The following is a 57671-nucleotide window of genomic DNA, read 5'->3' on the forward strand; positions in this document are numbered from 1 at the left end:
CCAGCAGGTCCGCTGCAGCCGATTCCGACACGAATCGGCTCATTGGGAACATATCGGGCACCGCTGGCGCGGTGCCCTTGCCCTCTTCGACTTTCAGCCGCAGCTCTCGCTATCAACAATCTACTTCGCAAGAGCGAACAACGGAAGCAGGTCGCCAAGGTGAAGCGTCATATCCGGCGGAAGGTCCTGGACTACCAGCACAAACTCACAACATGGCTTGTCCGCGAGTACGACGCCGTATTCGTGGAAGACTTGGACGTGAAGGAGATGCTGGAGCAGTCGCACAACGCTCGCAACAAGCAGGACGCGGCGTGGCGACAATTCATCACGCTCCTCGAATACAAGGCCGAATTGTATGGCACGCACGTTGTGCAGGTCGAACCCGAGGGGACGACCAAGGAGTGTGCGTCGTGTGGTGTGGAAACGGCGAAGCCTATCTGGGTTCGGGAACACTCGTGTCCGTCGTGTGGGTTTGAGACGGACAGGGACGCGAACGCGGCGGTGAACGTGTTGCAACGCGGTTTTGTTGAACTAGGGCTGGGATGGCCCGAGTCAACGCCTGTCACTCCATGAGAATTCTGCTAAGTCCCTGGAGCGTGAAGTACGCCAGGGAGTGAAAGGTCGATCAGTCTCCTACGCCTGAGAGCGGGGGCCTGTGACGGACCAACCATGCGAAGGAACAGGAGAACTGGGATCGCAGCCCGGCTGACCCACGGTCAGCCGTGGCTGCAAGCCCGCAGAGATGACGTTCCGCTTCACGCGTGCCACTCCAGAGGTGACCAATGAGCGATCATTACCTGGGCATCGATGTCCACAAAACAGAGTCTCAGGTCGCAGTTATTGACGAGATGGGTGAAGTGACTGAAGAGGTTCGCGTCGAGAACGCGAACCTCGACGAAATTGCACAGAAGTACGCTGGGAGTGACGCTGCACTTGAAGCGACCAGCAACTACTTCACGATCTACGATACGCTCGACGAGTATCTCGATGTGACGCTCGCCAATCCGGTGAAAGCGGATTGGCTCGCTGGCCAAAAGCAGAAGAACGACCGTGTAGATGCGAAGCAGCTTGCACGGTTTCTCCGGTTGAACGAAGTCCCAGAGAGTTACGTGCCGTCAAGAAAGCTCAGAAGGTGTCGTGCGCTCGCACGTAGCCGGAAGAAGCTAGTCAACAAACGCACTGATTTCAAAAACGAAGTCAGCGCGTTGCTTGATCAGACCGGAAACGTGTATGACGGGAAACTTTGGACGGAGGGAGGGCGTGAGTTCTTGGCAGAACTCACGCTCGAAGAGCCGTATGAGATGGTTTTAGACCAGTGGTTGGAGGCAGTTGATGAGTTCACGGTGAAAATCAAGCGACTTCAGCGGAAGATCGAGACGGTGGCGACAGAGTTAGAGGAGACAACGCTGTTGATGTCTGCTCCGGGTGTTGCTGCGTATTCGGGCGTAATGATCCTCTCCGAACTAGGTGAAGTGGACCGATTTGATCGGTCGAGTGAAGCAGTGAGTTATGCTGGACTCGATCCGGTCGTCCGCGAGTCGGGGGACTCGCGGACTGAGCATGGGATCAGCAAGGAAGGAAACGGGTATTTGCGCTGGATTCTCGTCCAGTGTGCGAACACAGCAGTTCACAACGCGAAGGATCCGTACTTGAGTGAGTTCTACTGGCGGTTGCGTGAGACACGAAACAAGCCGCATAAAGTAGCGATCGTAGCAACAGCTCGCAAGCTGTTGGTGTCGCTGTTCCATATGCTCAGCCGTGAGGAACCATACGATCCGCCGGGGGTGAGTGCCTGAGAGACGCTGTCGCGTCTCTCTTCGACCGGGCTAGAGCATCATGAGCCACAGGTGACGCCATACAAGATATCTCCGCACACTGGAAAGTCATATCATCACTGGGCTGTAGTCTGGTGATTTCTTGCCGTCCCGAAGTTGACACTGAGAGCGACCCCAAATCATTATATCGCCAACGGTGGTTAGTTCAGGTAGCAGAATTCTCAGAGATGGAGACTGTGACCGCTACGGACGCTGATGAGTTTCGAGAGGTGTCTGCAAGTCACGTCGTGGAAACAGGAAGCCTGTCCTCGTAAGAACAGGATTCCCCGCGCACGGTGGCGCGGGGTAACATTCAATGGGGAGTTCGTTCTATTAATCTCACAGTGGTTGTTTTACACGCTACGTTCCCGCTCGATCCAGAAACTCGTGACGAAGCACTCGACCTCATCAGAGACCTCGTCGAACAGTCTCAGCAGGAAGACGGGATGATCGACTACCGCGCCGCGACGGACATCGCGGACCCGAACGTCGTACGGTTCTTCGAACAGTACGAAGACGCCGCTGCATTCGAGGCCCACTCGCAGACAGACCACTTCCAGGAGTTCGAAGCTCGGCTCCCCGACTTGCTCGCAGGTGAGCCCGAAGTTCTCCGGTTCGAGATCGACTCGGCGACCGAACTCGAGCTCTGACGGGAGGTACTCAGTAGATTCCGTCCAACGCCAGTCAGTGAACTAACGGCGTTGGTTTGGCATCAGGGTCTACCTCACCCCCCAACCACGGGAAATGGCGCCAGTAAGCCACCGTATATCGTCACAGCGACGAGGTGGTGTTTTTTGGTCGACAGCCACCGGCAGTCACTCGGACGCGACCTGCCGCCGTTCCGGGTTCTCGTACTCGAACTCCTTCGATTGGATCATTGCCAGGGTTTCTTCGATGGACGGCCGGTCGCCCCAGAACGTTCCGTAATAGGCGAAGCGAACAGCCCCAGTCGGATCGAGAATAATCGTCGCAGGTCGATTGATATACTCGGCGTGGACGGCGTAAGCCATCGGATCGACGCCGTATTTCGCGCCGACAGCCCCTGCACGATCGAGAAGGTGTGGCCACCAGATCTCCTCGGCGTACGACTCAATAAACGACTCCTCAGCGAACCAGTACTCCGGTTCGAACTCCCGACCGACCATCACGCGACCGCGATACTGGCCGTGACATTCGATCGTCGCCACGTTGATATCCGCCTCCTGCAGCTCCTCGCGAAGCTCGATCAGTTCGTCGAACTCGCGGTGACAGACCGGACACCAGTCGGCGAACACCCAAATCAGGACTGTCCAATCGTCTCCAATCGAGTCCTCCAAATCCCATGTCCGTCCGTCAGTATCTGGCAGTACGAATGACGGCGCACCCTCACCGACTGCCAGCTGTTCGAACGTGTTCTCGTCGAGATTTCGATACGCGGCCTCCAGATCGGGTTCGGCGACGGCGCCCTTTTCGATGCGGTCGATCGAAAGTTCGGCTTGATGACGGACGTCTTTCGAGTCGTCGTTCGCGTGCCGGTCACGTAGCAAGTCCAGCGACTGGGTGGCACCGATTTGCCCCAACGCGACGATCGCCTGCGATCGTGCCAGTGGGTCAGGATCTTCGCGGACCACCCGTTCGAGCGACTCCACCTCGCTCTGGGCTCGCAGAATTCCCAGCGCCGTTGCACAGACGTAGCGTACCTGTACGTCGTCGTCCTCAAGTCCGCCGGCGGTTTCAGACGTTTTGGCGTCACCGAGCCGAACGAGGTCGCGGACGGCGAGCAGTCGGACCCGCCAATCGTCGTCGTCGAGGTCCGCAATGCCGTGTTCTTCGAGCGTCCGATCGACCGTGAAGCTTGTCTCATCAACAGGGTGGAATGTGTGCGTCCGGACACGGTCGAGTACCGCCTCCACGGACATTCCATCGGAGGAGCTCACTTCTGTATCGTTCATACACCCACGAGACGGCCGGACCAGAAAAGGATACGCGACGGCGAGACCGAGACGGCGGCGGAAGCCGGGTAACCGTGCCGTGAAATCAGACGCCGAGCGTCTCACCCGTTCAAGGAACGTGGACCGATCGGTGCGCGTTCAAAATGCGACCGGAACCGGGCTACGACGGTCGGGCCGCGGTCTCGTCAGGACTTGAGAGCCGATCCCGGTCGTGGGGTTGGTCGTAATCGAGCCCCGGCCCGATCGGCGTAATCTCCCCTTGGTAGTAACCGTCGTCTTTGATGTGCTCCATTCGCACCGTCTCCGCGAACCCCGGCGTCTGGTAGAGATCCCGCAGGTACGGCCAGAGGTTGTCGTACTGATGGATGTACTGTCGGTTGCACTTGAACGCCGTATGATAGCACTCATCGAACCGAATCAGCGTCGGAAACATTCGCACGTCGGCGAGCGTCAGCCGGTCGCCGGCGAGGTAGCGTTGGTCGGCGAGGACCTCATCCCAATGGTCCAGCGCATCGAACACGTCGGTGACGGCCTCGTCGTAGGCAGCCTGTGACTCCGCGAAACCGGCCCGATAGACGCCGTTGTTGATCGAATCGTAGATCGAATCGATGATCCGGTCGATCTTCTCGCGGTAGCCCTCGGGATACAGCTCGCGCCCATCGTCACCGTAGTCGGCGAACTCGGTGGCGAACATCCGTATGATCTCAATGGATTCGTTGTTGACGATGGTCTCGTGCTCTCGGTCCCAGAGAACCGGCACGGTCACCCGACTGGTGTACTCGGGGTCGGCCGCGACGTACACGTCCCGGAGATATTCACAGCCGTTGACTGTGTCGGGAGTACAGCCGTCTTTCTCGGGGGTGAACTCCCAGCCCTCGTCCTCGCGCCACGGATCGACGATGTCCATCGAGACGACGTCGGTCAGCCCGGCGAGGCGGCGCGTGAGCGCGGCACCGTGTGCCCACGGACAGTTCCGCGCGATGTAGAGGTGGTACCGCCCGGCCGCCGGCTGGAGTTTGGTATCCGGGGCGTCCTGAATCCAATCACGGAACGAGGTTTCAGCCCGATCAAACGCGCCACTCTCGTCAGTATACGGTCCGATATCGGTCTTCCAGTCCCCGTCGACGAGCATATTCCGACCCATAGGACGATAGAGGGGCTTCTCGCATACAATCCTGCCGCCCAGTCGTGCTCAGCCAGCACAACCGATGGGTGGTTCCGTTCCCACCGCAGTCAGATGAACTCGGAGTTCTGCGGGCCGTTCGTGATGTGGACCTCGAACGGCTGTGTACTGACATCGCCCTGGTCGACGAGGTGCCAGTAGGTCTCGGCCATCTCGTCGGGGTCGAGGAAAGTCTCGTCCTCCCGGTCGGGGAATCGGTCACGAACGCCCGGCGTGTCGATCTGCCCGTCGATGACGACGTGCGCGACGTGAACTCCTTCGGGGCCAAACTCTTGGGCGATATCCATCGCCATCCCGCGGGCGGCGAACTTCGCGGCCGTGAATCCGATCGCCCCACCAAGACTCCGGACGGCGGAGGTTGCACCCGTGAAAATGACTGTCCCGCCGCCCGTCTCAAGCATGTCGCCAACGGCTTCTTGCGAGCAGACGAACGCACCCCGCCCGTTGACCGCCCACGCCTCTTCGAATTCCTCGACGTTCACGTCCATAAGCCCCTTCCAGGAGGCGGCACTCGCGTGGTTCACCAGGATATCGACCGGCCCGAATGCCTCGCGAACCGCCTCGAACCCATCTCGGATCTGCTCAACCTCTGTGAGATCAGTCTGGACAGCCAGCCCCTCTCCAGCGTCCGGAAGATCCTCAGCAAGTTCGTCGATGTAGCCCGCCGACCGAGCGAAGAGAGCGACCTGACATCCCTCGGCTGCGAATTTTCGTGCGAGTGATTCACCGAGTCCTGGACCGACCCCTGCGATGACTGCTGTACGAGTCATAGAACGGTCTACGAACCGGACCGGCAAAGCCGTGGTGACGGACCGCTCACTGGTCAGTCGACAGCTGGGCACCGAATTCACCACTCTCACCCAGTTCGATGAGCGCGCGATTGAGGAGTTCTCGAACGACGAACTCCTCGTAGTGTTGCGTCTCGCAGTATTCACACGGCTTCATCTCCCGGGCCACAGCCTCGATCTCGTCGCTATGTTCCTCAGCAAGGGTCTCTATCAGGCCGGCCAGTTCCTCGGTCGTCGTCTCCTGTGCCGAAGCAAGTAGCTCTCCACTGCTTTCCGGAAGATCGTAGGAAAAGACTCGCGTGTTCGACTTGTAGTACTTCCGCGTCCCCCCGCCAGCCTCTTCCAGACGGGCGATTTCCACCATCCCCGCATCCTTCAGGACGTTCACGTGGTGACGCACTGTCGTCTCGGCCTTCTCTTCGCCGCGACGATGCAGTTCGTCGTGAATCTCCTCGATCGTCATCTCCTCAGTCGCGAGCATGTCGAGGATCTTCGCCCGGACATCGTTTTCCAGTGCCTTCGCTTTCTCCGGGTCGGTGGTTACGACTTCCCGGATCGGCACGTCAGATTCGAGGAGCGCCATTCTTGTGACGAGGTAAGCGGACGACGACGGTAAGAGTAACGCCACGCTCCCGGCAGTGGTGGTATAATATCGAGACCGCTATAACTACCGTCGTAATGGTTATCTCCGTTGCACGATAACCAACAAGCACGATGGGAACGACACACGAACAATTCAACGTCGGGGGGATGTCCTGCTCGTTCTGTGCCGAGAGCATCAAGAAGGCCTACAGCCGAACCGATGGTGTCGAGGACGTCGACGTGAGTCTCGCCCACGAGGAAGTTCTCGTCGAATACGACGACGACCTGCTGAGTGAGGTCGAGGTGAAGGACACGCTCCAGGACCTCGGGTACACCATCCGCGACCCAGACAAAGCGAAGCGGTACGAGCAACAGCAGGCCGAACTCGCCGACGGCAAGCGCCGCCTCCTCATCGCCGGTGGCGCATCCATCGTTGTCGCTGCCCTGATGGGATGGATGTTTGTCGTGATGGGGCGCTTCGAGTCAGCATCTCTCGCGATGGATATATTGAACTTAGGACTGGCGCTCGGGACGATGTTCGGCCCTGGACGGTATATCAAACAGAAGACGTTCCAGAGCCTGCGCCGAGGGATCTTCAACCAGCACGTCCTCCTGGAAGCGGGCGCGTTCGCCGGGCTCGTCGGCGGACTGCTTGGCCTGTTCGTGTTCCCGAGCTTCCCGACCGTCCACTTCTTCGCCGTCTCCGTGTTCATCACCACCTACCACATCCTCTCGGAGTACACCAGCCTCATCGTCCGCACTCGGGCCTCCCAAGCCGTCCAGAGCCTCCTCGATCTCCAACCCGACACAGCACGCCGCGTCAGTGATGACGGTGATGTCGAGGAGGTTCCTGTCGACGATCTCGACGTCGATGATCGCGTCCGGGTAAAGCCCGGTGAGAACATCCCCGTCGACGGCGAGATCATCGAGGGTAAATCCACAGTTGACGAGTCGGTCGCCACTGGTGAGTTCATCCCCGAAGAGAAGGCCGAAGGCGACGAGGTGATTGGCGGCAGCGTCAACGAGACCGGGACGCTGCTCATCGAGGTAACTGCAACCGGTGAGGACGCGTTCCTGAACCAGGTGGCACGCGAAATTGAGGAGGCGCGGGCGATGAAACCCGGCATCATCCAGCTCGCCGACCGCGTGCTCAAGTACTTCGTCCCAGGCGTCTTGACGATTGCCGCGCTCTCGTTCCTCTTCTGGGTGGTCGCACCGCTCGCGTGGGGGGCAGCCCCCAACGTCCAGCGCGGGGCATTCGCAGCCTTGGCCGTCCTCGTCCTCGGCTATCCGTGTGCGCTCGGGATGGCGACGCCGCTCGCCCTCATCCGGGGCGGCGGAAAGGCCGCCGACCGTGGCATCCTGATGCGTTCCGGCGACGCCTTCCAGATCTTCCCCGACGTCGACCACATCGTGCTGGACAAGACCGGCACCATCACCGTCGGCGAACCCGCCATCAGTGAGGTCGTCGCGTTCGGTGCCGACGAGGTGGATGTACTCAGGACTGCGGCCAGTGCAGAGGCGTTCTCCGAGCATCCGCTCGCCGATGCGATCCTCGAGTTCGCCGACGAGCAAGATGTCGAGTACGCTGACCCCAATGATTTCGACTCTGTGACCGGCAAGGGCGTCCGGGCAACCGTGGCCAGCGACGACGTGCTGCTCGGGAAACCGGGATGGCTCAGCGACGAGGGAATCGACCTATCGAAGAGGGCCGACGACATTAAGCGACTCCAGGGCCGCGGCCTCACCGTCTCTGGGGTCGTCCGAGGCGGTGACCTAATCGGCCTGATCGGCATCGGCGACGAAATCAAAGCCGACGCCGCCGAGACCATCCGGCGGATGCGCGACGCCAGCATCACGCCCGTGATGATTACTGGAGACAACGAGCGCACCGCAAACGCGGTTGCCGACGAGGTCGGCATCGACCGCGTCATGGCAGACATCCTGCCCGATGAGAAACGCGAGGAGATCGGTCGCCTGCAGCAAGCCGATCACCGCGTAGCGATGGTCGGCGACGGCATCAACGACGCGCCGGCACTCACGCAGGCGGACATCGGCATCGCCATCGGCGCCGGCACCGATATCGCCATCGAGTCAGCGGATATCGTCCTGATGGGCGACCGGCTCGGTGGCGTGATGGATGCCTACGAGATCGGGAACGAGAGCTATCGGAAGACTCGCCAGAATCTCGTGACGGCCTTCGCGTTCAACGGCGTCGGCGTCGCCGCCGCGACCACGGGGCTCGTTCACCCGGTGTTTGCGATGCTTGCGATGGTGTTGTCCGTCTCGGCCGTCCTCGCCAACAGCTTCGCTGGTCAGCTCCTCTCGGGCGATGGTGTCAACACCGAGTTCGCCCTCGACGAACGCACGGATGGTGACGTGAGCGACGGCCGAGCGGCGGCCGATTAGGCCACGACATCGTACCCGGCCTGTTCGATTGCCGCGTTCACCTCATCATCGGAGACCTCATCCTTGAGGATTACGTCGATCGTATCAGCGTCGTGGTCGGCCTCGACCCGATTCACACCATCGAGGTTTCGCAGGGCGCTCTCCACGTTCTGTTCGCACCCGTTGCACGACATCCCGGTGACTGAGATCGTCTTTCGCTCCATACGGGGTTATAAACACTTGCGGGGGATGACCATTACGATAACTATTGTATCGATTTCAATCCTATTAGAGGTGGGGCGTTATCGTCCGAAGAGTTGTTTGTGTCGGCCCCAAAGGGGTGGAGGCTCTTCGAGATGGGGACCACTGACGACGAAGAGAGTAACGAATTCCCTCCAGAGAAGCGTCTCGAAGCATCGAACACGCGTCTGATCAAGGCCGATATCGCGACAATCCCCGATATGGAAACCCTCCAGGAGTGTGTTGCCTACGAGAACTCCCACCAGAACCGAACGCAGATCCTGCGCCGGCTCAAGTGGAAGGCCGAAGAGCTGCGTGAGGGCGAAGAGTAAGCCCTATACTTAACCAACACACTCTGCGTGATTTCACCTATTGTTGGTTAACAGACTGTACCTCGGTTTTTCCGGCCCCTGAACGGGCGCGGGGCGGCCAACAACGGCCTCGTGACTCCAATCATGTCCCTCTATCTGAGCTCCAGCGCCAGCACGGCGAGTGAAATCGCTACCGCCAGACAAGCAGAACAGATAGCGTTCCTTCATCGTGTTCCATTTGCTGTCGACGCCTTGGCCCCAGGCTTCCTTCCCGGCTTTCGGGAGGACTGCGGGTATCAGGAGACCCAATATCAGAATCTCACCCTCCCCGTCGGTATGCTCGACAATGACTTCCGGAACCCCGATCTGGATCGATTCGTCGATCGGTTCTTCGAGTACGAACCGCAGGTCGCCGTTATCGGCGACATCTATGAACCCGCGGACGTCGATGACCACGTGGCCGCAGCTCGCGAGATCCAAGCGAGCTACCCTGAGGCCGAGCTCATCATCGTCCCGAAGTCCCAGCCGGTGATCGACATAATTCCCCAGAACCTCATTCTGGGGTATTCGCGCGGGTACGCCGACCGGTTGGCCCACGAGTTCTCTGACCCGGCGGACTGGCGCGGTCGCCGCGTCCACATCCTCGGCGGAAGCCCACCCAAGCAGCTCGACGCCATTCGACAGCTGACCAGGCCGACACTCACCGACGAGCCACCGGCCGACATCGTCGGCGTCGACTGGAACGGGCTGCATCGCGGCGCACAATTCGGGGAGTTCTGGACGGCCGACGGCTGGGACGACAGCGGTCGCGACGCCGACCACGTCACCGTCCGAAAGACGGTGCGCCACAGCCTCGCTCGCGTCCGTGAGTTTTGGAGGGCGAACGGTGTCTGGCCCGAAACGACACCGCAAGACGAGGGGCTCAACGTCGGGTACGAGGGACCGAGTCCTGCCGATCTCGAGCACGCCGCCTGTACCGAGTGCGGGACGAACGTCTGGCGAACTCGCCACGGCCCGTACGTCGCCGAATACGATACCGGCGCAATCTGTGGATACTGCAGCTACGAGTGCTACTTCAGCCACCGTCACCGGAACAACCTGGAGGAAATCGCTGGCGAGCAGAGCGTCTACCTGCCGCCGGCGTGACTTCACGACCTGTTTTTCGTGCCCCCAGAGAGGGCGAGGGCTCCTTCGAAAGCTCTCAGAGGTGACTTCCAGTGAGTCAACAACAGCGTCCCGACAACGTCTCGATCGACGAGATCCCGGTCGATATCGACAACACGCAATCAGCGGAGGTCGATCCCGCCGATATCCCCGACGAAATCGAATCCATCACCCGTGGGCTCGCCGGCGAGCAGCCGCCGACGAATCCCATAGTGGTTCTCAAAGCGGCGCGCTGGTGGTATCTACAAGGCAAGGGTGGCACGGATCCCGCCTTCCAGTGGGCCATCGAGTGGGCGCGTCATCTTGCGACCGACACGCCCAGTGACGTCGAGCGATTCGACGAGTTCCTCGAGTACCTCGTTACGGTCGGCTTCGCGGACGAACGCCACGAGCTCCGCTAACCGACAGAGTGGTTTTTTGAACGTCCCTGAGGGGTGCGGCGCGGTCTGAGCAGACGCAGTCGCCGTGAACTTGATTCGGTGAACACAATGGCTACGACCAGTGATTCGTCGGTCTCCTTCGACCAGACCGACACGCGATCCGACGAGATGAACAGCACTATCGAACAGTGGATCGACGACCTCGTCGCCGGCGTCGACGACGCGCAGGCCAGCGCGGAGTTCCAGGAGTGGCTGGACGTCCAGAGTCGCTTCCACGACTACTCCTACCGGAACACGCTCCTCATCAAGCGGCAGTGTCCCGAGGCGACCCGGGTGGCGGGCTACCGGACGTGGCAGGAGGAGTTCGACCGCCACGTCCAGGAGGGGGATTCGGCCATCTGGATCTGGGCGCCGATCATCACGAAGCAGTGTCCAGAGTGCGAGAACTCGCCAAGCTACCACGAGGACAGCGACTGTGACTACGACGAGACACCGCCTGAAGAGTGGTCCGAGGGCCTCGTTGGGTTCAAGCCTGCGCCGGTGTTCGACGTCTCTCAGACCGAAGGCGAACCGCTTCCTGATCTCGATACGGAAGCCACCGGGGACGCCGGCGACCTCGTCGGTCGGCTGACTGGAGCTGCCGACGAACTTGGCGTGACGGTTCGGATCGTTCCGGAAGCGGAGTGGACGCACGGTGAGGCCAAAGGCATCTGCGAGCAGCTGAGTCTCGTCGATATGCAACCGCGTGTCGAGGTGCGTGATCGGGAGAACGATGCCGACCTTGCGCGGACGCTGATCCACGAGTACGCGACGGCCCATACCTGGACATCGTCGACGACTATCGAGATTCGGCGGACATGACCATCTCCAGGGACAGCGTTCCGTGGATCTGTTCGCGAAAGCCTTCGACCAGCTTCCAGAGCGGATGGCCGTCACCGATGGAGACGTTTTCGGTGCCGTCTGTGAGGAGTACGGTCTGTCCAGCGATGCGTTCGGGCATCACTTCACCTCACTCCCTGTGTGTGAGTTGCTGTTCGACCTCGCCGGCGTCGTCGACGAGTCAGACAACGATCAGCGGCCGACCGTTACCGATCCGGCGTGTGGCAGCGGTCGGTTGCTCCTAACGGCTGGCCATACACAGCCTGAGGCGCTGTTCATCGGACAGGACAAAGACCCGCTGTGTGCGAAGATGGCCGCGTTGAACTGCTATTTCCTCAATCTCGATGCGTACATCATTCAAGGCGATTCTCTAACTGTCGAGTGTCAGCGAGTGTGGCAGACGTCCCGGTCGCCGATGTGCGGCGCTATTCGTGAACACGACGAAGAGGGGGTGATGGCGCTTCGCGATTCGTTGACCGAGACTTTCGAGAGCGAGTCTGGAGATAGTCCTCCTGCCGGCGTGGGCGAGGCGTCTGCGGATGGCGAGGAGGCCGCTCGGTCTGACCTATCGACCCTGACTGGTAGTGAGCAGGCATCGCTTGGAGCCTTCGACAGCGACCACTGAGTACAGGGCAGGTTTGTGCGCCCCAAGAGGGTGCGGGGCGTATCCAAGTGGACTCCCCACATAGAAACATGACTGACAACAACAGTCCAGATACCGTTGAGCGTGTCGAACGAACCGATGTCGGGACCAGTCTCGAAGCCCGGCTCAAGCGAGGCACCAGTACTCGGGACGAAGACCGCATCACGATCAAAGCGAAGGGCGAAACGGCAGCCGACACACTCGAAGCGTTCGAGATACTGCTTGCAAGGTACGAGTCAGAGTATAGCGATCGACTGCGCGCACTCCAGCCGTCGGAGGACAACGACGTCGACGAGATGTAATCTCCGAACAGACCTGCTGAAATTCACATCTGCTATTTGAACGTGGTACAGGCTGTTTAGCCTCGGAACTGATATCATTCCTTCAAGCCCAGACAACTGAATCAAACATGAAATTGTCCGTGGATACTGAGTATTTTCAGGTAGAGAAGACGCATGACGCATTTATACCCCCCGAGGGAGAAGTCTATGAAAGAGATACCGAGGAAATGGGAAGCATACATCACCAATCATTTCTAGAAGCCATCGAAGCTGCTGGGCATTCGATCTATGTCACCGACGAAAATGGCGTTATAGAATACGCTAACCCAGAATTCGAGAAGATCACCGGCTACTCCAAACATGAAGCCGTCGGGCAAACCCCACGTATTCTGAAGTCAGGAGAACACAACCAACAATTCTACCAGGAGCTGTGGGAAACCATCATATCTGGCGAAGTTTGGCGGGGTGAAATCACCAATACTACGAAATCTGGTAACCAGTTTGTCGTCGACCAGAGCATCGCACCGGTTACCGATGATACAGGTGCAATCACGAACTTCGTTTCCGTCAACATCGACATCACCGACCAGAAGGAACGGGAGCGGGAACTCAAACGGGAACGGGATCGGCTTGATGAGTTCGCAAATATCGTCAGTCACGACCTTCGAAACCCCCTGACGGTCATCAAAGGACGGGTAAAACTTGCTCGAGAAGAAACCGACAGCGAACACCTAGACGCAATCGAGACTGCAGCTGCCCGGATGGAGCGTCTCATCAATGATGTTCTCTGGCTGTCTCGTGAGGGGAGAGACATCGGGTCTTTGGACGCTGTGCAGCTTTCGGATGTCGTTGATTCCGCGTGGACGCTTGTGGCCGATGGGGCAGACAAGCCTGAGCTGCGCTACAAGGATGGCCCGCAATCGCTGCCGACGTTTGAAGCCGATTCCGATCGACTCCGCCAACTTCTCGAAAACCTGTTCCGGAACACTATCGAACACGGTGGTGACGACGTAACAGTTACTGTTGGTGTTCTAGACGACGGCTTTTATATCGAGGATAACGGGCCTGGCATCCCTGAAAGTCGACGTGATGACGTGTTTACTCCTGGGTACTCGACCAGCGAAGCGGGAACGGGCTTTGGGTTGAGTATCGTCAAGCAGGTTGTTGAAGGGCACGGCTGGGTGGTTCGGGTGACCGACGGCTCGAACGGCGGCGCCCGATTTGAGATCACAGGTATACACCCCATCAACGAAGAGATGCGTATGTCGAAGGATTCGTGATCTTCTACATTGAGTGACCACTCTTTCTTCTCTGAACTCTGTCTTGTTGACGGTGTGTCGTGTAACCATTAGACCCTGCAATCTCTCTCACAGTTAGGCTCCAATATGGTTGCCTCAGTCTGTCGCTAGTTGGTTTTGTGCTGCCTCTTGCGGTGGAGGCATTCCAGAAATGCACGCCGAGACAGACGAGATAGTTGAACCGACCTTCATCGACGACGTGCCGTTCGAACCCGACCTCAAACAAACCATCGCGGCCGAACATGGGCTGCCGTTCTACGTCGACATCAATCGACCGGACGAGGTGCCAGCAGATGAAGCCGAACGTACTATCGACCTCGCCGAACGGGTACTCTCTGCTGGCGGGTGTCGCACTGGCTTCGGGCACCACGAGGAACTCCGTCGGTCGATGGCCGAGTGGGCACCTGACCGTGACGAAGACCGACCGGACGATCCCGGCTACTGGCGGCGGATGGTGTACACTATGTCCCCTCGGGAACGGAACTTTGGCCGGTTGCAGGGCAACCCCGACAAGCAGTTGCAGAAGGCCAGAACCGTACTAGCGTGGGCCAGCGACTGCATCGACGAGGGCGTGTTACGAGAGATCGAACACGCCCAGCTGACCGATATCGAGCAAGCTTGGCGCGACGCCGCCGAAGCGGAGAAAGAACGGCGGGCTATCGAGGCATTCGAACAGGATCCACCGGCGGAGTTCGAGGGCTGGACACGGTTTGCCGCCGACCACGATGCTGTCGACGTCGCCTACCACGCGAAGAACCATGGGACACCGGTCATTGCGACGGTGTTCCGGACCAGCGACGGGAGCATGGACGCGCAAGAGTTCACGTTGGAGACGTGGCTCGACGCCGGCGGCGATCCACAGGCAGCCCGGCCGAACCGGTACTGCGTCACCAGCACTGGCGATGGACACTACGCTCGCCTGCGGTCGCATCTGCAGACGTTCGATGTCGACTCGCTCGCCGAGGCGTCTCTGGAGGAGTGCTGATGTCGCGACATCGATCACGTGCATCACAACAGCGACAATCGGAGTTCGCTGAATCGTTCGCCTGCGAGTTCGACGCCGCTGCGATCCATAATACGGTGTGGGAGACTGTCGACGAAGACTCGGACTTGGCACGACTCTGCGATGCGGCCGCGGCCGCTGATGAGGCGCTCGATATTCGTGGTGACGGTGCGCTCGTAGCGAAACTCGATGAAGCGTGGGGACGCCTTGACTGGGTCGCCCGACAACGTGCCCTTGAGGTCGTCGCCGAAGCCTGTGCCGTAGTCATTACCGAGGGTGGGCAATGGGTCACAGACGGTCACTGGGACGCTGAAGAAATCACCGACGCGCAAACGGAAGCGCGTGACTGGATAGCCACGCATACCGACGTCGCTGAACGGGTCGGCGTTCTCACCGACATCGCGACGCATACAGCCGACGACTGACTGTCGTTCCACACTCCTCCATCGATGTGTTCTGTAAACTTACTGAGGTGCCGATGGTTTATCAATGAGGACGAACAGACGCAGGTGTGTGACCGATCGGACCCCTGAATTTGACCCTGCAGATCTCCGAGGCGCGGCAAGTTCTGATCCCAAGACCAGTCGGGACGACGGCGACTGTCGGCGCGGTGACTATCCAACGAAGTCTACAGAGGATTCAAACCAGTGTAACTCCTGCTCTCGGACGATTTCTGCCGAGGAACCACAATGCCCTTTCTGTGCGACTGCAGGTGTTACCGACTCTCCAGTAGAGGGACAGTCAGACGATGAGTGGACGTTCGGCCGTGTCGTCGTCGCCGTCGTTGACGCCAACTCTACGTACCACGCGAAGGCGCTCGGGGCAGCGGCACTCTCCATTGCTGACGATCTCGTTGCCGGGTCAGACACGTCCCACAGTGCGGTCAAGCCCATCGCGGACTTCGAAAGCGAGCCAGCCTCACACCTTACTGAGGGGTGGCCATCGTTGCCGGCGGCAGCACCTCTCACGGCCGAGACCGGGGGTGAGGTGCTTTCGGCCGCTCGCACACAGACCGACTGGGCAGCTGATGACGCCACCCCAGTCATCTATCGCGAGGACGGGACGCCGATCCGGGACGAGAGTGAGTTCGACTCTCTCTTAGCTGACTCCGCTGGGATGTCGTACTGGGTTGTGCCAGGACTCGCCCAGCGCTACGACGCATCGCCGGACGTCGACGCACTCATTGAGCACTTCGAAGGCGCGACTATCGAACACGAGTTCGCCTGTCGAGCGTGTCAGACGAGTACTGCGCATACCTACGTTGGTGAGGATGGGGTCGCGACACACCCGTATACTGGGCGCGCGATATGGGTGTGTCAGGACTGTGGCCACCCTCGTCACGAACCGGCGGCGGCCGACGCTCGGCCAGACTTGCGTGACCGACCAGCACTTGCTGAGCACTCTTCGGTTTCGTCGGCTGACGCGACCCACCGTGAGATGGTTGCAATTCAGACGCAGGAATTCGACGCTCAGATCGCGGCATATCGCGAGCGCCATGACCGATATCCGTGGCAATAGACTCAAATAGACTGACACTGACACATGACCACGAGGATATCGTACATAGATGAATATTCCATCCGAACTTCGCAGTTTGTTTACCGCCGATATTGAGGAGACCGACGAGTCGTTCGTCGTCGAGGTTCCTGAAAGTGAGATCGACGCCGGTGCTGTGGATTCTGGCAAGACGTACCGAATCGCACTCATCCCAACAGATCCAGCGACACAGCAGTCCGATAGTGTATCGCGGTCGGCTGAGACTGCGGCTCCACAGCCACCCGTCGAGGAAGGAGAGACACGCCGTCTCGAAATCGAGACGCTTGGCGATCAGGGTGATGGGATCGCGAAAGTCGAGCGCGGGTATGTCGTCATCGTCCCCGACACTGAAATCGGCGAACGCGTCGCTGTCGAAATCGAGTCGGTCACCCAGAACGCGGCTTTTGGCTCTGTCACTGAACGACTTGATCTTTACGAGTAATCGACACGACGCTATCTCCGAGTCTTGATCCGCTAGTTCAACGTGTACGAACCTCTGCGGAACGGCTGTCCCACACGACAAAAGCCACCGGGGTACCACACCCGGCGGAACTGGTAATGGGGTGGGAAGTGGGGGATGACGGACACGCTGGGAGTGATGGCTTCAGCGGTGTCCGCAGCGGACGTTATCAGTGTGTTATATATGACTATTATGGTATGCGTCTCGAACTTTGGTTGACCATGCCGCGACAAGGGGCCGTTCAAGAACGGCTGGGTCAATTGTCGGTCGGCCACCGCTACCGACGAGTCCTGATAGCCACTCTCACTATCCAACCACGGCCACTCAACAGCGTCCCGGCGACGGTGTCGAGTCGCTCACTCGCCTCCGCTGTCGTTTTGTGTGCCCCCGAGTGGGTGCGGGGTGACACAGTCCCCCGCTGATACTGCATGGGACATCGCGCACTCGTTGCCTACGAACGGCCGGACAGCACGTACAATATCCACTACACGCACTGGGGTGGGCTCAACCTCCGACTCAAACAGGAGATTACACCACAGACGCCCTTCGGTGGCGACACACCCTCGGACCAACAGCAAGCGACGTACGAACAACTCCAGACGGCGACCAGTGTCGACACCGACGCGTTCGAGAAAGAAGATGACGCTCGGGTCTGGATCGAGCCAGAGGTTGTCGGGGTGACGTTCGATGACGTGTTAGAGACGCACTTGAACTACTGTTCGCACGAAGCGTTGTACGTCGTCGACGCCGACCTGCGAGTTACGGCGTATCGCACGCACTGGTTCGGGTTGCAGTACGATTGTGAGTCGATTACCGATGGTGCGAGGACCGGCAACGGTGCGGTGAGGACCGTCCGGTGGCACAACGGTGAGCCAGTCGGTGATGGGTATGTGCAGGGGGAGTTTCAAGCGCTCAGGGATGTCGTCGGCGATATGGTTGACCGTGGAGTGTTTACGCGGCAGTCAGCGGTCGGGTACATGGAACAACAACTTCGAGAGTGGACTGGGTCGAATCAGGAGTTGCACGTTCGGACGGCTTGATTCGGTGTGGTTTGACGGCGTGGACAATTCAGTTGACGAGCACAACTTCTGGTCTGCTGGCTTTCCCTTACGATGGGGATGTCTGAGGTTTGAGTGACATTATAGTGGGAAGCCGCTTTTTCCCTCAGTGCAGCCGGAGCACAGCGGTCGAAATGTCGGTATTGGTGGAATCAGGCTAACCAACATACAGATGAACTTTCCCCGTCTGTTGGTTAGCACTCGCTGTGGATAGACACTGGCGACGGCGTCGGCCCCAGGGTCACCTCGGTGGGCGGTATGCTATCGCTCGTCGCCAGCGCGATGGAGAAACTCTCGCCTCTCCGGACGGTGTGGTGGAAAATCTGGTCCCGTCGGCATAGAGTCGCGGTGATCCTGTTTGGACTTGGCAACGCCGACGTTGGCAGCATGCGATGGGATTGCCGACGTCGATTGAATGGGGGTGGAAGCACAGCCGGCGGTGGTGGAGGTGTTCGGCACGGTCGTCGGGTCCGTCTGACCAACGTTGGGAAGCCCTCTTTTTAGATGCCCAGTTGCTCCAGTATCTCTTGCTCGACAAACTCAACCAGGACCGGGAATTCCTTTAGGACATCTTTGAGGCGATCCAAGAAATCGTCTGTAGAGGGATTCCAAATCACGTCATCCATTATCGTCTCCGCCTGATACCTCGTGTCAAACTGAAACTCTGTGGATAACGAATCTAATTCACCCACAGCATACGCAACTGCATTTTTCGAATCGTATAGGTGGCCCTGAATGATTTCTAGACCTAATCGCTGGAACCAGTGAGACAGTATCATCAAGACTGTGTGTACCAACTGTCCTGCGTTTCCGGGGAGGTATCGCTGAACTCGATACAGGACTCGGTTCGAAAGATATCGAGTCCCACGCCATGCAAAGCGGTAGTTGAACGGAACGTAGAATAACGATAGCTCAATGAGTAATCCGAGTATAGCGAAACCAAACTTCTGGTGCTTCTGTGAGTCGATCTTTGAAGGTTTGAGTCCTTGCTTTGTGTTGGCTCTATGTAGAGGAACAGCTGTGTTCCCGATAGTTCCGAGTGAGAGGAGTATCCCCCCAATCTTGCTGGCGTAAGACAGCATCGCAATCGGACGGCTCGCTATTCTCAGGTTTAGTGATTTATCCAACGTCTCGAAGATGCTCTTTATCGCTTGGTAGTTGTTCTCCAGTACAGCCTGCGTATCTGACAAGGCCGTCAGATTGTGAGGGAACAGGTCGGAATGCTCCAGATAGATCGGGGCGATCTCGTTTGCCAGATCCACGAAGGTCTGCATCGTTCCCTGAATCCCCTCATCGGCAAGCGTAGAAGCGAGTCGAAGTATCCTGTTCAGAATCTCGTCACCTACCCACTCTGGAGGGGAATTTGTCTTGGCGGACCTCGCAAACGGTGTACTAATCCCCACACCCATCGCACTCATGAAATCACGACGATACATAATACAACTCCGGAACCCATGATGTTAAAATAATTATCATCCCATCAAACCTTTCATACATGAGGGCCCTAGCATTGTTGGCCGGTTGGATATGCGCGAGAAGCGTGTGTCCTAGATGTTTTGCAATAGAACTCGGGAACGAGTGCATGAGGCTGAAGGACTACGACGACAAAAAGGACGAGTTTGAGCCTCGGACTTCCACCGAATTAGACGGTGTAAAGAGGGTTCGAACCCAACAGTTACGGACAAATCGACTCTGGTGAATCGCTGGACAGCGTCGGCTTTGCGCTAGCGCTTAGTTGAGATGTCGAAGACGAATTTCTTGCGGCGCCTGCCGAGTATATAGATTACCTCTCCTTTTCGGTGGGGCGTAGAAAGCACTAGCTTCTCACGCAGTCCTCAAAACACTCGATAGAATTGATTCAGTCAAATAGAACCAGAGTTTCTTCACCGAACACAGGGACCTCCGTACAGTCGTCGACTCCCTTTGCCTGATTCAGTCCTCAGACTCTCCCTCCTCGTAGCCAGCTTTGTACTCATCTCGTACTGTTCTCGAAGCTCGTCTTGAGATCTTAGCGAGATTCTTGTTGAATCGACGGATAGAGAGGTAGATGTACAGCAGGAGGAGATACGGCCAGATGAACAACTCCACGACTGCGTAGAGAACGAGTTTGAGAAACCGGTACTCTATCGGGCCGATATGGACACTACCTATCTGGATGCCGCCCGATTCGTCTTGCTGGTCGCTGTCTGAATCAGTCATTGTAATCTTCGGCCGACGCCGTCGCTGCTAGAACTAGCAGCGCCAGTAGGACCTATTCAGAGAGACAGCCATGAAGAATATAGAATTACTGACACAACCTCCAGAACATAGCCTAATCAGGCACCAAAACATGCCATACAGAATGATAGCCTTTGACTGACAAGTAAAATAATGCCCCATTAGGTTGTTCTTGAGTGCGACGCCGATTTGTAGCTTGGAGCTTCATTTACACTCAGGATGAGCCAGAGTGAGGTACTTAGGATTCTCAGAGATTTTGACGGCGAGGCAACGGTTAGTGAAATTCGGAGAGAAGTGCAAAAAAGATTTCCAGACCGTTCTTTAGACACGTATGTTCACAAGAGGCTCTATTCACTCAGGAACCAAGGCTTAGCTTCTGCCTCAGAGGTAAAAGGAGAAACTGTTTGGAGATTAACTGAGAGAGGTGAAGAATACAAAAATCTCAGCTCGAATATTGCGGGCATAAGTTCGGCCTCTGCAGAAAAAATAAAAAGCCGTGGTTTATCTGTGGGTAATATTGTTGCTACTGTACTTGTAGCTAATGAACTTGACTTGACTGAAATAGCTTCAAATCTACAGGCTGCAGAATATCACTCTGAGGTGGATTCTCATCTGACATACTCCCCAAAAGAGTCTATTTGTGTTTCTTTACGGGTCCCATCAACAGGTCGGGTCACAGTCACTGGGGCAAAGAACTCGGAGCAAATATGTACTGGATTGATGCAGCTCTGCTCTGAGCTTGATAAAATCGGTATGAGTGCAGAATTTGATAGAGAGAAAATCATAATTCAAAATGTCATTGCAACTAGAGGAATAGGTCAAGAAATAGACTTAGATGCTTTGACCGCATCACTTGGCGACGAAAGAGCAGAGTATAATCCAGACAATTTTCCCGGCATTATTTATCGGCCTAATATTCCAGGCACAGCCTTGATATTCAGAACTGGAAAGATTGTATTTAATGGAGTCAAGAACTACGAACAGCTAGCTGAATTGAGTGATAATGTCGAATTGGAAATTTCGAAGAGAAATATTGACTACTGACGGGAAAATTTCACAGGGTTTTGTATACCGAATTCTTGAAATCTGCAAAGCAACATTCTGCATCGGCGGTCTGCTTACTACCAGTTATTACAACTTTACCGGTAGCAAAGACCAAAATAACACAGTTTCCATTGTCTGGTCTATAGATTAGACCTGGGAACTGCTCAGGCTCGTATTCAGTCTTCTCGAGACCTAAGCTGATAACAAGAGCATTTAGATTGAGATTTTGTCCAAGCTCGGCCGTACAGACGTAGTTTTGAATCGAGAACCACTTATTTTCTGGCCTTTCGATAACGTCCATATCAGAGAACAAATTCAGAAATCGCTCTCGGAACGAATAGGACTCTTCCTCGGAGTCTGCACCGGTGATGATGAATTTCCCCGTTCTGTATACCGTTATCAGCGGCGCGTCTTCCTCGAATCGGAGGTACATCCCCGGATACTTCTCGGGGTCGTAGCGAGCGACCGGCTCACCAATATCGTCAGCGAGGCGTTCTAAGTCAAGCTCGGCATCTAGAGCACCGGACGCGACGACATTTACAATCTCTACCATCCTGCCCTCCGAATCACACTTAGATCTCGTTTCAAATCTCTTCAAGCCTCGTCTATACACTTGCTGGTTTCCGCTCTCTGTGAGGTATTGTTGAAAGTGACTATCGGAAGAGCACTTATACCCCGAGTGAAATCTAGTGAGTAATGGCTGACAAAGGAACCGACCCCGAAGACGAAGCCCGAGAGGTCATTGATACCCAGCTAAAAGAAGCAGGCTGGAAAGACCTCGAGGAACACGGAGGCGATACGGGCTTCGAGCGGGAATATTCCACCTCTTCTGGTCCTGTCGACTACGCCCTTCTCGTCTCAGGGAAGCCCGTTGCCGTCGTGGAAGCGAAGGAAGCCCAGAAAGACGCTTATGCTGCCCTCACTCAAGCCAAACGATACGCACAGGACATCGGTACAGGGGAGAACTACGCCGGGCGGTACGGCGTGCCCTTCGTGTTTACTGCGAACTCTGATGAGGTTTGGTTTCAGGACCTTCGGCAAGAGGCCCCGCTTGAACGGAAGCTACGTAACTTCCACCGACCTGAAGGATTCGAACAGTTCCTCAATACCGATTACAAGGCCGCAAAGGAGTGGCTAGAAGACACGCCGATTCGAGACTCCGACTCGGACCTCTGGGACAATCAGTTCGAAGCCATTCAGAACATCGAGGAGGCAATTCACCAGAATAAGCGCCGGATGCTCGTTCAGATGGCAACGGGAACCGGGAAAACTCGGATGGCCTGCGCTCAGACCTACCGCCTCCTGAAATCCGGCTACGTCAATAGCGTTCTCTTCCTCGTCGACCGGAACAGCCTCGGGAATCAAGCCGAGAGCGCGTTCAAAAACTACGATGTCGGCCCGGCGATGAAGCTGAGCGATATCTACATTATCGAGCAGGTCGAGGACGGCGTCTATCCCGAGAACGCGGACATCGTCATCGCCACCCTTCAGGGGATGTACAGTCTGCTCGAAAATCACGACGAACTCGTTATCCCGCAAGACGCGTTCGACTTCATCATCTCCGACGAGTCCCACCGCTCTATCTACGGGGACTGGAGGGTCGTTTTGAACCACTTCGACGCCCTCCAGCTCGGTCTAACGGCGACCCCGGCGACCCACACACTGAGCTACTTCAACGAGAACTGGGTCTACCAGTACGGCTACTGGCAGGCCGTCGATGACGGCCACGTCGTCCCCTACGAGACGTACCGGATTCAGACGGGCATTACCATGGACGGCCTCTACTACGAGGATGAGGAGTACAATCCCGAGGACCTCGAAAACAAAATCACCGTCCCCTCTACGAACCGCCTCATAGCAGAAGAGTTCCGGAAGCAGTCAGGCGAGGACGAAAAGACGCTAGTTTTCGCTAAGAACGACCGTCACGCTACCGAGTTAGAGAAGATATTCAGGGAGGTCTACTCGGACAAGGACGACCGCTACGTCAAGAAAATCACCTACACGACCGACGACCCCGACGGCTGGATTAAGCGATTCAGGAACCAGAAGTACCCGAAAATCGCGGTGACGGTCGATATGGTCAGTACTGGTGTCGACGTCAAACCTATCGAGAACATCATCTTTATCCGGCCGACTCGTTCCGCCGTCCTCTACAACCAGATGATTGGCCGGGGGACTCGAACCTGCGACGAGATTGGCAAGGAGAAGTTCACCATCTACGACTGTATCGGCATCGTTGACTACTTCAGCGAAACGCCGCCGTTCAACACGTATCGCCCGGATGGAACCGTCGACGAAGAGAAATCGGGGAAGAAGAAGCGAGATGACGACGATGACGACGAAATTGTCGTCGCCGACGACGTTCAGGACCACCTCGAATTCTCGGGGTATATGTTCGAGACGGAGGACGGCCAAGAGCTACGGCCGGACGACTACGTCACCCACTTCGAGCGGTACGTGAGACAGAACCGATCCGAGATTGAAGCAATAAAAATAATAATGGAGTCCCCGGAAGCCCTCAAGCGTAAACACCTCCGGGAACTCAATCGGAAGCTTCAGGACGAACCGGAGAAGTTCTCCGAAGAGAAACTGCAAAAGGCCTACGGGCAGGAGATGACCGACATCATCGGCTTCATCACACACGCCCTTGGTGACGACGAGTTCCCCACGACGGAAGACCGCGTTGAGAAAGCCTTCGACGCCTGGATACAGGATAAGGACTTCACCGAGGAGGAGCGCGAGTGGCTGAATATGATTCAGCGTCACTTCGTGCAGGAGAAGGTCATCAAGAAAGAGGACTTCAACCGTATTCCGTTCTCCCGGCGCGGAGGTTGGAGGTCTGCTGCGAAAGCGTTCGGTGGCGAAGAGGAACTGAAAGACGTAATTCACGAACTCAACGAGGAAGTCATCTTAGCATGAGTCAGAATAACGGCAAACTTGACGTAGAACAGAAAATTTGGGACATCTGCGGCATCTTACGCGACGACGGGATGCACATCGGCACCTATGTCGAACAGGTGACGGTGCTGCTGTTCCTCAAAATGATGGACGAGCGGGAGCAGTTTGGTAGCCAGTCCATCGAAATCCCCGAAGAGTGTCAATGGAGTACTCTGAAAGACAAAGAGGGTGAGGAACTTCTCGAGCATTACAATCGGGTCGTCCTCCCCACACTCGGAGACCAAGAGGGTATTGTAGGTGAGATTTTCGCTCGTGTCAATAGTCAGTTCCGTACTCCGGTCAACCTTCGCGAGGCGATTCGTGAAATTGACAATATAGAATGGTCGGCAGTTGATGTTGATGTAAAGGGGACTGCGTATGAAGCACTTCTCCAGAGATACGCAGAGGAAGCAAAGGGTGCAGGTCAGTATTTCACACCACGTCCTGCGATTAAGGCGATAGTCAAAGCGGTTGACCCGGACCATAAAGATAAGATTCATGACCCCGCTGCAGGGACTGGTGGGTTTCTGATTCAGGCTTTTGAGCATATTCTAGAAAAGACAAATGAGGGCTTGGACCTGAATCGGGAAGAGCGCAGAGCCTTAACCACCGAGAGGCTTTCGGGAATGGAATTGGTGCCCGAAACCCGCCGGCTTGGGTTAATGAACCTCGCTCTTCATGACCTACAACCAGAACATTTCGATATTGGTGACTCTTTAGAACCGGGGACGCATACCAATGAGAGGTATGATATTGTACTCACTAATCCCCCATATGGTGGTAATCAAAAAAAGACTCGTGCTAGAGATGACTTTATAGTTGACACAAAAAGTCCCGAACTCAATTTCATTCAGCACGCTATGAGCATTTTGTCTGATGGCGGTGAATGTGGGATGGTTGTCCCAGACGGAGTACTGTTCAAGGGTGGGCAGTCCGAGCGTATCCGGGAAAATCTTCTACGTGATTTCAACTTACATACGATATTGGTTCTCCCAATCGGGGCATTCCATCCATATACCAATGTCACTACAAACGTGATATTCTTTGAAAAGGGAGAACCAACAGACGAAGTCGGATATTATGACCTCAGAACCAACACCGAAAAAATAAAGAAAAGTAACCCATTGACCGAGAGTCATTTTGAAGATTTCATCAATAACTACGATACGAGACATGAAAGCGAACGATTCTTTACCGTCTCCATTGAGGAGATAGAAGAAAACGGATACTCTCTCAATTACAAGCAATACAAAGAATTCGACAATACAGAAGACGAATTACCGGAGCCAGAGGAATTGATGACTGAATTCCTATCTCTCCAAGAATCTCTCACAGAGAACATTGAAGCCATCCAAGAAGAGCTGGAGTTGGAGGAGAAGTAATATGCGAATGCACAATAGTCAACTCCCCAATCATTGGCAATGGAAGAAGTTGGGTGATGTAGTGACAGTAAACCCACGATACCAGTATGATGATTCTCTGGATGAACATCCTCATGTTCCAATGTCGGCGGTGAGCGAAGATACAAAGAGAATTACTGAATTTACCTCTAAGGAAAATATCTATTCTGGATTATCGAAATTCAAAGAAGATGATGTGCTCTTTGCAAGAATTACTCCCTGCACAGAAAACGGGAAAGTAGCGTTGGTAGCAAACATTCCCGAGAACTACGAAATGTCATTTGGGTCGTCGGAGTTTGCAGTGTTGAGTGCAGGAGACGAGATATTGCCTCGTTTCCTATATTATCTATGTCAGGCACCGGGACTTCGCACTCGTGCAATCAACCAAATGAAGGGTGCTTCAGGTAGGAAGAGGGTCCCATATTCTTTCCTCAGAGAAGAAATAGAGATACCAATACCGCCTATAGAAGAGCAAAAACAAATAGTTGAAATATTAGATAGTATATTCCATGAAATTGAGAATATAGAAGAAGTAACACACCGAGAAGAGGAGATAGAATCTATCTTCTTTGAATCTGCGTTATCTGATGCGATAAATCAAATTGGAGAGCGGGAAACTAGCGAGTGGATTAGGATTTCGGATGTATGCGATGAAACCAAGAACGGGGGGACACCAAAGCGTTCTGAAGAGCGCTATTGGGAAGGTGAAATCCCTTGGTTAAAATCAGGAGAAGTGGACAATAACAAACTGTACGATGCTGAAGAGTACATTACAAAGAAAGGTCTTGATCAGAGTAGCGCCAAGCTGTTCCGACCAGATACTGTTTTAGTTGCGATGTATGGTGATGGGAACACGAGAGGTCGCGCTTCACTGCTAAAGGAAGAGATGAGTGCAAATCAGGCTGTCTGTGGTCTCTCACCTAATCAAGAACAGTGTATCCCTGAGTATCTATGGTATTGTGTTATGTCCTTGAGGGCGAAACTACGGGCAAAAAGTCGAGGAGGGAATCAGGCAAACCTGAATCAGGGAATGATTGTCGAGGAAAAAATCCCACTTCCACCACTGGAAACTCAAAGGCACGTCGTAAGCAAACTTAGCCGTATTCAAGATAGGTTTGATAACATCTCCTCGTCACTCGACGGGCAAAGACAGGTTCTCTCGATTCTCCCTGAGTCAATCTTACATAGCGTTCTGAAGGGAGAGACCACTCCAGTAGAAGGAGAATTTAGAAGCGGAATCAATGACTCAGGCCAATTAGCGATACAAGAATTCAACTGATTACCGATAATTGTCTTTGTCCATCACCATCTAGCCTCCCGTAGTCCCAAACGGGCCTATGTGGCCTTTCAGCTTGTACTCTATTCACCTTTTGATTACGACTGTCCTCTCTCAGAGGGTAGCAGACGCGATTCTCCAACGTCTGGTCACTTCTCCTTGCAAATGTATGGATAGAAAGCTGGCCTCGGCACTCCTAGTTGATCCGACATACATAGGATTAACCGACGAATCGCTGTCTGAGGCCTTTTCTCCTACGGTGATAACATGACCGAGGACGATCCACAGTGGAAAGAGACGCTCGGCCTTGCAGACGATTCGACGAGAGTACAGATCATCTGCAAGGAACAGCACAGGGACGAATGGACAAAAGAGGCTGACGAGAAGGGGTATAGCAGCCGTAGTAGCTACCTGTACGAACTCATTGAAGAAGCCAGAGCATATCGCAAAGAGGGATTCCTTGGTTGGGAACACGCACAGGAACAGATTGAGGAACTGGAAACGGAGGTAGAGCAGTTAGAAAATGAGCTGGATAAGGAAAAGGAAGCAAACAAATCACCGCTCAGCAATCCGACCACGGTAAAGCGGCACCTCTCAGAAAACTATACACCATTGAGCGATATCGTAGAAGAATTTCTGCAGGAAGAGGATTTGGAGCAGGTACTTCGGCCAGCAATTGAGGACACTTTGTATGCTCTCACTGGACAAGACGAGGTCGAATACCAACGGGGTCACGGTTGGCGACTCACTGAGGGAGGTGATGGATAGATAGTTGACGACTGGTACGAGAAGGTCTTCGAGAACAAGCACGACGAAATCAACGAGTTCCTGCGGCAGAAGGAGGCGATGGGCCGTAGTCCGCGAACACTCAATGCCTACAGTCGTACGCTGAAGAAGTTCTATCACGAGCAATTTCCGGACCTGACGCCTGCAAAAACGGAAGTTAGACACATCGAAGAATATCTGCATGAACTGAACGAACGGGATCTAAGTCAGAATACGAAACGTCGGTATCTCGAATCACTCTCCTCGTTTTTTAGCTACGCGATGAAGCGACCACGGTTTGAGAAGATCAACAGCAATCCCGCTGGCGTCGTATTGGAGGAAATCCCGAAGCGGGTTCACGATAGACCTGATTGTGCGACGTGGGAGAATGCGAAGAAGATCGTCCACGAGATTGCCGATCCTCGTGATAAGTCGGTCGCGGTGCTTCTGGCTAAAACTGGGTGTCGGTTGACTGCAGCGCTTGAGATTCAGCAAGACGACTTGATGCTGGAGGAAGGATTCATTCGCCTGCGCAAGCGAAAGGGCGGGAAGCAGACAGTCGTACCAGTCGATGATGAGGTAATCAAGAGTCTCCGCAGGCTTCAGAAGATTATCCCTGATGATGAGTTAGATTACCTCTTCGTCAGCATGCGGGGTCATCGTCTATCCCGTGAACGGATCCGAGTCGCTGTCCGGAAGGCTGCAATCACAAGTGGCATTATGGAAAGAGGTGAGACTCAGTTTCACCGGAAGTTTACACCGCATACATTTCGAACTGTTTTCACGACACTGATGCGGAAGCGGGGTATGGATGATAGAATCCTCAAATATATCCGGGGCGATTCCAGCGATCAGACGATGGATGTCTACACGAGGGTTGATCGAGGGGAGGCTCGGGAACAATATCTAGACTGCGTAGCGAAATTGGGGCTCTGAAAGCCTTCCCCCCTGTTACAAGGCGTGTTCTTGGTTTGGATGCGATCCCGAGTTCGGATGTCGGTTTAACAACAACTGCTCATCCCTACTTTTATAATTACTATCTCGGTATTTGGCAGAAATGACTGATCAACAGAAAGGTAACGTTCAGCACGTCTGCATATATCAGTGCCGACCTCAAGCTGATGACCCTTGGTACGATCTTTATGAGGAAATCGATGCTGATGAGTTAGATGATTACGAGAACACCAAGGATATTGTTCGGGGGTTTATGGGAACTTTAGAGCCAAAGCAGTATGGAGATCCGTCCATTAAGAGTGCTCGCAAACATGATTTTGATACAGAGGCCACTCAATCAACTCTCAATACCCTCTCAACCTTCCATTTGGATGATGATACTAGCGTGGACAGCGTGGAAAAAGAAGACGAATCAGAAGAAGATAGCGGCGAAGAGGAAACAGAAGGCGATAGTGAGGCTGAAGAAACTTTTTTAGATGTATCGGATCCATTGGTTGATGGGTATGTTGAAGCACCTAATAGCGTAGATTGTTTTCTGTTGTTTGTTGAATATAGGTGGGAAAGTGATCGGTATGAATCAGAAAACAGGTTGATGGTTGTACAACTTCCTCTGCGAGAGGACGTCTTTATTCCTGGAGAAGAGGACGAAGGAGATGAAGACGCAGAAGAACTGTTCTCTCAGCTCCAAGATGCTTTCGATGATAATTTGAAAAAATCAGTATTGTACCCTTATCAGGAGATACCCGAGTTGGAAGACGATAGCTCAGAAGAGGCTACAGATGGGACAGATGAAACTTCTGAAGACGATAATTCAGATGAAGATCGTCTGGGTGTTGCTTATCTGTATCAGGGTAATGGACAAGCACAATACTGGTATAAGTACCTTGATTTACAAGAAGAGGAACATAAGGACGAAATTCTGGCAAATCAACGGGTTGAGATTATAAAACAGTTGCAAGATGACGATACTGATGTGGAGGATGTTGATGATCCATTTAAAGAAATTGACTCGTTGGAAGATGTTGATCTTGATGATCTACCTGATGGTATCGATCAGTATTGGGAGAGTGGTGTAGTTGTAGAGATAGGGAATGTCAAGATCCAGGGTATTACTGTAGGCGATGTTCTCGGACAGGATGCAATTGAGTTCTATGAAAGTGAGGAGACCGACGAGGTATTCACGGTCGTAAGAGGACAGGAACCATCGTTCCGACCTGTGGGACAAGGAACTTATCACCAGACGGGCGATGAAGAAGATAATGATGAGACTATTGACATCCCTATTTTCCCGGAACTATCTGAATACAAAGACCTGAGCCAACTGATTAATGATTGAGGAATTATCAATACTAGAATATATTCAGGAAGCCTATTTAGAGGATGCAACATGGGCTCCGGAGACGGTGACAGTCAATAACCAGCCGGTTAGTGAGCTGTCTAGATCAGAATTTGAGTCGTTAGTAGAGCAGATTGATTCTCGTCCGAGATGGTTCAGAAGTTTCCAACTCGCTATCCCGGCATCTTCACCATATGAGACCGAGACTCAGGTCCTTACCCTCCAAAACGGAGTGGGTTTTGAGCAAGGTGGAGTCACTGAAATGCTATCTGAGAGCGATGAGGATAGCGCAGATTGGGCGGGAAGAATTTCGAATCATTTCTCAGATGGTGAGCATCGAGAAGGAGTTGAGCTGATCTTTGAGGCCCTCGGTATATCAGACATAGACGAGCTAGAAATATCAATCACAGTTAATAAATCACATATCGTAGAAGATTTTTGCGACGAAAATTCGGTGGGTGTTAGCGATGCGGATGTACAACTGTGGACTAGTAAAGAGACGCTGGGGCAATGGATTGAGAGATCCAGCGTAGAACATATAATTGACAGACAGTTCAATGATTCGAGCACACCCTATCACTACTTTCTGGAAAATGAGGGAGTTGAAGAGAGCCGGTTTCTGGGTTTTGTGTCGGCTCATTCCTTGGAAAACGGTAGAACGGATTTTCTCCCCGTGAGTTGCCAGGAGAATTATAGGCGAGAACAAGAGATACTATCTTCTGTTTTTGAGGATACTAAGTTCAGCTCCCCGCCTGTTTCACCACTTGTATTTGATAATCCAGTAATCCGTGGGATGTATCAAAGTGTCTTTGTTTTTGCGGCTACTGCTTGTCTAGCCAGTGATTACAGCCTCAGCAGAGATTCATTTGAAGCAGAGACAAAGACCGACCGGCATCATACGAGAAGTGAGTTTGATTTTAATGAACCAAGTGATGTTTCGTTTGACGACCAACCACTGAATGACTTGTATAGTCTGTTGGAGCAGGTGCTTCACGGTGACGGACCGTCCTCCCTGAACCATTGGCACCAAGCTGTCGCCACCCATTGTTCATCTTTTACCGAGATTCCGTTAAAACGTCGTGAGATTGTTCACTACTGTGGATTCCTCCAAGAGGAAGCAGCTAAACAAGAATTAGAGCAACTACAAAACACGGTTGAAGAAGCATTCGAGTTAACGAGAACTGTCGCAAACTCACTTTCAGAAGCCTCTCAGTCTCTTACATCGGATCTTCAGAAGGTCATCATCACACTTCTGGCCGCTATAGTAACGAATTTCGTTCTGATTCTACGCTATTCGGATCTTCATGTTCTTGCCCCATTCAGCGTAGCAGCCATCGCAGCAATTCTCATCTTTTACTTCCCGATCATTCAAAACGAGATAGATGAAACCCAGTCGGTAATGGAGAACCGTACTGGGGATTTCATAATTTACCTTTCAGAGATCCGTAGTCACGTAGGTACACGAGTTTTTGACCTTGAAAAGATAGAGGGCCAATATAAAGTTCATCTCAGAACCGCGTTCAATTCGCTTCAAAATGCGAGACAGACCACCAGTAGAATCTATCTGCTGTTGGTACTGATTTGGGCGATAATCATCTTTTACGGGTTGCTCATAATAGCAGATAACACATTCATTGGTCTACAAAATTCGCTCAGCGATCTTGGCTTGCAAACATCCACTAACCAGGGCCAAGGAACTATAAAAATAACAATACTAGTCTCAACAGTGCCGGCAATCTGGCTCCTCTACAAATTAATCAGCTATCACTATTCTTCTGAGGGCAAATTCCTATCATGTTCTCTGACTCCAGTTGAATCACCAAACGATCCAGAAATCAACTTCCCTCAGATAGAAGATGAGTCAACCAGCATGGACGAAGTCGATATTGACTTCTTTGAAAATGCTACCCCTCGTCATTATTTTGATTTCTGTCCGCTCCTTCTGACAATACTTTTCATTAGTATTATCGCAATCGCTGGTGCCGCAATATGTATCAATTGACGATTGGACTACAGGGTGCGAAGAAGGTTTGCACGAAGTTAACGATTTCCGGGGCAGAACAGTCGTAGTGCTTGTGGCTAAAGCTTTTGTCGACTGGTTAAGAATTGCGTAATAATGAGCGACGGAGAGGGACTCGAAGGCTACGATCCAGACGAAGTTCTTCTGGACCGGATCGATAATCGCAGCAAGGAGTTCACCAATCGTCTCCATGAAATGTTCGCTGGTGACCGCCTCGATCACAGGGCACCAATGGTCCGCATTCTTCTTGTGGACCGTTTTGAGGAACAGGTTCGGGAGTTCGTAAAAAACTATGACCTGTTGAAAGAGCGGAACATCAACCGACGGTATGCTGAAGAATTTCTGGAGTCTGAGTATGATGTCCCGCGGGAAGACTTGGATACAGACGATCGCTGGGAATTGCTTCTCGTTATCTACGAACATGGGCTAGAAGACGAGCTTGAAAAGATTATGTTCCGCTCGGAGCTGTTCGCGGTCAAGAACGAGGAATCATACTATCTTGATGAGAAGCTTGAGATCGACGATATCGATACCAAAGTTAGCGAGTTCATGGAACAGGTGAACATCGAGGAACAACGGTTGGACCCGCTGCGGATTCTCGTTGATTCTGACGATGAGGCCGTATTCTTGCAAATCTATCGCGAGTACGGCCGGAAATACCGCCGAATCTTCGAGTTCCGTGATAACGGCAAGGATACACCGCCAGCAGAACCATCTATCTCTGGAGAACAATATTACCCTCTTAAGAATATTGGCATTAGCATCGAACCGCAAGAGAGTGAAACAAAAATAACCTTTACCAAGAAACCGGGTGCCAAGGGGTGGCGGCAGGAGATTAGTGAACTGTTTGATTTCCTGTTCGGTATTGACGAACCGTTGGAACGATTTACTGAAGAACGATCTGAAGTAATCGAGACGATTCAACAGGGTGCGAAGGAAGCGGCGGAGAACGAAGAGAATACCTCCGAGGCTTTAAAAGAAGTAATTTCTGAGACGAAGGAAGATCGAAAGGAGGATCTAAAAGATGGAGAACTACCGGAAGACAAGGAAGAAGAGTTGATAACAAAATACGAATCGATAGAACTTGTGGGCTATGCGATTAGCGACGACCAGTCGACAAGCACTGACGAGTTTGTTATTATTGCGAACAACTTAGACAATCTGTTTGAGACAATCGACGGCATTGAAACCAGCTTCCAAGACTACTTAGAGAAAGCCGATGAGGAGAATATCGAACTTGTTCTGCAAATCGGCGGTGAACGGATTCGTCTGGAATCCGGCGACTGGTCGCCATTGAGCGGACGAATATCAGAAGAGAACAAGGAGGCACTGGAACGGTTCTTCCAACCCAGCAATGAGGAGTGATACTGTTCAAGCACTGCAGACATTCCTCGCAGAGGAGCGTCCAGTTGAGGAGGAAATGGTTCCTGCAGAGTTAGATGGTTCGTACTGCGAGAAACTAGTGCAGCCACCCAGCACCTGTGTAATCGATGGCTGTGTCAACGAAGCCCGGGTGTTGGAAGAGGATGGACAGTTCTTGGTCCGGTGCTACGCGAACTCCGAGCATGTCGAATATGTCGATAAAAATGATCGGCAGCGGTATCGGCCTGACTTTGAGGCCGTATTGAATGATGTCGCCGCCAATCTTAGTCTTACCCCGGTGGACTATACTGGTGATGCCTTACCCCGATATGCTTTGGTTCGGACAGAGGAAAACATCGACATTGCGGTATTGTATGGACCGAATGACTACAAGAAGACGATCAAGGACGTGTTGCAGCGGACAATCGAGAATGGCGAACCTTGTCTCCTACTGACTCCGCGAGGCGAAATAAGCGATATCGTCGAACTGCAATCGGTCTACGGCACAGGCTATCTCGCCTATGCTATGCCTTTCCAACAGGTTGCCAGCACCACGCAAATTCAAGAGACACTTCAAACGATTGTGGAACTGCATGCGCTCAACCAACAGGTAATAACGGACCGGTTTGGCGAAGATCCGAACGATTTCACCGTTAAGGCCGATCGCAACCCTAGCTACATCTTGTCGGAACTAAGTCAGCTTAAGATACTCCGTTCAAATGGAGAGATTCGCAATGGAGATGGAAGCCGATTGGAAAAGATCAGTGAGGCCGCGTTCTCACATCTATTCAGTGTACAACCAGGGTTCGGTGGTGAGGACAGTGTCGGTGAGATAGAACCGGATAATCTCTTCTACATTCAGGAGGATGGAAGCCACGGTATGATAGAGTATGAGCCGGTTCTAGGAGTTGTGGATACAAAGTCGGGGAAGGTGGCGAATTTCGGGCAGGAGAAGGTAGATGGTAAGCATGAAGAATATGTGAAGCGGGCGCGAAGTTACTCGTTCCAGAGTGCGGCGATCGCACATATTTTCGTCGTGGCAAATGTCCGTGGGAAGCAAGAGATCAAATTCTATGACCGAATGCAGCGCCATTATGACGAAGATATGTATATGGTGGTGTTGACAGTAGATGCGTTTTTGGCGATCATGGCCGCGTATCTCTCGGCAACTCTTTCGAACGAACTCTCACTCGATGGTGGATCGTTTACAAGAGGTGTATATCCGCTTTTCCACCGAGATACGTTCAATTCAGCTGAATATCAGTACCTGCGGGAGTATACACGGAGTGTCGGACGGTCGGAAGAGGAGCAGTCTGAGTATGAACAGGACTACGATGAGCGGTCTAGTTTGCTTGTGGTTACTCGAGATGTAGTCATCGCTCATTTAGAGCAGAGGATCGAAGGAACAGGAGAAATCGAGAGACTACTGGAGACTTACCTAGAATAGGTGATATTAGATCATGAATCTGCAAGGAGAGACGGGACATACTCGAGGTCGGTGCAGATGGACGTGTTGAGTCGGTCAGTGAGGCCTTGTTGCTAGGCAATGCCAACGAAGAACTGTTCGGTGATGACAATGTCAGCATCCAAGAAATTTGTGAGGAGATTCTCTCGCTCACGAAGCTGGACGATGAGGATTCAATCTGTGCTCTTGAACTACCTGACCCAAATAAAGTCTAACAGTTGAGACTCCTTCAGAAGTCGTTAAGTCGGTCTTCTTGATGTTCTATACCATCTAAGAGACGGTCTTCAGCTTCTTCAGCGAACAGTCGAACGGAGGATGGGAGTGAGAGGTCTTCTTGCCAGTCGCGGAGCATCTCTATCTCATCTTCCTTCTTGCTGACTCCGGACAGACTCCGAGTTGCGAGGGCGTCTGTGTAGAGTGCGCTGTGGATCACGTGTTGCACGGATTCTGCTTCATGGATGTTGTCGACGCCTTCGGTCGCTACTTTTCGATAAATTTTCTTCGTATCCTCAGTTACCGGGAGGAACTTGCAGTACCAGATAACTTGGAGTAACTGGTCCTCAGAACAGTCTGGGATCCTTGGTAGTAGGTGCTCTGTGATATCCGCTATGGGGAAGCACCCGGTTAGATCTGAGAACGCCATTGGGGTGTAGTAGTCAGTGTCGAGAATCCGTTCACATATTTTACTGACTGCAGATTCGTAGCTCTCTGCTGTTTTCATCCGGTCTGTTTCTATGTCCAAGTGAGTCGGTAAAAGTGAGACACCAGTGTATTCGTTTTCCAGCCGTTGGAGAGCGAAGTCGACGAACTGCTCTGGGTCCCGTTCTGCAACCTCCTCGATTACGAGTTGAACGCTATGTGATTCTGAGGCCAGGTTTTCTCTTTTCTCAGCGTAGTCCAACACCTGCTCAAGGATTGCTCCATCCACAGCCTTCGAGTCGTCCTTGTACAACGGAAGTGGCTGCAAGGCGGAATCCACGGACTGTGGATCAAGTGACTCTGCATCTTGTAGAAGCCTAAGAAGGATTGATTCTGTCCACTCCTGATGGTCTTCCCAGTGTCCATTCACAACTTGGCTTATACCTGAGACAAATTCTGGAGGGTATGGCGATTGATGTCCCAGCAGATCCTCGACTTTCTGCTGGACGTAGTCTAGATCTTCCGAAGATAGCGCTCGGAGACCGGCTGGAGCCAAGTCGAATCGTTCTTCTTTGATATATTGGTTGACGAGGTCTTTCCCTTTCTCAGGGTCAGCAGAGCAGATTCCCATCAGGACGTGCGGTAAGCAGGGTTTGAGATCGGGTTCATCTGCTTCGAGAAGTTGTACGCCGAAGTCGGGGCGTTCATCTGCCAGTATCATGAAGAATTGGTTGAAAGAGGAGTCAGTAACCTCCGAGACGATATCCTTGAAATCGCCTGGTTCGAACCCCCCTTCGTCCATTTCTCCTGCGAAACTCCGGATTTCAGCTTCCCACTCCTCTATCTTCTTCGGTCCTCCGCGCCGCATGTGCTGAAGAAGTTGGTACCGCTCGTTGTCTTCTAGTTCTTCCTGAAATTCCTGGATCTCTTCTTTGAGCCCGAGTTCATCTGCGTTTTCACGATCAGCTAACCGGCTCAGAGCATCGATACACTGCAAGTCCTCATCTTCAGAGACGTATTCAGTGGCGAATCCGAGTATCTTAGCCAGTTCTTCTTGATGGAATACTTCCTGATGTTTGCTGTAGTACCTGGCTTGGGAGTTTTCAAACCCTCTTAATTTTTCTGCAGCGGTTTTCCGTACCTCGGGGTGTGGATCTTTCCGGATTATCTCGATGAGTAGGTCGATTGCTTGTTTTCGGAGTTCCAGCCATGACTCCGTTACAGGCACTTTCCCCTGCCAAGATCGCATCTGAGAGCGGTTGATCGGGTCGACAGAGAAGTCGTGTATCTCGGTGCTTGAGACCTCCCCGATGACGTCGAGCAGGTCGAGTCTGAGTTCGTCGTCGAGTTCTCCAGAGAGGAAGTGTTCCCCGATTACGTATAGGATCTTTTGTTGGGCACCCGGTGATTTATTGAATCCTGGGCGTAGTGCTTCCCGTAGTTTTTGATCAACGCTACCGGTCTGAAGCTGTGACTGAGACGGATAATTGACTGCGATCCAGAGCAACCACCAAGTAGCGTCTTCCGGCTCTCCCTGTAGTGCGTTGGAAAGCAGATCGATTGACTCGATTAGAAGGTCTCCTGCTGGAGAAGCGGTATACATTGACCTCCGGAATAGCTGTTCTTCTTCCGGGTCTTCGGGTAGTTCTTCTTTTTGTACGGCTTTGACGAGTTCTATGGCGTAATGTGGATGAGTTGACCCTAGAATCTTGAACCTACGAAGCAGTTTCACTCTCTCCGCAAACCCGTATTCGCTTATTTTCTCTTTCTCCGTATTTAGACCGTCTCGAATTGTTTTCCGGGCTTCTCGACAGTTGTATCGTCGGTGAATTATAGCTAACTGGTTTATTTGATTCTTCCCGGTGAACTCGCTGAAGTTGTCGTAGATTTCATCTTGGTAGTCGCGTGGAGAGTCAGAGAAGAAGCTGTTGTAGACAATATATTCTTGGAGCGCGTCAGGTTGGACAGTTAGACGATCCGAATGTTCGGCCACGAGCCCGATATTTTCTGTCAATATTTCCCTTAGCTCGATATCAGTAGCTCTGTCCACTGATATTGCTTCTCGAAATTTCTGTAGTAGATCATCGTTGTTCGTATCCAGTTCTCCGATTGCTGCAAGGTACTTAACGTACGTCTCCAGCTTCTTCGGACTGCCTACTCCCTGTTGCTCCCCCAGTTTTTGGACATCTGATAGAACGTCGTCGAAGACGGCTTCAAGAGATTTATCTTGAGCAATGGCATCTGAAGTTTGATCATCGTTGGAAAACTGGTCGGCTAAGAGATGGGCGAAAAGAGGCAAGCCTTCACTTATTGAAACGATCTGGTCTAGTGTAGCAGGATGGTTGATCCCGTAATATTCTTGTAAAATTTCGTGGATGTCATCGGTGTTCAACGGTTGAAGTTCGACTACTTCAGTTTCTACGTCCCTGAATCGGTTACCGTAATCTTGTAGCGAAGAGATGAAATGCGGCCTCTCTGAAAAAATGAGTTTAAGATGTGGCTGGTACTGGTCTACGAGATCAAATAGGCGCTTGATCATCCGTCTTTAGCTAAGAGAAGAACCGCTGTACAGCAGTAGCTTATCGAGGCTGCTTTTCGAGAGGAATGAGGAGGCGACGAGTGTGCACAACGGCACCTCCTCATCGAGAATGATGCGTCGGCTCACTACACTGTTTCCCTCCGAGTTCCTCGAAGAGCACGCCGAGGAACTCGGCGTGGTCGAGCGAGAGGGCAAGCTTCAGATTCCTGTCCTCGTGTGGACGCTCGTGTTCGGCTTCGCCGCAGGCGAGAGCCGAACACTCGCTGGGTTTAGACGCTGCTACAACGCTACAGCTGACGAACCGATCTCTTCTGGCGGTTTCTATCACCGGTTGACGCCTACTCTTGCAGAGTATCTCCGCGACCTCGTCGAGCGCGGCCTCGACGAGGTCGCTGTCCCTGATGCTGTTGACGCTGATATCGACCGATTCAGGGACGTGATGATCGCTGATGGAACGGTGTTGCGGTTGCACGAGTTCCTCTCTGATGAGTTCCAAGCCCGTCACGAGGAGCAGGCTGGAGCGAAGCTCCACCTGCTCCACAATGCCACCGACCAGACGATTGAACGGATCGATGTGACTGATGAGAAAACGCACGACAGTGCGCTGTTCAAGACAGGATCGTGGCTGCAAGGACGACTGGTTCTGTTTGATCGAGCGTACTTCAAGTACCGCCGCTTTGCGTTGATCGATGAGAATGACGGCTACTTTGTGAGTCGGCTGAAGCAGAACGCAAATCCGGTGATAACGACGGAATTACGGGAATGGCGCGGCCGCGCCATTCCCTTGGAGGGCAAGCAGATCCACGACGTGGTCGATGATCTCTCGCGGAAGTATATCGACGTAAAAGTCGAGGCAGAGTTCAAACGCGGGCCGTACAACGGCACACGGTCGCTGGACACGAAGCGGTTTCGCGTCGTCGGCGTCCGCAACGAGGACGCCGACGACTACCATCTCTATATCACGAATCTGCCGCAAGAGGAGTTTCTCCCGGCGGATCTAGCGACGCTGTATCGGTGTCGATGGGAGGTAGAAACGTTGTTCCGTGAGTTGAAAACGCAGTACGAACTGGACGAATTCGACACGAACAACCCTGATGTCGTGAAAATTCTACTATACGCTGCGTTGCTGTCACTGCTGGTGAGCCGGGAGTTGTTGGATCTGGTCACCGAGCAGGCCGACGATGAGATTGTGTTTCCGCCGGAACGCTGGGCGGCGACCTTCCGGTCGCACGCCCAGCTCATCCTCCACGAACTCGGTGAGTACCTCGGCTACTCGCCACCGCCGTTGCTGGAGCGGCTGATCAAGGATGCTCAGAAGATCCACCAACAACGACCGATACTCCAAGAGACGCTCGCTACCGCTACACAACCGAGGTGTGAGTCTTAGCTAAAGACGAATGGGCGCTTGATTTGGTCAGTGTTCCGGGCATCGTCTACGAAGAGGATAGTGTTCCTCTCCTCCTTTAGTTCGAGTTCCTCCAACCCGTCGTCGATATTTCCGGCGTGGATGTCTGTCCAGTATATCTGCCAGTTCGGCTTTTCGGCCTCCAAGAGCAGACTGCCTTCAACGACGAGCCTTGTCTTCCCGATACCTGCTCGTCCGGAGAGTATGAGTACATCTTCCTCAGAGTTTGGAAAGTCGGTAATCGTGTCTAGTTCATTTTCCCGGCCGAAGAACGGGAGATCGTACCTATCATATGGATGTTCTCCGTTGAGCCGTTCTTGGAATCTTTCTGGTATGGGCTGGAAAACGCTGTATTTCTTATCCGTGGGGAGTCGACCTGCTATCTCTTGGATTTCAAGAAGTATCTCACTTTGACCTTCCTCCAGATCTTCTGTGTACTGATGTATTCGCTGGGTATAGTCCATTATCAGTTTGTGACCGATCTCCTGATTTTGGCTTATCTCCAGCTCCAACTGATTCAGAAATTCGTTTACGAGGTCTTCTGGCGAGGCTTCAACCTGTTCGCCAAGCATGTCTTCGTTGAATACCTCCCCAATATCTGAAGGCGGAATCAAATCGTCTCCATCGTCAAATTCTTCGACGAGTTCAACGACATGATCATCCTCGAAGATATGGATGAAGACATCAGCGTCCAAGCCTTCGTGATTCTCCGCTACGTGAGAAGCTGCATTTTCTACAGCTTCATTCAGGAAGTGCATCCGCTTCCCCTTCCCATAGAGGTACTTCGCTGTAGAAGAAGCGAGGATGCTTGCACCTATCGAGATCGGTTCGACCATACTCCGTTTATTCAGGTTACCATTTTAATAGTAGCCTCCGATAGCACTGAATCTCGTTTCAACATCTATCAAATTCTAGAACTATAGGTATTAAAAAAGAAGGTAGTCGGGGTGACGTCCGGTAGGTGTCAAATCACCAAATAGATTGAATCATCAGGAACTTATGAGCCAGAAGTATAATAGACCGGTATGATCTGTCCAAACAAAGCAGCACTATTATTGCTCGCTCTCTGGTTTCCGAGGATAGGTTTTTAGCACGATTCCGGGTGGGTTGAACGAGATCGCTCCTATATCTTCATCTCGAAGTGAATAACTAAAAAAGGCCGAGAGTACTTCCAGATACCGCCGTTTCGAACTGTGTTTGAGATCACGTTCATCCAATTGGGAAAGGAAGTCACGCACATGCTCGGTTGTCGTCTCTTTCGGCGATAGGTCTGGGAATGCCTCGATAAAGAAGAATCGAAGCACGCGCTGATTCAGTTCGAGCACATCATCACTTAATGACGACTCCTTCTCATCGAAGTACTTCAGGATTGCTTCGTACTCAGATAATCTATCGTCAAGGTCCATTCAACACCACACCCCCATTATTACAGGTAATCTTTATATATGGAACGGAGGTTGGATCCCGCTTTGAGAGAGCTGACGTAGGATGAGTGGCCCCTTGGTGAATGTAGGACTCGTCCTTGGACCAAAATATTCTCTAACACGGTCAAGATGCAGTAAAAATTGAGTCCAACAAACACTCAAATGCCTCTAACGGTTTTGATTCCTCCTCAGAAGTTATTTGATGACGCTGCCGCCGATCTAACGGCAGCAGCGGGCCATTCGGCACTCATAGGGCTCGTCACTCCGTTGTAGAGGGGGACGACAGAGTGGCCGCAGTATGGTCGTGATTATCGCCGTAATCAAGATTAACAGACCAGCGTCAGGCTTGGAGACGATCAGCTGGTGAGTTTCAGTATGTAAAATTACATATGAGGGTAGGCACCTGCGGAAGACGTTTGCTTGGTACGGAGGCTTACCGTGGTACCAGCTCCGCTTTTCCCCCTCAAGGACAATATCAGCAGTGTCACGCCAACTGTCTCACCTGACTGTGAGCGGGAGGTCCGCACTCTCCAACTCACCAAGTCTCCGCTGTCTTCGCTTTCTCTCGAGTTCGGTAGAAGTAGGTCCGTACCGCCTCACACGTGACATCGTGCTTGTCGGCCAGCCAGTCAGTGTTGACCCACGGGTTGCGTAGATGTAGGTCGCTATCACGGCTTTGCCGGTCGCCGCGATGTTCAACGGGCACCCGTGCCCTGGTCCTCGTCGAAGATCCCCACAGTCAGGTAGACCTCCTGATACCGCTCGGCGCGTTCGCGGTCGTCAAAGATCACGGTTTCATGGGTCGGTGCCTCGAAGCGGTAGCTATACTCGACGTCGGGGCGGCCGGTCGCGTCAACGATACGGGCGAGGCGGTGCCGAGCGTGCTCCCGCTCAGTTGGTTCAAGATCGTCAAGAACAGAGAACAATCATTCACAGATTGTGATTTACGCACTATCAATCTGTGCACGGGGTAGTGCCGAGTGCTCGACTTGAGGGAGTGGTCATTCTCTGCTGGTATGGCGGAATGAGGAATCATATTCGGCGTTCAAGAAATTTCTTGGTCTCATCGGCCTGCTTGCACTCTTTTTCCCACGAATCTACGTGGAGTATGGAACGGGTCTCGCGTACACCGAGGCGTCCTCACCAGAGTGGAAGCCGTGGTGTACACAGGGACGCGCGTTGTTGGCCTGCTGTACGTCAGTATCGCTCTCAACGAGTTCCGGAGTGATCGGAGACACAGAACATTCGAACACCTACTGAATAGTTGCTTCAGCAGTATAACGGGGAAGAAACGACGGTCCGAGAACGGCGCGGTGAGAACTAACCAACAGTCGGTCGGATATGCTCCGATTGTTGGTTAACTCTGTCTCAGACTTACACTGTCGCCGTCACGTGCTGGTACCCGGCTTGCGATGGCGTCGGCCGAAGCGTCATTCCGGCAAGCGCCAACTCACGCAATACCTCGGACGGTACACCGTCCGAACCACGCAACACGGCATCGAGCGTCCACGCGTCATACTGGCTCGCGTTTGGCGCGACGACGTCGACGGCTACAGTAGGAACCGCGTCCCGAATCGCCTGAGCAGCACGCCACACCTGCTCGCATCGCTCCACGGTACAGCTCATGCCTCCACCGCCTGAGCGAGATCACCGACGAGCGAGCCAGCAACATGCGGGCCAACGTCCCAGCCACGGGTACCCCGAACATGCTCGCACCAGTCAGCGAGCTCGGCACACGGCGTCTCGTCCAGTTCGAACGTCTTCGCGTTGTCGACGGACTCGGCGTCCCGTGGGACAACCGCAATAGCCGATTCGTAACTGTCCCAGTAGTTGGCGGCGTCGTCCCCGTCAATGCCGAGGAATAATCCTGGCGACTGGGTGAGTAGTTGGCGTGCGATACGTTCTTGTGAGTTCGCTTGCGTAGTTGCCATTGGTTCTTGAGGAACCACGCGTCTCGGTGTTGCACCACCGGGGCGATTTCCGAAAGAAACCGACCAGCCACGCGTGTATCCCTACTCGATACTATTGTGCTGGAAAAACAAAAAACTATTGCCCTAGAGTAACAAATGTGGGCTGAGACAAATGTCTACTCGAGGACCAGAGAGGAAGGTTACTAATCAAGAATTACTCGATTGTTTCGACGACGTCGACAAGCCGTTCGTGACGACATCAGACATCGCTGCACGGGTTGACTTGTCGAAGACTCGAATACGTCAGCGTCTACAGTCGATGAGAACAGAGATTCGGATAGAACGCCACAAAGTTGGAAATGCAGTAGTTTACTGGTTGCCTGAGGAGAAGTCTGGATCCAACTGAGCACGCCCAGCATCCGTTACCCAGTACACTCGTGCACGGCCGACTCTCTCTGATTCTACCCACCCTTTTTCCTCCATGTCCTGGAGTTTGTTACTTACAGCGGTGTTGCTGATGTCTAACCGTTCAGCAAGGTCTTTTGGTGCCTGTACTGGCGGGTAGGCCAATCTGATCTCTTTCAGAACATCAGTTTGAGTGACCGTTGGGTCAGGTCCGGGCTTAGACACTTTAGAAGTGATTCAATCGGTTCAGACATAGTAATGTCTCTCGACAAGTGTTCTTCTAGAGCAAGCATTATGAGGTCCCGGTGTAACAGCATGAGATAGACGACGCCCACAACGACGGCGGCGTCGCACCGACCCCATGACCGACCACAAGCTCCCCTACGACGAGTCGCATCGCTCGCCAACGATCGTCCGCCCACGAATTCACCGATTCAGACCCACCAGAGAACAGTCCCTTCGCCCACACACCCACTCGATCAGTCCCACAAAGGTAGCCCAAGCATGACGACCTACCACGAGCTGACCGGCTTCCAGCGCGACGTCCTCCAGGCCATCGCCGCCGTCGACGACGAACCCTACGGCCTCGCCCTGAAGGCCTACCTCGACGAGCGATACGCCGACCCGATCAAACACAGCCGACTCTACCAGAACCTCGACGACCTCGTCGACCTGAACATTATCGAGCGCAACGACGTTGATGGCCGCACGAACGCGTATACGCTGACCGACGCTGGCAGACCCCTCCTCCAGCACCAAGCTGAAACGCTAACCAGTCTGTGCAACCGTCCGCGACCCGTCGCCGATGGGAGTGGGCATCGATGACGGACCGGTCAGCGATTCCGCGAGGGAACAGCTCAACGTCCAGAAACTGGAATCCAGTCAGTCGATGCTGTCAGAGGCATGGGTCCACGGCGAGTGTGGTGACTGACTGGAATCCTTTTGGGTCCTATGTTACCGAGAAACATATCTGTTTCTCTTGGCCATCTATCACGACTGTCCGAAGCGATTCGACGCCCCATCGTGCTCGTCGATGGGGGTCGACATCACTTGCCTCTGACAGCACTCCGGGACAAAGCGAACTGCCCTGTTCCGGCACTAATCAGAACGCATTCCAGCATAGATGTAACTATCGCTTCATTTCGACCTGCCGACGGACAGTCCGTCGATCTACGACCGCCTCAGGTGGTGTCTCCTGATGGACACATCCGACAGCACTGACTGTCACCGGCGGCATCCCACTGCCGGGACAGCCAGCCGCTGTGGGGTGGCTCCCACGACGTCCACCTAGCGACGAGGCAGTCTGAGGTGAGCCAGTAGATACGTCGTCTGGAGAGAGGCATCGATAGCCCGTGCCGTGGTCGGCACTGTTCGGTTCGATTCCGAGGACGGGCTCTGTGGTCCCTATGGATGATGCGACCCGACAGGACAGTTGTGCCGGACAGAACCCAGAGACTGACGACGCGGCGCTGGCCGACCAGTTCGACATTGACAGCGGCCAGTCTGAGCTGGATACTGCAAATCTCCAGTCCCTTGTCGACCAGCTAGAGGAGTCGGTCTCTCCCCTCGTTTCGAGTGTTCTTGAGGAATTGGTCGCGACCGTCGACCACTTGCAGACGCGGGTCGCTGATCTCGAAGCAGACCTCGACCGCACGCACGATGTCGCGACCACGGCGGTCGGCGACGCCGCCGAAAACACGAGCCGTCTCGACAACGTCGAAGCCCAACAAGAACAGACGCATGAGGTTGCCAAGAGTGCGATCGCGAAAGCCCAACAACTCGACGCTGATGCCGACCACCAGGCAGACGCCGAGACACTCCCCGAGGGCGTCGAGCCCAGTTCCTCACCGCTGGACTTCTTCGCGAACTGTCGCCAGCAGACACTCAAACAGGTGTTCGTCGAGCAGTCCAACCGGCAGAACACCTATCGAGCGATCGCGGTCGCCAAACGCTGGCCGGAGTTCGCCACCGAGCGGACCGACGGCAGTGGCGTGTTCCTCACGAAAGACGACGTCGAGGACGCGTTGCTTGCCGAACTTGGGAGGACGCCCCATCGCCAGACGATCGCCCGGGTGTGGGACACACTGCAGGAACTCGGCGGGACGGACCTCGTCCAGAAGACACGACAGGTCGGCCGTCGACAGACCCAGACCGAGATCCTGGCGATGGACATCGAGACTGCTGAGGGCTTGCTGGAGCAACGCTACGTCGGGTTGGACTTGCTGACTGGCAGTGCGGGCAAAGTGACGACGGGTGGCGTCACACCTGTTGTGACCGGGGGTGGTGGGGCTACGGTGTGACGCCGGCGTACTGAGACACGTTTCGGCTAACAAGTGGCTGTGGGGACGCGACAGCACGTGTCCTGCTGTCGTCGACACCGCTGTGCGCTAGCTGCAGGGCTGGACAGGACCCCCTCTGGTTCAGAGATAGAGCGAGTGTTCGTAACAAGAGCGACCCAGTGGGTGCGGTCGACGGCGTCACAACAGGTGTGACAGATCGCGAAGAGTGTGGCAGCGAATCGTCCGCAATCCCCAGCGGCATTGTGCTAACCAACATACCGTCAGATTTGCCGCCCCTGTTGGTTAGCTAGCTCCCTCCAGATTTTGTGCTCTCCTTCGAAGACTGGAGGCACTCCTAATGAACAACCACCAAGACGTCAGCTTCGAGCAGTACGCGTTCGACGACGGCGACCGAGTACACGTTGACTGGTCCGAGGGTATCGGCCCACTCGACGCGTTCGTTGGCACCGTCACCGGAATCTCACGAAGCGCCGGCGACGTGATTGTCGCCGTCGAGGCCGATGCCGGCCAGTATCCTGACGGGTCGATCTACGGCGGCACCCACGACTGTGCGCCCGAGTGGGTCACGCCGCTTTAGCTGTGGTAGCAGAGGTTTCCATACATTCGCAGTCATGGGTATCTCTGACTGACAGGTTGGCCGTAATTCCAGACGAATGGGCGACGCCAAGTGTCTGTACGGTGGCTCCGGAGGAGCTTTTGTCCGGAGAACTGATAGGGCAGGTATGCACCCGAGTGCCGAGCAGTTCGTCAATCGAGCCCGCGACCAGTACGGCGTCGAGATCGACGCCCACGAGTTTCCCGAGGGAACGAAGACGGCCGCCGACGCAGCCGATGCGGTCGGCTGCGAGCTCGCCCAGATCGCCAGCAGTATCGTCATGTCCGTTGACGACGACCTAGTGGTGGTCGTGACCAGTGGCGCCAACCGCGTGAGCGAGTCGAAAGTTGCCGCCCATTTTGACGTCCCGGAGGAGCCGGTATCGATGGCCGACGCTGGGCAGGTCAAAGAACGGATCGGCTGGTCAATTGGCGGCGTCCCACCGATCTGTCACGACGCCGCGGTTCCCGTCCTGTTTGATGAGACTCTAACGAAGTTCGACACCGTCTGGGCGGCGGCCGGCACACCCGAGGCGGTCTTTCCGATCACACCGTCTCGCATTCGGGAGCTGTCGGAGGCGACGGTGCTGGACGTCGCCGAGTAATCCCCGGAGCACGACGATAGTACCGATAGCATGCACATCGGCATGTTTCAACTTTAATTACGGCCGACCCAGTGGCAAGTTGGTTCTCGATGTCGATTGTGCCGGTTAACGGGGCTCTCAAACCGGGTTACGAGATGGGTAAACAGCCCGCAGACACACCGGGTTTCCGGTGAACTATCGCTTGGGGCTGGCGGTCGGGAATGAGCGCTGGAAGAACGGGGTGCGGTAGGCGTGGGACTGACGGACTGGGCTGAGAAGGGGTTTCCTTGGTGTGGCATAGCCAGCGGCATAAGCCGCTTCTGAGCGGCTGTAATAGTGACTGGAGCTGCAGACTTAGTCTCCGATGAGCAACATAGCTTCAGCATCGAAAACATTTCGAGGGGTGGCGATAGCGTTTTCTGTGAGTACGATAGATGTACGCCTGTATGTCGGAAGCGGACTCAAACAACGGCGACCCCGAGATTGACCGGATCAACCTCCGCATCGCACGGTCGTTCCTTGACGTCGTCGACGAGACGTGGCGAGAACGGGGCTTCAACAGCCGCAGCGAGTTCATCCGGTTCGCACTACGTGACGCCGTAAACCACCCGGAAGGCGCGGGCGTTTGGAAGGATCTCGCGATTAGCGAAGCGCAGTTCGACGAGGGGGACGGCATATCGAGCGACGAGATTCGAGCACAGTATGGATCCGACAGCGAGTGACGAAGGGTGGGACTGGGAATTTTCGCCGCGAGCCGAGACACAGTTCGCGCAGCTCGACTCTGACACCCAGCAGCGAATCATCGACAAGTTAGACGACGTGGTGTCTTCAGAGTGGCGCGATCCCGACGAGTTCCTCGAACCGCTGACAAACTCCCCGTTCCAGAAGTTGCGTGTCGGCGGTTACCGGCTCGGTTGTCGGTTACACCGCGAGTCGACACTGCTCCGGGTCGAGAGTGTTCGAAAGCGCGAAGGCGCATATAAGGGCGACGACTAACGGCTCTGGCAAGTTGGCGTTTGGGACCCGGTGCCTGGAGTACTGGATGCTGCGGTCGCTTATCGGGTCGCCGGTCAAAACGGTAAGATTGAGAGATACCGAGTTTCCGGTGGACTGTTGCGTGGGGCTGGCGACCGGGAATGATCGACGCAAGAACGGTGTGCAGTAGGCGTGGGACTGACAGAGTGGGCTGAGAAAGGGTTTCCTTGGTGTGCCACAGGCAGCGGCGTCAGCCGCCGCCGAGCGGCTCTCCCAGTTGGTTGGTGGCCGGGTGGGTCTACAGTGGTGTTCACAGGGGTTCAGGCAGCCGAACATGACAAAGTCGAGTACCCCTACACGTGGGATTACAATTGGTTGCAGTATTGTGACTACGATTGGCCATTCATGTGGAGAGATTGTTTGAGGTAGGAGTGGACGCAGTCTTACGGGGCGGCTTGACGGCACTAACAACGGTACGCCTGAAATGACACCTGATTGTGACCGGTAAATCACCACAACAGCAACGACGACATCGACGTCGATCCAGCACAACTTGAAAGCCCCAAGCCGCTGGCGGCCGCTCAGCGACATATCCTCACTGCGTTCGGATAGGGGTCGCTGAGGCGACCAAGGCAAGCGCCAGCGGCGTGCCCCTTTCAGTCCCGCCAGTACAGCAGGAACCCTCGGGACCGCCCTCCCTCGCCGGAACGAGGACGCTCGCTGACTCACGACAGCGTCGTTCGTCGGCGCGGCCGCAAGTGGCCGCGCACCGCTCGCTGTGGTCCGGGCTGCTCACTCCGTTGCGCTGCCGGGCTTTCACCCATCCGGCACTCGGTCGGTCCCTCGGGATGCTCACCACAACTGCAACCGCACACGAGGTCCCCGCCGCTGGGGGTGGCACCCCGACTAGCCTTTATATACTATTCTGGCCGGAAACGACACCCTGGAATCAGGCAATAGAGACCTACTATACCGAATCTAATACAGTTAAACCAAATATATTTAGTCGTTGGTTTTAAGTAAGTGGCACCCATGGCCTTATGTACGGAAAGGCACGACACGCGGCGCTCTCGAAGCCGTTTTGCGCTGTAGGAAAACCGGGTGTAGCAGCACCCGGCAAGTGTCTTCCCGTGGACTACGGTAAGACAATGTACGATAACGACTCCGCCGGTAAGAAAGCATCGTCCGATTTCGACCAGACGGTCCTCCTTAGTGACCACGTCGAGGGAGCCGAGCATATGCTCGACGCCGTCGCCGAAACCGCAAACGGCGACGAACTCGATTACCGCCCTAACCGTGGCCACGACTCGCGCGGGAACTACTACGAACGCCAGACGGATTACGACTGGACCCGCTCGACCGATGTCGGCCCGAACCGTCGGTTTGGCGAGACGCTCGCCCAGCAAGAGGAACGCCACGGCCGCGAAGCCGAACAGGCCCGGCACGCCGAGACGGCACGCGATGCCCACACGGACGACGCCGACCGTGAAGCGTCGGCCCGCCAGCTCACGACGAGCGAGACCGAGCGAGCCGACGGCTTCGAAGCCGAAGCCGACCCACGGGCTGACATGGACACCGCGACGCTGGCCGACGTGAATCAGGACGCTGTCCGCGTGAGTGATGAGACGGGTATCTCTCGGGCCGCCGCAAGTCGACTCGTGGCCGACCACGCCGCAGATGGCGGGTCGGTGTTCGACGGCGTGTTTGGCGCACTCCTCAGTGCGCGGGCCGCGATGAACACGCCGGTCCCGGTTGCGGACGTGAACCCCTACGCCTACGAGACCACCATCGAGGGGACGGTCACCCACCTTATCGAGGACCCGGACGCCCCGAACCAGTATCAGGTGGCATACGTCGAGGACGACGACGGCGACACGGCGAAAGTCACGGTCTGGGTCAAATCCGTCCACGGTGGCCGGATGGTGCGCACGCTCCACGAAGGCGACCGCGTGCGTATCTGTGGCGGCAAGCCCGACGAGTACAACGGGCTCACGACTGTCTCGGTCACGAGCGACACCACCATGTGCATTCTCGACCGCGGCGACGGGCCCGCTCCAACCGGTGACTGTCGGGCCTCGTTCGGCTGTGCCGGTGACAGTCCCCGGCTGGCCCCGTGGGATGCCGAGTCAGATACCCACGCATGGGCGAACCAGATGGATATGGATATGGCCGTTGCGGTGACGCTCGGCGACTAGGCCGGTCCCAGCCGGTCAGTCGACCGGCGCCGTCTCGTCGGGGTAGGCCCCCGTCGGCGCGCAGCCACCTCGTGCACGCGGCCTCGTCGCCGCCCATCGGCACACCAGGGCGGCGACGAGCCAACCGCGCGCACGGACTGGGACGGGGTACTGCTCAACGCGTCGCGTTGGTCAGTCGAACCGAGTGTCCAAGATACTCGGTATCCCGGGTGGTGCGCTCGCGTGGGCCAGCCGGCCTGGGTGTCGACAGTGTGGGCAAATCGTGTGTGGCCGCACGCGGCGCCGCCGGCTGACTCACTCCGTTCGTCTGCCGGGCCCTCGTTCGCTGTCGCTCACGAGGACGACGGAGCGCTGCGCTCGGCGCAACCGCGCGCCTCGCGTCGGTCCACCGCGCCTGCAGTCGCGGGCGCGGTCCCCGCAGACAGTATCCACGAGTGGACGACTTGCGCTCAGCTGCGACGACCCCGAAAGCGGAGGGACGAGTCTCTAACCAACATCGGGGGTATCCGAGCCCGATTGTTGGTTAGCTCTATGAGACGACTTAGGCCTATGCGGGCGTAACGCATTGTCCTGCGTTTTCTCGTGGAGGATGGACGCAAACCGCTGCAAGTGAGCAAGACGTTCGGTCCGATACTGCAGAATTGGTTTCGCGAGAGGGCGTTGTTGAGATAATGGACCAGGGCGAGGATGACGAGTAGTGGTGACTGGATTTCAAAGGTTATGTCAGGTTGTCTCGAAACTCGACGAATTCGGCGGCTCTGAGTGGCGAGATCCGGACGATTTCCTTACACCACTGCCCGGTAGTCCATTCTCGAAACTTCGGATCGGATAGTACCGACTCGCCTGTCTCCTCGATCACGGTTGGTCCTTGAGGTCCATCGGAGTGAACATCGGGGCGGTGCCTACACCGCCGCCGACTGAGGAGAGTCGAGAGTATTGACGTGTTCGAGACGTCGGTACGCCAGTGAGCGCTTCGTGTCATAGGTGGCTGTGAGAATACACCGTTCTGTAGATGTGCTAAATCACAAGCAGCTTCACATGACTTACCCGTCTGGCGAGACGACCCAAAGTCAGGCAACTCAGTATGTCTCCAGCAGATTCTTCCCACCAATCGGACGACTTCCAGAGTCATCCGCCGATTCCCTGTACTGCGTGTGAGTCTGCGTTCCAGTCGAACGCTATGCCCTCATTCCTACTCCTTGATCAGCTCACAATTCCGCTCGTCGGCTGTGATACCCACCTCACACAGTTTACCGATATCTGTGAGTATACAACCGAGAACACCGCAGATCTCCTCGATCATCAACCCGCCGGAGATCTGGGGTGTCCTAGCTGTCACCTCTCGCCCTACGATCCGAACTACCCCATGATCCCAGTCCAAGATGGTGCAGTTGCTGTTCTTGCGTGTCCGGATCATCAGTCAGAAATCGTTGAGCGGTTCCATACCGGACTTAACACGAAACAACAGCTCACAACCTCCCTCAATATGTCATAGGCTCACTCGAGTCTCTTGATTGCAATTTTCGGGGTGAGAAATCTGGATACGCTGTTCGGTGTGTCCTTTGTATCTTGCACGCTCGGTTTACCTTTGCAAGAGCTGTCAGAATCAGCGTGCTAAATGTAGAGGATGAGTTCAGCACGGCACCCTCATTTTTTACGCTGAAGGCAGTGAACCAGTTGCTTAGTAGTTGGTGAACACTTGACAATATCAGATGATATTGATGGTTCCGACACATCAATTAATAATACACTCATCCCCTGACCCGTAATGGCAGATAGCTCACATGGGGTGGATGGGGCATCAACCCTGCCGATGTCCCGCCGGCAGTTGTTGACTGCACTTGGTGCAGCAGCAATGCCAGCCGCCGCCGGTTGTAGTAGCTCGACGGATGCCTCCGATACCACAGAAACGACCACCACGATGCAACAGACCACTACCTCACAGCAGACGGACAGTCAGGCAATCAATTCCCGATTCGGGTATATCGGGACAAGTGACGAGTCGCCACCGGTCGAACCAGATCACACGATCAGCCTCGAAATTCGGCCACGAGAGAACATCCCGATTCCAGAGTTCTACTTCGAACCCAGCGGGCTCGCCATCGACGTCGGTGACACCGTCCGGTTCAACATGGCGACTCCTCACCACAACATCAACGCCTATCACCCAGCATTCGGCTACACACAGCGGGTTCCCTCGGACGTGCCGCCCTATTCGTCGCCGATTCTGGCCGCTGGCGACTACTGGCTCTACACGTTCGAAACAGAAGGCGTACACAATATCATGTGTGCTCCCCACGAACTGTTTGGGATGGTCGGAAGCATCGTCGTCGGGTCGGCCACGGGTCCTGGTGCGAATCCTGTCGGCGAAGCGCCGGCGCCCTCCGAACAGTCTCGCCCACCGGAGTTCACGGCCGGCCTCGTGCTGAGCGATCCCGCGATGGCACCCGAAAACATCGTCGAGCAGGGCTCGGTCTCCTGGAGCGACCTCGCACCTGAGAGCAAACGACCACTTCTGACACCGGTCGAAGAAGGCTAACGCGGTAGCCCCTCGATTCTCGACGTTGTCGTACTGGTCGAGACATACACATTCACTGTGGGTCAAACTACACTTTGTCGGCTCTGTTGAAATTCTAGTAGTTCAACGACCTATCCTGGTGAATTAGCCGGTCGGTAGGACTGCTCACTTAGCTTCTATCGCAACTGGAGATTCCACTCAGTACATCGAACAGTAAGATGAGGCGGGAAATTGTATGGTGCACTATGCCACAACCACCCGCCTCAACGAGGAAACACTGGGTTGCTATTTAGACTTTTTGTGCTGGCCGATTCGAGTTCGCTAAACGAGCATCATCTCTGTGCGAGATATGCGCGCTGTATTCAGCACGACCGCTAAAACCTATCACCAACTGACGGTTTCAACAAGGTAGTTTAATTCAACGAGACACTCCTCTCTGTCAGTGGTCTGTCTAACAGGTTCGGCAAGCCTGTATTCATTGAGACCAATAGTGTCTCAGCGTCTCGCGGTGCGTATGAGTTGTTGTGGACGTAACCGGTGTCGGATTGCGGTGGTATGTGCGGTATCCATCCATGCACTGGACCGCAATCCACGTGAATCATCAGATGGCCTGAATAAAAAGATTAGTTTGTATCTCGACCAGGGAATCTCATCGAATTTCGCCTTCTCGAATCGAATCCCCATTTAACGGCTGCTTCGAGCTACTCGGGAATTTCGTATCGACAAAACGCAGTCGCCCCACACGCGTCACACTCGTCAGTCTCTGGAGCGACCGTTGTGCCGCACTGTCGACATTCGACGACGACAGTCACCTCGCTGTCGAGGAACTGCTCAAGGATTGTGCGGACACTCATCCTGGTCTGGAATGTACGGGGCTCAGATGTAACCCTTCCGGAGACCGTTTTCGCTCGAAACCGCCAGACATAGCGACAATACACCACCAAACGCTTATTTTCGTGGCCGAATCACACTCTCGTGGAAGGGGAACTGTCACACGCTCCTTCCGTTTCCATGACCCGTGATGCGTCGACGCTTGGTCGGTGTCCAGAATGCAGCGCGAGCATCTCTGCTGCATGGGTGTTAGTCGAGTACGAGAAAGCCGACGGTACGACCGGTATCTGGGCTGAATGTCCGGCCTGTGACGATGTTGTTTGTCCCGAGTAGCAGCCGTATTGGCTCATACCTAGTCCGACCAGTGTCTGACACGCCGTCGCCGCAGAACGGTCGTGCAGTGCGGGGAGTCGCCAGCACTACGGAAGGGTGTCTGGATCAGTCTCCTCGAGGAGTTTCCGGCGGGTGTGCGTGTTTTCGCCTTCCGCAACGCCGCCTGTAGCGGCAGTCCCTGCACAAAGTGAGCAGTCTGGCCAGTGATCCGGTAGCTTCTGTCGCTCCGTTTTTTCAACAGCGGTTGCTTGCTGGAGCGGTTGGCAGTCTGGATCTGTGTGAATGTGTACGGTGGCCCCTGCCCCGACTGGACCCCGTTTCTTGATCCAGACTGTCTTACTCGCCATTGTCGTTCTTACCGGCGCTTTCTGCAGGACAGGCTTATGTATTTCGTCCGTCGACGGCAGCCTCTGCTCTCGTGAGCGTGATTTGTGCGTTCCACGGATGAGTGGTGAACCATGACTGACCTACCACACCCACGATGGTTAGCTGACCAGTTCGACGAGTACGGACAGATCCGAGTCGACACGTGGCCCGACGCCGTCGCACTCGTGACACAGTTTCTCGAAATGACTGGTCGGGTGTGTGACGTCGACATCAGGCCCCGCGTGTTACCGGGACAAGCTGACCCGGTCGAGTACCTCGTCATCTTTCAGCGTCTTCGGTACGACTCCGAGTCAGGTTGGTTTCGTGGCGACTACTATCGCTGGTCTCTCGACTGGACCGAGGAAGAGCGGCCCGATGACGTCCCTGTGCTCACTGTGAGCGACGACTAGCGAGTGGTGGTGGCGACGTCAACGAAAGTCGGTAGTGCCGTCATCTCTGTTGTCGCTATGAGGACTCTCTCAAACCGATTCGAGCACCCGTCCCAAGAGTGGTTGCACCCAGTGGATGTGTGCATCCTCCGGTGGTCTAGCTGCGCTGGCTATGGTAGTTTCCTTCCCATTCGGTAGCGTGCTACATCTACGGATTCTAAGGGGTTTGATAGCCGGCTCAGAACGTCGGATGGGGACTCCAATTTTGCGCGCCGACAGCCACCACCGAACATTAATCGATTTCGATATATCACACTGAATATCTGAGCCAGACTTCCGCGAATTTCTGGGGCAAGATAAATGGTCTAAGTATTTGTGACTTATTCGGCTCTCGTCCTGCGATTAGAACAAGTCGTGACAATATTTTCTTATAAAAATATGACTTAGACGGCCGCATTCTTGCGTTTTCGAGCTAATATACATTAGAAGAAAATACCTTACTGGAGATGTTACAAATAGTCAGCTCAGGGGAGCCTCACGATTGGGAGATAGCAGAGACAAACTCGGTGGAAGCGTTGAGACTCAGACTATTAGTTAGGTATCTAAAAGTAGTGAGTCGAAGCCTCAATGGGCTGGAAAACTAACGGGACTCTCCGCAAAGACTGGGGGATCAGAGCGAGACATCCAGCGACTGAAAACGTCGGAGGCTACATGAAGTCGGCCGCGTTGAAATCGTCGTCCTCGTCGGATGACTTGGAACCGGACTTGGAGGCACAATCATTGCCAGTGGCGCCAGTATCATCTACTGGCTCATCAACTGACGATGACGTAACAGAGCCTGTTTCCTCAGCATCGTCCGACTGGTCAGCGCCGGGAGACATAGTAGGCGTCTCCGAGTTATTTCCGGTAGCCGCTGCTGATTTATCAGCATTCAGTGATGACTCCTCTGCTGGTGACTCATCCGATGGGTTCTCTCTGGACTCAGACCGCTCACCTGCACCACTGGTATCACTCCCTTCAGACGGAAGTGGTGTATCTGATTCGTCCTCAAACAGGCTCTCAGGGACATCAGAGTCGTCAGCGACAGTCGGGGTGACAGCAGTTGAGTCGCTGGCCAGCGCCGCAGTGGTATACTCCTCCTGGAACGAGTCGCTCATCCGGAGGATACTGGTCCGTTTCTCGACCTCGTCAAGGATGTCAGAGGGCAGGAGTCCAGTCGCACGGTCGATTTCGAGGAGCCGCTCACGAATTTCGACGGTGGTTTCCTCTTTGTCAGGTAAGTCCAGTACTCGCCGATCGAGCATCGCACACAGGTCCGAGAAGGCGTCGACGTTCTGCCCCTGCGTGATCGGGGCGCTATCGACGTCGAGTCGCGAGAGGGCATCCTGCCAGCGCCGGTCGCTGTAGGTTATCGCCGGCGTCTCGTCGACGGCTGAATCCGCCCATACATCCGAGTCGACATCGCTGACGGACTGGTCGTCATTCACGTCATCGTCAGCCGTCTCCCGTCGGGCGACATACTGCTTGACCATCTCTATCCAGCTATCCGTCTCCGTCAGCCCACCATCAAGATCTTCCTCACGGGGTTTTCCGGGGGAGTCGACGCCACGCTCAGGCAAGTCGTCGCGGACCTGATGGAGCTCGTACGTCTGACCGTGCCACCAGGACGTTCGCGTAACGGTGATACACTCACCGGGTTCAAAATCCCGGAGTTGCCCAGACGTGACGGGCGCTTTTTCCGTCTCCCGGACACTCTCCCGGGCTTGCGAGCGCTGTGTTTTCGCGCCTGTGTTTCGGGACAAAGCGTGGGTTTCAGTGCGGTCGAGGATCCGTCGCTCGCCGATTTCGTTCCGAATGAACTCGGTCGACTGGGCATCGCCTGGCCCGAAGTACAAGCCCTGCGGACAGTTGCCGAGGATTCCGGAGATGTCGCTATACGTGTCCTCTAATTGGCCGATCGTCTGGACGCCGACGAGCGCCCGTGCTTTCTCCTTGCGCCCACGGGCGGTGAGATTCGTGATCTGACCGAGCGGTGGCAACTGGTCAATTTCGTCGAGGACATGGACGGTCGGATTGGGTGACTCCATCGCGAAGCGGATTGACCAGTCGATAAGCAGCTGGAACATCGGGCCCAGGGTCGCCATTCGCGACGGACTGGAGTCAATGATTAACACGCGGCCGTCGGGGTTCTGGATATACTCGCGCAGTGAGAACGACCCATGGTCTCCGAAGTCGTCGACGAAGACTGGCCGGGTGTATTCGATGAGTGTCTGGTAGACGTTCTGTGCACCTTTCCCCTGGTCAGTGTCCAGATGGTCAGATTCGAGTCGGTCGTAACGATCGAGTTTCTTGTAGATGCCAGCCCGCCCCTCTTCGAGCAGCGAGACGATATCCATGTGCGAGAGGTTGTCCCGCCGGTTGTTCCGCTGGGCCTCCAGATGGAGGTACATGAGCATGTCCTCGAACACCTGCTTGGCCGGCGTATGAAACGGGTTGTGACCGTCTGGGTTCCCGAAGACGGCGGCTGCGATTTCGCGGAAATCCTGCATCGACTCGGCGTCCCTGAACAGGTTCCACGTGACGTCGCCGTCGAGGCCGACACGCTTGACGTCGAATCCAAGGTCACCGTAGAACTGCTGGAACTCTTCGCCGGCGTCATGGGCGATGACGGCAGTGTCTGCGTTGTAGGGGAGTTGGTAGGCGAGTAACTGCATCGCCGAGGACTTTCCACTCCCCGTTTCACCGATGACGGCCGTCGAGACGTCCTGTTTGAGTGTCGGTGGGGTTGGTGCGTCGTCGTGTTTGGTCTCGGTGTCCTCGTACGGGACGACCAGCTCATCGTCGTCACACTCCCACGGCTCACGAGTCAACAGTTTCGGAGAGGTTCGTCGACCGACTTCGACAGCGCCAATCGTCACCACAAGCGCAGTATACGTCGTCGCCGCGATGGGATAGGAAACGAACGGAACCGCAGCACCGGGCACCTGGAACCCCATGAACAGGCCGGTGACAGAGAACGCGGCGAGGACGTGTGCAAACGGGAACAGCACCAACACGAGATAGTCCCCACTCAAAAGCGCTTCAGAGTAGTACAGCGCGGTTGCGAGGAAGAAGCCGAGGTAGACGTATCGCCAGGCCCAGAACCGCTTGTGGAACGGCTTGTCTCCGTCCATCCACATCGGCGGGAACAACAGCATGAACAGACTCCAGACGATCATCGCCGGTTCGTCGTACTTGAGACTGGCCGGCAACTCCGCTGGCTGTTGTCCCGGTGGCGTGGACGACTGAGAGTCCTGTGGCATCAACGTCCCCCGCCACGGTCGAAGTCACGATCCGGCGTGACCTCCCGTTCCGACTCCTCAACTACTGTCGAGTCGGAGTCGGTAGTCTCCGCTAGGTCAGAGTCGCGAGTCTGATCGTGGGCAGCATCAGCAGTGATCGCCGACGCTCGCTCGGGAGCCCGCTCTTTGAGGCGGTCGGGTTCTCGAAAGACCTCTCTGGCACGGTCACGGAGCCGCTCAAGATCGTCCCTAGCCATCTGCAGTTCCG

At 54.8% G+C, this 57671-nt stretch carries 53 protein-coding genes and 2 pseudogenes (1 of these 55 running past the window's edge); 38 read left to right on the forward strand and 17 right to left on the reverse strand.

Translation table 11 applies throughout. From position 1 onward, the window contains the following. Positions 1 to 135: 135 nt before the first annotated feature. The 3 genes and pseudogenes from EGH21_RS19215 to EGH21_RS19225 all read left to right on the forward strand — a co-directional run. A pseudogene (locus tag EGH21_RS19215) lies at positions 136 to 564 on the forward strand (RNA-guided endonuclease InsQ/TnpB family protein); the annotation flags it as partial. Positions 565 to 782: 218 nt separating this feature from the next. After that, a complete protein-coding gene (locus tag EGH21_RS19220; RefSeq protein ID WP_220620029.1) occupies positions 783 to 1796 on the forward strand; it encodes an IS110 family RNA-guided transposase in 1014 nt (337 codons plus the stop codon). Between the two features lie 362 nt (positions 1797 to 2158). Then, the gene (locus EGH21_RS19225) at positions 2159 to 2464 is read left to right on the forward strand and encodes a putative quinol monooxygenase (RefSeq protein WP_220620030.1); all 306 of its coding nucleotides are present in this window, start codon (positions 2159 to 2161) and stop codon (positions 2462 to 2464) included. 165 nt (positions 2465 to 2629) lie between these two features. On the opposite strand, the gene EGH21_RS19230 is transcribed toward EGH21_RS19225, so the two are convergent. The 4 genes from EGH21_RS19230 to EGH21_RS19245 all read right to left on the reverse strand — a co-directional run bounded on the left by EGH21_RS19230 (position 2630) and on the right by EGH21_RS19245 (position 6299). Continuing rightward, positions 2630 to 3745 (reverse strand): redoxin domain-containing protein, encoded by a 1116-nt coding sequence (locus EGH21_RS19230; RefSeq protein WP_220620031.1) that lies wholly within the window; start codon positions 3743 to 3745, stop codon positions 2630 to 2632. A 160-nt stretch (positions 3746 to 3905) separates the two neighbouring features. Beyond that, a complete protein-coding gene (locus tag EGH21_RS19235; protein ID WP_236035689.1) occupies positions 3906 to 4889 on the reverse strand; it encodes a glutathione S-transferase family protein in 984 nt (327 codons plus the stop codon). 89 nt (positions 4890 to 4978) lie between these two features. Further along, a complete protein-coding gene (locus EGH21_RS19240; protein WP_220620032.1) occupies positions 4979 to 5698 on the reverse strand; it encodes an SDR family NAD(P)-dependent oxidoreductase in 720 nt (239 codons plus the stop codon). Between the two features lie 46 nt (positions 5699 to 5744). Beyond that, a complete protein-coding gene (locus EGH21_RS19245) occupies positions 5745 to 6299 on the reverse strand; it encodes an ArsR/SmtB family transcription factor (protein ID WP_220620033.1) in 555 nt (184 codons plus the stop codon). Positions 6300 to 6430: 131 nt separating this feature from the next. Between EGH21_RS19245 and EGH21_RS19250 the strand changes: the two genes are divergently transcribed. After that, positions 6431 to 8707, forward strand: a complete 2277-nt coding sequence (locus tag EGH21_RS19250) for a heavy metal translocating P-type ATPase (RefSeq protein WP_220620034.1) — start codon at positions 6431 to 6433, stop codon at positions 8705 to 8707. Here the strand turns inward: EGH21_RS19250 and EGH21_RS19255 are convergent. Further along, complete coding sequence (locus EGH21_RS19255) at positions 8704 to 8910, reverse strand: heavy-metal-associated domain-containing protein (RefSeq protein ID WP_220620035.1); 207 nt, start codon at positions 8908 to 8910, stop codon at positions 8704 to 8706. The two genes, EGH21_RS19250 and EGH21_RS19255, sit on opposite strands and share 4 nt — an antisense overlap. A 132-nt stretch (positions 8911 to 9042) precedes the next feature. Between EGH21_RS19255 and EGH21_RS19260 the strand changes: the two genes are divergently transcribed. From EGH21_RS19260 to EGH21_RS19315, 12 genes and pseudogenes are all read left to right on the forward strand, one after another. Continuing rightward, entirely contained in the window at positions 9043 to 9258 is a 216-nt protein-coding gene (locus EGH21_RS19260; RefSeq protein ID WP_220620036.1) for a DUF8129 domain-containing protein, read from the forward strand. Positions 9259 to 9381: 123 nt separating this feature from the next. Beyond that, complete coding sequence (locus EGH21_RS19265) at positions 9382 to 10383, forward strand: DUF6610 family protein (RefSeq protein ID WP_220620037.1); 1002 nt, start codon at positions 9382 to 9384, stop codon at positions 10381 to 10383. Positions 10384 to 10454: 71 nt separating this feature from the next. Beyond that, positions 10455 to 10802 (forward strand): DUF8013 domain-containing protein, encoded by a 348-nt coding sequence (locus tag EGH21_RS19270; protein WP_220620038.1) that lies wholly within the window; start codon positions 10455 to 10457, stop codon positions 10800 to 10802. Between the two features lie 87 nt (positions 10803 to 10889). Beyond that, positions 10890 to 11597 (forward strand): annotated as a pseudogene (locus tag EGH21_RS19275) (ArdC-like ssDNA-binding domain-containing protein); the annotation flags it as partial. Positions 11598 to 11664: 67 nt separating this feature from the next. Beyond that, on the forward strand, positions 11665 to 12285 hold the full coding sequence (locus EGH21_RS19280) for an N-6 DNA methylase (RefSeq protein ID WP_425433319.1): 621 nt from the start codon (positions 11665 to 11667) through the stop codon (positions 12283 to 12285). Positions 12286 to 12353: 68 nt separating this feature from the next. Beyond that, positions 12354 to 12605: a DUF7389 domain-containing protein gene (locus EGH21_RS19285; protein ID WP_220620039.1), complete on the forward strand. Its 252-nt coding sequence runs from the start codon at positions 12354 to 12356 to the stop codon at positions 12603 to 12605. Positions 12606 to 12712: 107 nt separating this feature from the next. Continuing rightward, a complete protein-coding gene (locus EGH21_RS19290; RefSeq protein ID WP_220620040.1) occupies positions 12713 to 13864 on the forward strand; it encodes a two-component system sensor histidine kinase NtrB in 1152 nt (383 codons plus the stop codon). 169 nt (positions 13865 to 14033) lie between these two features. Further along, positions 14034 to 14867, forward strand: a complete 834-nt coding sequence (locus tag EGH21_RS19295) for a hypothetical protein (RefSeq protein ID WP_220620041.1) — start codon at positions 14034 to 14036, stop codon at positions 14865 to 14867. Then, the gene (locus tag EGH21_RS19300; RefSeq protein WP_220620042.1) at positions 14867 to 15310 is read left to right on the forward strand and encodes a hypothetical protein; all 444 of its coding nucleotides are present in this window, start codon (positions 14867 to 14869) and stop codon (positions 15308 to 15310) included. Before EGH21_RS19295 ends, EGH21_RS19300 begins: the two co-directional genes overlap by 1 nt. 88 nt (positions 15311 to 15398) lie before the next feature. Then, positions 15399 to 16403, forward strand: a complete 1005-nt coding sequence (locus tag EGH21_RS19305; protein ID WP_220620043.1) for a hypothetical protein — start codon at positions 15399 to 15401, stop codon at positions 16401 to 16403. Between the two features lie 49 nt (positions 16404 to 16452). Continuing rightward, positions 16453 to 16863, forward strand: coding sequence for a TRAM domain-containing protein (locus tag EGH21_RS19310; protein WP_220620044.1), 411 nt, complete (start codon positions 16453 to 16455; stop codon positions 16861 to 16863). Between the two features lie 446 nt (positions 16864 to 17309). Continuing rightward, positions 17310 to 17921: a DUF6735 family protein gene (locus tag EGH21_RS19315; RefSeq protein ID WP_220620045.1), complete on the forward strand. Its 612-nt coding sequence runs from the start codon at positions 17310 to 17312 to the stop codon at positions 17919 to 17921. Positions 17922 to 18439: 518 nt separating this feature from the next. Here EGH21_RS19315 and EGH21_RS19320 read toward each other — a convergent pair. Continuing rightward, on the reverse strand, positions 18440 to 19357 hold the full coding sequence (locus tag EGH21_RS19320) for a hypothetical protein (protein ID WP_220620046.1): 918 nt from the start codon (positions 19355 to 19357) through the stop codon (positions 18440 to 18442). A gap of 514 nt (positions 19358 to 19871) precedes the next feature. Continuing rightward, positions 19872 to 20138: a hypothetical protein gene (locus tag EGH21_RS19325; protein WP_220620047.1), complete on the reverse strand. Its 267-nt coding sequence runs from the start codon at positions 20136 to 20138 to the stop codon at positions 19872 to 19874. A 237-nt stretch (positions 20139 to 20375) separates the two neighbouring features. On the opposite strand from EGH21_RS19325, the gene EGH21_RS19330 reads away from it, so the two are divergent. Continuing rightward, entirely contained in the window at positions 20376 to 21200 is an 825-nt protein-coding gene (locus EGH21_RS19330) for a TATA-box-binding protein (protein WP_220620048.1), read from the forward strand. A gap of 10 nt (positions 21201 to 21210) precedes the next feature. Here the strand turns inward: EGH21_RS19330 and EGH21_RS19335 are convergent, their stop codons facing one another. Beyond that, complete coding sequence (locus EGH21_RS19335) at positions 21211 to 21753, reverse strand: TATA-box-binding protein (RefSeq protein WP_220620049.1); 543 nt, start codon at positions 21751 to 21753, stop codon at positions 21211 to 21213. Positions 21754 to 21896: 143 nt separating this feature from the next. Between EGH21_RS19335 and EGH21_RS19340 the strand changes: the two genes are divergently transcribed. The 9 genes from EGH21_RS19340 to EGH21_RS19380 all read left to right on the forward strand — a co-directional run bounded on the left by EGH21_RS19340 (position 21897) and on the right by EGH21_RS19380 (position 34697). Further along, positions 21897 to 24119, forward strand: coding sequence for a type I restriction endonuclease subunit R (locus EGH21_RS19340; RefSeq protein ID WP_220620050.1), 2223 nt, complete (start codon positions 21897 to 21899; stop codon positions 24117 to 24119). After that, entirely contained in the window at positions 24116 to 25519 is a 1404-nt protein-coding gene (locus tag EGH21_RS19345; protein ID WP_220620051.1) for a type I restriction-modification system subunit M, read from the forward strand. Before EGH21_RS19340 ends, EGH21_RS19345 begins: the two co-directional genes overlap by 4 nt. A 7-nt stretch (positions 25520 to 25526) precedes the next feature. Next, positions 25527 to 26816 (forward strand): restriction endonuclease subunit S, encoded by a 1290-nt coding sequence (locus EGH21_RS19350; protein WP_236035695.1) that lies wholly within the window; start codon positions 25527 to 25529, stop codon positions 26814 to 26816. Positions 26817 to 27080: 264 nt separating this feature from the next. Continuing rightward, positions 27081 to 27581, forward strand: coding sequence for a hypothetical protein (locus EGH21_RS19355; protein ID WP_220620053.1), 501 nt, complete (start codon positions 27081 to 27083; stop codon positions 27579 to 27581). Further along, positions 27582 to 28514, forward strand: coding sequence for a tyrosine-type recombinase/integrase (locus EGH21_RS19360; protein WP_425433320.1), 933 nt, complete (start codon positions 27582 to 27584; stop codon positions 28512 to 28514). A gap of 121 nt (positions 28515 to 28635) precedes the next feature. Continuing rightward, a complete protein-coding gene (locus EGH21_RS19365) occupies positions 28636 to 29868 on the forward strand; it encodes a hypothetical protein (protein ID WP_220620055.1) in 1233 nt (410 codons plus the stop codon). Beyond that, positions 29861 to 31870: a hypothetical protein gene (locus tag EGH21_RS19370; protein ID WP_220620056.1), complete on the forward strand. Its 2010-nt coding sequence runs from the start codon at positions 29861 to 29863 to the stop codon at positions 31868 to 31870. The genes EGH21_RS19365 and EGH21_RS19370 overlap by 8 nt, the downstream gene beginning before the upstream one ends. Before the next feature lie 114 nt (positions 31871 to 31984). Beyond that, a complete protein-coding gene (locus EGH21_RS19375) occupies positions 31985 to 33253 on the forward strand; it encodes a hypothetical protein (RefSeq protein WP_220620057.1) in 1269 nt (422 codons plus the stop codon). Then, positions 33243 to 34697, forward strand: a complete 1455-nt coding sequence (locus EGH21_RS19380) for a hypothetical protein (RefSeq protein WP_220620058.1) — start codon at positions 33243 to 33245, stop codon at positions 34695 to 34697. Before EGH21_RS19375 ends, EGH21_RS19380 begins: the two co-directional genes overlap by 11 nt. A gap of 247 nt (positions 34698 to 34944) precedes the next feature. Here the strand turns inward: EGH21_RS19380 and EGH21_RS19385 are convergent, their stop codons facing one another. Beyond that, positions 34945 to 37893 (reverse strand): HEAT repeat domain-containing protein, encoded by a 2949-nt coding sequence (locus EGH21_RS19385; protein ID WP_220620059.1) that lies wholly within the window; start codon positions 37891 to 37893, stop codon positions 34945 to 34947. A gap of 112 nt (positions 37894 to 38005) precedes the next feature. On the opposite strand from EGH21_RS19385, the gene EGH21_RS19390 reads away from it, so the two are divergent. Beyond that, positions 38006 to 39280 (forward strand): IS4 family transposase, encoded by a 1275-nt coding sequence (locus EGH21_RS19390; protein WP_220620114.1) that lies wholly within the window; start codon positions 38006 to 38008, stop codon positions 39278 to 39280. Here the strand turns inward: EGH21_RS19390 and EGH21_RS19395 are convergent. The 6 genes from EGH21_RS19395 to EGH21_RS19415 all read right to left on the reverse strand — a co-directional run bounded on the left by EGH21_RS19395 (position 39277) and on the right by EGH21_RS19415 (position 43262). Then, positions 39277 to 40134, reverse strand: coding sequence for an ATP-binding protein (locus tag EGH21_RS19395; protein WP_220620060.1), 858 nt, complete (start codon positions 40132 to 40134; stop codon positions 39277 to 39279). The genes EGH21_RS19390 and EGH21_RS19395 overlap by 4 nt on opposite strands. 216 nt (positions 40135 to 40350) lie before the next feature. Then, positions 40351 to 40704: a site-specific integrase gene (locus tag EGH21_RS19400; protein ID WP_220620061.1), complete on the reverse strand. Its 354-nt coding sequence runs from the start codon at positions 40702 to 40704 to the stop codon at positions 40351 to 40353. A 713-nt stretch (positions 40705 to 41417) separates the two neighbouring features. Further along, positions 41418 to 41648, reverse strand: a complete 231-nt coding sequence (locus EGH21_RS19405; RefSeq protein ID WP_220620062.1) for a hypothetical protein — start codon at positions 41646 to 41648, stop codon at positions 41418 to 41420. A gap of 448 nt (positions 41649 to 42096) precedes the next feature. Further along, complete coding sequence (locus EGH21_RS24195) at positions 42097 to 42348, reverse strand: hypothetical protein (protein WP_236035690.1); 252 nt, start codon at positions 42346 to 42348, stop codon at positions 42097 to 42099. Continuing rightward, positions 42345 to 42653: a hypothetical protein gene (locus EGH21_RS19410; protein ID WP_220620063.1), complete on the reverse strand. Its 309-nt coding sequence runs from the start codon at positions 42651 to 42653 to the stop codon at positions 42345 to 42347. Before EGH21_RS19410 ends, EGH21_RS24195 begins: the two co-directional genes overlap by 4 nt. 348 nt (positions 42654 to 43001) lie before the next feature. Beyond that, complete coding sequence (locus EGH21_RS19415; protein WP_220620064.1) at positions 43002 to 43262, reverse strand: MarR family winged helix-turn-helix transcriptional regulator; 261 nt, start codon at positions 43260 to 43262, stop codon at positions 43002 to 43004. A 279-nt stretch (positions 43263 to 43541) separates the two neighbouring features. On the opposite strand from EGH21_RS19415, the gene EGH21_RS19420 reads away from it, so the two are divergent. The 11 genes from EGH21_RS19420 to EGH21_RS19465 all read left to right on the forward strand — a co-directional run bounded on the left by EGH21_RS19420 (position 43542) and on the right by EGH21_RS19465 (position 54143). Then, complete coding sequence (locus tag EGH21_RS19420) at positions 43542 to 43862, forward strand: helix-turn-helix transcriptional regulator (protein ID WP_220620065.1); 321 nt, start codon at positions 43542 to 43544, stop codon at positions 43860 to 43862. A 581-nt stretch (positions 43863 to 44443) separates the two neighbouring features. Further along, complete coding sequence (locus tag EGH21_RS19425; RefSeq protein WP_220620066.1) at positions 44444 to 45337, forward strand: hypothetical protein; 894 nt, start codon at positions 44444 to 44446, stop codon at positions 45335 to 45337. 337 nt (positions 45338 to 45674) lie between these two features. Further along, positions 45675 to 45914 (forward strand): hypothetical protein, encoded by a 240-nt coding sequence (locus EGH21_RS19430; protein ID WP_220620067.1) that lies wholly within the window; start codon positions 45675 to 45677, stop codon positions 45912 to 45914. A 145-nt stretch (positions 45915 to 46059) separates the two neighbouring features. Further along, positions 46060 to 46536, forward strand: coding sequence for a YbaK/EbsC family protein (locus tag EGH21_RS19435; RefSeq protein ID WP_220620115.1), 477 nt, complete (start codon positions 46060 to 46062; stop codon positions 46534 to 46536). A gap of 425 nt (positions 46537 to 46961) precedes the next feature. Beyond that, positions 46962 to 47237, forward strand: coding sequence for a ribbon-helix-helix domain-containing protein (locus EGH21_RS19440; protein ID WP_220620068.1), 276 nt, complete (start codon positions 46962 to 46964; stop codon positions 47235 to 47237). After that, complete coding sequence (locus EGH21_RS19445; protein WP_220620069.1) at positions 47218 to 47511, forward strand: type II toxin-antitoxin system RelE family toxin; 294 nt, start codon at positions 47218 to 47220, stop codon at positions 47509 to 47511. Before EGH21_RS19440 ends, EGH21_RS19445 begins: the two co-directional genes overlap by 20 nt. Positions 47512 to 48638: 1127 nt before the next feature. Next, complete coding sequence (locus tag EGH21_RS19450; protein ID WP_220620070.1) at positions 48639 to 49685, forward strand: single stranded DNA-binding domain-containing protein; 1047 nt, start codon at positions 48639 to 48641, stop codon at positions 49683 to 49685. 1180 nt (positions 49686 to 50865) lie between these two features. Beyond that, a complete protein-coding gene (locus EGH21_RS19455; protein WP_236035691.1) occupies positions 50866 to 51180 on the forward strand; it encodes an ATP-binding protein in 315 nt (104 codons plus the stop codon). Between the two features lie 273 nt (positions 51181 to 51453). Continuing rightward, positions 51454 to 52224: a cupredoxin domain-containing protein gene (locus EGH21_RS19460; protein ID WP_220620072.1), complete on the forward strand. Its 771-nt coding sequence runs from the start codon at positions 51454 to 51456 to the stop codon at positions 52222 to 52224. Between the two features lie 990 nt (positions 52225 to 53214). Further along, entirely contained in the window at positions 53215 to 53367 is a 153-nt protein-coding gene (locus tag EGH21_RS24880; RefSeq protein WP_483867064.1) for a DUF7837 family putative zinc-binding protein, read from the forward strand. Positions 53368 to 53825: 458 nt separating this feature from the next. Next, complete coding sequence (locus EGH21_RS19465; RefSeq protein ID WP_220620073.1) at positions 53826 to 54143, forward strand: hypothetical protein; 318 nt, start codon at positions 53826 to 53828, stop codon at positions 54141 to 54143. 686 nt (positions 54144 to 54829) lie between these two features. On the opposite strand, the gene EGH21_RS19470 is transcribed toward EGH21_RS19465, so the two are convergent. Together EGH21_RS19470 and EGH21_RS19475 are read right to left on the reverse strand one after the other, a co-directional pair. Beyond that, complete coding sequence (locus tag EGH21_RS19470) at positions 54830 to 57424, reverse strand: type IV secretion system DNA-binding domain-containing protein (protein ID WP_220620074.1); 2595 nt, start codon at positions 57422 to 57424, stop codon at positions 54830 to 54832. Continuing rightward, positions 57424 to 57671: the 3' portion of a relaxase/mobilization nuclease domain-containing protein gene (locus tag EGH21_RS19475; protein ID WP_220620075.1), read on the reverse strand. It continues 352 nt past the right edge of the window; 248 of the gene's 600 nt are visible here — the last part of the coding sequence; its start codon lies off the right edge, out of view; its stop codon occupies positions 57424 to 57426. The genes EGH21_RS19470 and EGH21_RS19475 overlap by 1 nt, the downstream gene beginning before the upstream one ends.

This window comes from Haloarcula rubra (assembly GCF_019599465.1).
GTDB classification, from domain to species: Archaea; Halobacteriota; Halobacteria; order Halobacteriales; family Haloarculaceae; genus Haloarcula; species Haloarcula rubra.

Coding starts and splice junctions, on each gene's coding strand:
- EGH21_RS19295 (WP_220620041.1), top strand. CDS start 14,034: ATGCACGCCGAGACAGACGAGATAGTTGAACCGACCTTCATCGACGAC.
- EGH21_RS19430 (WP_220620067.1), top strand. CDS start 45,675: ATGAACAACCACCAAGACGTCAGCTTCGAGCAGTACGCGTTCGACGAC.
- EGH21_RS19310 (WP_220620044.1), top strand. CDS start 16,453: ATGAATATTCCATCCGAACTTCGCAGTTTGTTTACCGCCGATATTGAG.
- EGH21_RS19440 (WP_220620068.1), top strand. CDS start 46,962: ATGTCGGAAGCGGACTCAAACAACGGCGACCCCGAGATTGACCGGATC.
- EGH21_RS19425 (WP_220620066.1), top strand. CDS start 44,444: ATGGATGATGCGACCCGACAGGACAGTTGTGCCGGACAGAACCCAGAG.
- EGH21_RS19220 (WP_220620029.1), top strand. CDS start 783: ATGAGCGATCATTACCTGGGCATCGATGTCCACAAAACAGAGTCTCAG.
- EGH21_RS19375 (WP_220620057.1), top strand. CDS start 31,985: ATGAGCGACGGAGAGGGACTCGAAGGCTACGATCCAGACGAAGTTCTT.
- EGH21_RS19340 (WP_220620050.1), top strand. CDS start 21,897: ATGGCTGACAAAGGAACCGACCCCGAAGACGAAGCCCGAGAGGTCATT.
- EGH21_RS19325 (WP_220620047.1), bottom strand. CDS start 20,138: ATGACTGATTCAGACAGCGACCAGCAAGACGAATCGGGCGGCATCCAG.
- EGH21_RS19285 (WP_220620039.1), top strand. CDS start 12,354: ATGACTGACAACAACAGTCCAGATACCGTTGAGCGTGTCGAACGAACC.
- EGH21_RS19355 (WP_220620053.1), top strand. CDS start 27,081: ATGACCGAGGACGATCCACAGTGGAAAGAGACGCTCGGCCTTGCAGAC.
- EGH21_RS19385 (WP_220620059.1), bottom strand. CDS start 37,893: ATGATCAAGCGCCTATTTGATCTCGTAGACCAGTACCAGCCACATCTT.
- EGH21_RS19410 (WP_220620063.1), bottom strand. CDS start 42,653: ATGGCAACTACGCAAGCGAACTCACAAGAACGTATCGCACGCCAACTA.
- EGH21_RS19400 (WP_220620061.1), bottom strand. CDS start 40,704: ATGGACCTTGACGATAGATTATCTGAGTACGAAGCAATCCTGAAGTAC.
- EGH21_RS19465 (WP_220620073.1), top strand. CDS start 53,826: ATGACTGACCTACCACACCCACGATGGTTAGCTGACCAGTTCGACGAG.
- EGH21_RS19330 (WP_220620048.1), top strand. CDS start 20,376: ATGAGCCAGAGTGAGGTACTTAGGATTCTCAGAGATTTTGACGGCGAG.
- EGH21_RS19245 (WP_220620033.1), bottom strand. CDS start 6,299: ATGGCGCTCCTCGAATCTGACGTGCCGATCCGGGAAGTCGTAACCACC.
- EGH21_RS19370 (WP_220620056.1), top strand. CDS start 29,861: ATGATTGAGGAATTATCAATACTAGAATATATTCAGGAAGCCTATTTA.
- EGH21_RS19390 (WP_220620114.1), top strand. CDS start 38,006: ATGCGTCGGCTCACTACACTGTTTCCCTCCGAGTTCCTCGAAGAGCAC.
- EGH21_RS19290 (WP_220620040.1), top strand. CDS start 12,713: ATGAAATTGTCCGTGGATACTGAGTATTTTCAGGTAGAGAAGACGCAT.
- EGH21_RS19335 (WP_220620049.1), bottom strand. CDS start 21,753: ATGGTAGAGATTGTAAATGTCGTCGCGTCCGGTGCTCTAGATGCCGAG.
- EGH21_RS19395 (WP_220620060.1), bottom strand. CDS start 40,134: ATGGTCGAACCGATCTCGATAGGTGCAAGCATCCTCGCTTCTTCTACA.
- EGH21_RS19455 (WP_236035691.1), top strand. CDS start 50,866: ATGCCCTCATTCCTACTCCTTGATCAGCTCACAATTCCGCTCGTCGGC.
- EGH21_RS19445 (WP_220620069.1), top strand. CDS start 47,218: ATGGATCCGACAGCGAGTGACGAAGGGTGGGACTGGGAATTTTCGCCG.
- EGH21_RS19315 (WP_220620045.1), top strand. CDS start 17,310: ATGGGACATCGCGCACTCGTTGCCTACGAACGGCCGGACAGCACGTAC.
- EGH21_RS24880 (WP_483867064.1), top strand. CDS start 53,215: ATGACCCGTGATGCGTCGACGCTTGGTCGGTGTCCAGAATGCAGCGCG.
- EGH21_RS19350 (WP_236035695.1), top strand. CDS start 25,527: ATGCACAATAGTCAACTCCCCAATCATTGGCAATGGAAGAAGTTGGGT.
- EGH21_RS19230 (WP_220620031.1), bottom strand. CDS start 3,745: ATGAACGATACAGAAGTGAGCTCCTCCGATGGAATGTCCGTGGAGGCG.
- EGH21_RS19250 (WP_220620034.1), top strand. CDS start 6,431: ATGGGAACGACACACGAACAATTCAACGTCGGGGGGATGTCCTGCTCG.
- EGH21_RS19265 (WP_220620037.1), top strand. CDS start 9,382: ATGTCCCTCTATCTGAGCTCCAGCGCCAGCACGGCGAGTGAAATCGCT.
- EGH21_RS19365 (WP_220620055.1), top strand. CDS start 28,636: ATGACTGATCAACAGAAAGGTAACGTTCAGCACGTCTGCATATATCAG.
- EGH21_RS19380 (WP_220620058.1), top strand. CDS start 33,243: ATGAGGAGTGATACTGTTCAAGCACTGCAGACATTCCTCGCAGAGGAG.
- EGH21_RS19345 (WP_220620051.1), top strand. CDS start 24,116: ATGAGTCAGAATAACGGCAAACTTGACGTAGAACAGAAAATTTGGGAC.
- EGH21_RS19240 (WP_220620032.1), bottom strand. CDS start 5,698: ATGACTCGTACAGCAGTCATCGCAGGGGTCGGTCCAGGACTCGGTGAA.
- EGH21_RS19460 (WP_220620072.1), top strand. CDS start 51,454: ATGGCAGATAGCTCACATGGGGTGGATGGGGCATCAACCCTGCCGATG.
- EGH21_RS19320 (WP_220620046.1), bottom strand. CDS start 19,357: ATGAGTGCGATGGGTGTGGGGATTAGTACACCGTTTGCGAGGTCCGCC.
- EGH21_RS19300 (WP_220620042.1), top strand. CDS start 14,867: ATGTCGCGACATCGATCACGTGCATCACAACAGCGACAATCGGAGTTC.
- EGH21_RS24195 (WP_236035690.1), bottom strand. CDS start 42,348: ATGAGCTGTACCGTGGAGCGATGCGAGCAGGTGTGGCGTGCTGCTCAG.
- EGH21_RS19260 (WP_220620036.1), top strand. CDS start 9,043: ATGGGGACCACTGACGACGAAGAGAGTAACGAATTCCCTCCAGAGAAG.
- EGH21_RS19450 (WP_220620070.1), top strand. CDS start 48,639: ATGTACGATAACGACTCCGCCGGTAAGAAAGCATCGTCCGATTTCGAC.
- EGH21_RS19470 (WP_220620074.1), bottom strand. CDS start 57,424: ATGCCACAGGACTCTCAGTCGTCCACGCCACCGGGACAACAGCCAGCG.
- EGH21_RS19420 (WP_220620065.1), top strand. CDS start 43,542: ATGACGACCTACCACGAGCTGACCGGCTTCCAGCGCGACGTCCTCCAG.
- EGH21_RS19235 (WP_236035689.1), bottom strand. CDS start 4,889: ATGGGTCGGAATATGCTCGTCGACGGGGACTGGAAGACCGATATCGGA.
- EGH21_RS19435 (WP_220620115.1), top strand. CDS start 46,060: ATGCACCCGAGTGCCGAGCAGTTCGTCAATCGAGCCCGCGACCAGTAC.
- EGH21_RS19255 (WP_220620035.1), bottom strand. CDS start 8,910: ATGGAGCGAAAGACGATCTCAGTCACCGGGATGTCGTGCAACGGGTGC.